Genomic DNA, 54,889 nt, shown 5'->3' with positions numbered 1-54,889 from the left:
GGCGAGCCGCGAGAAAAGCTGGAGGAATTCGCCGTGGCAGCAGCACCAGTCTGGAGTGTGGACCCCCGAACCGGGAAGCAGCGGGAGCAGGTTGCGACCGAGGCCACCGCCCAGGAGGTCGACCAGGCGGTCCGCGCCGCGCACGAGGCGCGCGGCGCGCTCGCCGACCGCACCGTCCGCGCCGCGTTCCTGCGCACGGCGGCCGACCTGCTCGACGAGGCCAAGGACCACCTGGTCGAGGCGGCCGACGCGGAGACGGCCCTCGGCCCGGTCCGCCTCACCGGTGAACTGGCGCGCACCTGCTTCCAGTTGCGCGCCTTCGCGACCATCGTCGACGAGGGCGCCTTCCTCGGCGTCGTCATCGACCACCCGGACGACACGGCGACGCCGCCGATCCCGGACCTGCGCCGCTACAAGATCCCGCTCGGTGTCGTCGCGGTCTACTCGGCGTCGAACTTCCCGTTCGCCTTCTCCGTCCCCGGCGGCGACACGGCGAGCGCCCTCGCGGCGGGCTGCCCGGTCGTGGTCAAGGCCCACCCGGACCACCCGGCGACGTCCGAGCTGGTCGCGTCGGTGATCCGTCGCGCGGCCACCCAGCACGGCATCCCGGAGTCGGTCCTCGGCCTGGTGCACGGCTTCGAGGCGGGCGTCGAGCTGGTCAAGCACCCGCTGATCGCGGCGGCGGGCTTCACGGGCTCGGTCCGCGGCGGCCGCGCGCTGTTCGACGCGGCGTCGTCCCGCCCCACCCCGATCCCGTTCCACGGCGAGCTGGGCTCGCTGAACCCGGTGGTGATCACCGAGGCGGCGGCCGCCGAGCGCCCGGACCAGATCGGTACGGGCCTCGCGGGCTCCATGACCCTGGGCGTCGGCCAGTTCTGCGTGAAGCCGGGCCTGGTCTTCGCGCCGCGGGGCGAGGCCGGCGACACCCTGCTCAAGTCCCTCACGGCGGCGGTCAGCGACACCGCGGCGGGCGTCCTGCTCGACCACCGCATGCGGGACAACTTCGTCGCGGGCGTCGCCGAGCGCGCCCAGCTGCCCGACGTCGAGGCGCCGGTCACGCCGGGCGCGGGCGGCGAGCACACGGTCAGCCCCGGCTTCCTCACGGTCCCCGCGGCGCGCCTCGCCGTCGAGGGCACGGAGCACGACCTGCTCCTGGAGGAGTGCTTCGGCCCGGTCACCGTCGTCGCCCGCTACGAGACGGCGGACGAGATCACGGCGGTCCTCTCCCGACTCCCCGGCAACCTCACGGCGACGGTCCAGCTGTCCTCGACCGAGGCCGCAGGCGAGGGCCGCGGCACCGAGATCCTCGCGGAGCTCACCCCGCTCGCGGGCCGCGTCCTGGTCAACGGCTGGCCGACCGGCGTGGCCGTGGCCCCGGCCCAGCACCACGGCGGCCCGTACCCGGCGACGACCTCCACCTCCACGTCGGTCGGCGGCACGGCGATCGAGCGCTGGCTGCGCCCGGTCTCGTACCAGACGACCCCGGAGGCACTGCTCCCGCCGGAGCTGCGCGACGACAACCCGCTGGGCCTGCCCCGCCGCTACAACGGCCGACTGGAAATCTGAGCCATGGACCTTCGACTCCCCGAGCTCCCGTTCCCGCTGCGCAGCTACGGCCCCGACGGACAATGGTCGTACGAAAAGGGCACGCTCACCGGCTGGGCGGGCCCGCGGCAGGACCGCTTCGTCCCGCCGACCGGCGACGCCCTCGAACCCGCCTCCGACGCACCCCGGCTGCTCGGGGCGCCGGAGGGCGACTTCCAGCTGATCGCACGGGTCACGGTCGGTTTCGCGGCGGCGTTCGACGCGGGTGTCCTCTACCTCCACGTCGGGGACCGGGAGTGGGCGAAGCTCTGCTTCGAGCGCTCCCCGGACGAGCCGACGATCTGCACGGTGGTCACCCGGGGCCACTCCGACGACGCGAACGCGTTCGTCGTCCCCGGCTCCACCGCGTGGCTGCGCGTCAGCCGCACGGGCTCGGCCTTCGCCTTCCACGCGTCGACCGACGGCGAGACGTGGACCTTCATCCGCATCTTCTCCCTGGGGGACGAGAAGTCGGCGGCGGCGGCGATGGTCGGCTTCCTGGCGCAGTCCCCCGTAGGGGAGGGCTGCGTGGTCACGTACGACCACATCGAATTCCGCCCGAACTGGCCCCAGGCCCTCAGAGACGGCTCCTGACGGACCGAGGCACTCCACGGGGGCACCCGCGACACGACGTGAGGGGACGTGTCGGGGTGCCCCGCAGGACTCCGCGGGAGCACGGCGCGGGAGGCCCGACATCGGTCATCCGGAAACGGCACGGCCCATCCGGCCGAGGAGGCACCCCCACACGCCCCGCCCTCACGCGGCCCGACGCCCCGGGAATGACCGGAGGCTCCATCCGGTTGTACCTGACCGCAGGACACCTCCTGCCCCGTACAGAACACACCCGGAGCGAGAACCCCCATGCGCGTCGAGATCTGGACCGACATCAACTGCCCGTTCTGCTACATCGGGAAGTCCCGGTTCGAGCAGGCCCTCGACGCCTTCCCGCACAAGGACGCCGTAGAGGTCGTGCACCGCTCCTTCGAGCTGGACCCCACGATCAAGAAGGGCGACACCGGCCCGGTCATCGCCAAGATCGCCCAGAAGTACGGCATCAGCGAGTCCCAGGCGGCCGCCAACGAGCAGGGCCTCGGTCAGCAGGCCGCGGCGCTCGGCCTGCCCTACCTCACCGAGGGCCGCGACTACGGCAACAGCTTCGACCTGCACCGCCTCCTCCACCTCGCCCACGAGAAGGGCCTCCAGGACGCCATGATCGACGCCCTGTACCGAGGCAACTTCGCGGACGAGGGCTCCGTCTTCGCCGACGACGAGCACGTCGTCCGGCTCGCCGTCGAGGCCGGCCTCGACGAGGCCGAGGTCCGAGCCGTCCTCGCGGACCCCGACGCGTACGCGGAAGCGGTCCGCGCGGACGAGCGCGAGGCGGCCGAGCTGGGTGCGACCGGCGTCCCGTTCTTCGTCCTCGACCGCAAGTTCGGCGTCTCCGGCGCCCAGCCCGCCGAGGTCTTCACCCAGGCCCTGACCCAGGCATGGGACGCCCGCTCGCCGCTGACCGTGATCGACCCGGTCACGAGCGAGGGCGGCGACGCCTGCGGCCCCGACGGCTGCGCGGTCCCGCAGGCCTGACCGAGCGGCACGCATAAGCGTCGCTGAGAGGTACTGCTCAACTATTCGCAATGGACGGGTAGTTGGCGCCGAGGCAGAGTATGGGCATGGACACCGATCTCGTCCGAGCCGAGTACACCCCCGCCACCACCTACCTGAACACCGCGAGCTCGGGCCTGCTGCCGGCCCGAGCCGCGGACGCGATGCGCGACGCGATCGTCGCCATGACCGAGGGCCGCCCCATCGACTCCCTCTTCACCGACGTGGAGGAGGCGCGGGCGGCCTTCGCCCGTATCGCGGGGGTCCCGGTGACCCGCGTGGCCACGGGCGCGTCCGTGGCGCTCTACACGGGCCTGATCGCGGCGGCGCTGCCCGAAGGGGCCGAAGTCCTCGTGGCCGAGGGCGAGTTCAGCTCCACGATCAACCCGTTCCACGTACGCGGCGACCTCAAGGTCCGCACCGTACCGCTGGAGGGGCTGGCCGAGGCGGTCCGTCCCGGCACGGCGCTCGTGGCGGTCAGCGCGGCCCAGTCGGCGGACGGCAGGATCGCCGATCTCACGGATCTGCGCACGGCCACCCGCGCCCACGGCGCCCGCCTCTACATCGACGCGTCGCAGGCGGCGGGCTGGTTCCCGCTGGCCGAGCACGCGGCGGCCGCGGACTACGTGGCCTCCGTCGCCTTCAAGTGGCTCACGTGCCCGCGGGGCGCGGTCTTCTTCATCGCTCCGGGGGACGACCGGTCCTTCGAGGCGCTCACCCCGGTCTTCGGCGGCTGGGTCGCGGGGGAGCGTCCGTGGGACAGCTGCTACGGCCCGGTCACCGAACTGGCCCGCTCCGCCCGGCGCTTCGACGAGACACCGGGCCTCGTCGCGTACGCGGGAGCACGCCGGTCCCTGGCCCTGATCGAGAAGCTGGGCCCGCAGGACATCAGGGCCCACGACCTGGCCCTGGCCGACCGCTTCCGCGCGGGCCTGGCGTCGCTCGGCCACGAGCCGATCCCGTCGCCCGGATCACCGATCGTCTCGGTCCCCGAACTGGGCGTGCGGCAACAGCGGTTGCACGAGGCGGGCATCGAACTCTCGAACCGGGCGGGCAACCTGCGCGCCTCCTTCCACCTCTACAACACGCCCCACGACGTGGACCGCCTCCTGGACGCCTTGTCCGCCTGAAGGGCGCGCCGAACCCTGGCGTCCGGGCCCGCCGGACGCTAGGAAGGCATACGAGGTGGTGGTGCAGGTGGCGCGCACGAACCCACAGAACCCCGGGCGGACGCGGACGGGAGCGGCCCCGGCGCGGGCCCCGGCAGCCGACTCCGACCTGCACCGACGCCTGGTCTACGGCGACGAGTCGGCGCTCACGGAGGCGTACGACGTCTACGGCGGCCTGGTGCGCGGGGTCGCCGTCCGGGTGACGCGCTCCACGAGTGCGGCGGACGACGTGGCGCAGGAGGTCTTCGCCCACCTGTGGGCGCGGCCCTACGCGTTCGACGCGCGCCGCGGCACGCTGCGGACGTGGCTGAGCATGCTCGCCCACCGGCGTGCGGTGGACTGGGTGCGCGGCGAGGCCCGCCACCGCAAGGCGGCCACCGCCGACGACGAGGTGCTGCACGCGATCCCGGACCTGGACCCGGGCCCCGACGAACGGGTCGTGGACCGCGAGCGCTCCCTGCTGCTCCACTCCGCGCTGGCCGAACTCCCGTTGCATCAGCGGGAGGTGGTGCACCTGGCGTACTTCGGTGGCCGTACGTACCGTGAGGCGGCGGCGGACCTGGGCATCCCCGAGGGCACGGCGAAGACCCGCCTGCGCACGGCCCTGCACCGGCTGGCCGAGACGCTGGCGGATCCGCCGGACCCGGCGTTCGGGACCCGGGCGCGAGAAAGGGGAGCGTGATGACGAGGAAAGACCACCCCCACGACCTACTGGCACCCTGGGCACTACGAGCCCTGCCACCGGAGGAAGACCGGCTGGTCCCGCACCACATGGCGGACTGCGAACAGTGCGCGGCCGAGGCGGAGCGCCTGCGCGCAACGGTGAGGATGCTGGACGGCGCCGCACCGACCGAGCGCGCGGACACCCGACTCGCGCCCCCCGAAGCCCTGTTGGCCCGAGCGCGAGCCCGACGCGCACCGGTACCCCCTACCGCCCCGCACGCGGAGCCGTACGCCGCCGCGGTCTCCGCCCTGGAGGCGCTGCTGGGCGAACTGGACGGACCGGCGGCCCCCTGGGGCACCCCCGTGATCCACGACTGGTCGGTGCAGGACACGGTCGCCCACCTGATCGCCGCCGACGAGCACCTGGCCCTGCACCTGGGCCTGCCGGCCAACGCCCCGCCCACGACGGCCCCGGCGGAGGGAACCGGCTGGCGCACGGCGTGGGCGTCCCGTACCCAGCGCGTGATCGCCCACGAAAGGGCCCGCGCCCCCGGCGACACGGTCGCGACCTGGCGCGCCCAGGCGAACGCCCTCCTCACCGCTCCCGAGGCGCACGACCCCGAACGAGCGGCCCGACCGGCGCTGTTGGTGGGAGCCAGGCTGCCGGTCGCGGACCACTTCCTGGTCCGCGCCTTCGAGACATGGATCCACGCGGACGACATCGGCCGCGCGCTGGAGCGCCCGGTGCCGCCGCCGCCCCCGGCGCATCTGTGGCGCCTGGTCCGGCTGGGCATCCGCATCCTCGGCCTGGCACTGGGCCCGCAGGCCCTGCCGGTGGCCCTCACCGTCACGGACGCCACGCGCACCACGGAGTGGATCCTGGGCTCGGAGGACGAACCGGTCCACGCCGAACTGGCCCTGGACCCGCTGGACTTCTGCTACCTCATCGGAGGCCGCACCGCCCCGGAGACGGTCTCCCGCACCACGACGGGCGACGAGGGGACGGCGCGCACGTTCCTGGACCGGGCCTCTCGCCTGGCCTGGCTCTGAACAGACGTGGGGCGGGGCCACAAGGCCCCGCCCCACGTCACCCACGTACGGACGTCACGTCACCGGAGTGAAGTCCCGAGCCCCGATGAACTCGGGCCGCCGCACAGGCGCCGCGAACGGCTCCACCGCGGTGTTCTCCACGCTGTTGAACACGATGAAGACGTTGCTGCGCGGGTACGGGGTGATGTTGTCCCCGGAGCCGTGCATCGCGTTGCAGTCGAACCAGGTCGCCGACCCCGCCTTGCCGGTGAAGAGGCGGATGCCGTGCCGGTCGGCGAACTTGGTGAGGGCGTCGTCCGACGGGGTGCCGGCGTCCTGCATCTGGAGCGACTTCTTGTAGTTGTCCTTCGGCGTCTCGCCCGCGCAGCCGAGGAACGTCTTGTGCGAGCCGGGCATGATCATGAGCCCGCCGTTGGTGTCGTAGTTCTCCGTCAGGGCGATGGAGACGGACACCGTGCGCATGTTCGGCAGGCCGTCTTCGGCGTGCCAGGTCTCGAAGTCCGAGTGCCAGTAGAACCCCGAGGCCCCGAAGCCCGGCTTGACGTTGATCCGCGACTGGTGGACGTAGACGTCCGAGCCGAGGATCTGCCGGGCCCGGCCCACGATCCGCTCGTCGCGGACCAGGTTCGCGAAGACCTCGCTGATCTTGTGCACCTCGAACACGGAGCGCACGTCCTGGGACGTCGGCTCGACGATCGAGCGCTCGTCGGCCTTGATCGCGGGATCCGTGATCAGCCGGTTCAACTCGGCCTGGTACGTGCCGATCTCGTCCGGACCGATCAGCTCCTCGATCGCGAGGAAGCCGTCCTGCTCGAAGGCGGTGAGGTCCGACTGGCGGATCGGACCGCGCGCGCCCGGCGGCGACCAGACGACCGGGTCGATCCGCGGGGTCGCCACCTCCGAGGTGCCGCGGGTCGGGTACAGATCGGTGCGTGTCTCCGTGCTCATCAGGCTCAGGCCTCCTCGGTCAGCAGCGGGTAGACGCCGTTCTCGTCGTGGTCCTCCCGTCCGGTCACGGGAGGGTTGAACACGCATACGCAGCGGAAGTCGGTCTTCGGGCGCAGGGTGTGGCGCTCGTGGCCGTTCAGGAGGTACATCGTGCCCGGCTCGATCCAGTGCTTCTCCCCGGTCTCCCGGTTCTCGAGCTCGGCCTCGCCCTCGACGCACAGCACGGCCTCGATGTGGTTGGCGTACCACATGTCGGTCTCCGTGCCCGCGTAGAGGATCGTCTCGTGCAGTGAGAAGCCGACCTTCTCCTTGGCCAGGACGATGCGCTTGCTCTCCCAGGTGCCGGTCGCCGACTTCACATGCCGGTCGGTGTTCTCGATCTCCTTGAACGAACGGACGATCACGGTGAGTTGCTGCCTTTCGTATCTACGTCGTGAGGGTGCCGCCTGCGCCGGTGAGGGCGCGTCAGACGGTCTCGCGCACGGCCCGGGTGAGCGTGCGCAGCCCCTCTTCCAGCTCGTCGGGAGTGATCGTCAGTGCCGGAAGCAGCTTGACGACCTCGCTCTCGGGGCCGGAGGTCTCGATGAGCAGGCCGAGTTCGAAGGCCCGCTTGGCGACCTTGTTCGCCCGCTCCTTGTCACGGAACTCGAAGCCCCAGACCATGCCGCGGCCGCGGTACTCGACGATCTCCTCGGAGTACTCGGCGCGCAGCGCGGCGAGGGTCTCCTCGATCTGCTCGCCGCGGGCCAGGGTCTGCTTCTCCATGGCCGGACCGTCGGTCCAGTACGTCTCCAGGGCGGCGGCGGCCGTCACGAACGCGGGGTTGTTGCCGCGGAACGTGCCGTTGTGCTCGCCCGGCTCCCAGATGTCGAGCTCCGGCTTGAACAGGCACAGGGACATAGGAAGCCCATACCCGCTGATGGACTTCGAAACGGTCACGATGTCCGGTGTGATGCCCGCCTCCTCGAAGGAGAAGAACGCACCGGTGCGGCCGCAGCCCATCTGGATGTCGTCGACGATCAGGAGCATGTCCCAGCGCTCGCACACGTCGGCGAGCTTGCGCAGCCACTCGGCGCGGGCCACGTTGATGCCGCCCTCGCCCTGGACCGTCTCGACGATCACGGCCGCCGGGGTGTTCAGACCCGAGCCGGAGTCCTCCAGGAGACGCTCGAACCAGATGAAGTCGGGCGTCCGGCCGTCGAGGTAGTTGTCGAACGGCATCGGGGTGCCGTGCACCAGCGGGATGCCGGCGCCGGCCCGCTTGAAGGCGTTGCCGGTGACGGCGAGCGAGCCGAGCGACATGCCGTGGAAGGCGTTCGTGAACGACACGATCGACTCGCGGCCCTTGACCTTGCGGGCCAGCTTCAGCGCGGACTCGACCGCGTTGGTGCCCGTCGGGCCCGGGAACATGACCTTGTACGGCAGGTCGCGCGGGCGCAGGATGATGTTCTGGAACGACTCCAGGAAGTTGCGCTTCGCCGAGGTCGACATGTCGAGCCCGTGCGTGACGCCGTCGCGCTCCAGGTAGTCGATCAGGGCGCGTTTCAGCACGGGGTTGTTGTGGCCGTAGTTGAGTGACCCGGCGCCCGCGAAGAAGTCCAGGTACTCGTGGCCGTCCTCGTCGTACATACGGCTGCCCTGGGCCCGGTCGAAGACGGTGGGCCAGCCGCGGCAGTAGCTGCGCACCTCCGACTCAAGGGTCTCGAAGACGCTCAGGTCCGGCTGGGTGATGGTCACAGCAAATGCTCCTCTAGGGAGGGGAGTTGAGGGGGGTTGAAGGAGAGGGGGGTGGGGGGCTGGGCTAGGGCGCGAGCGGCCCGATGGTGTACAGCTCCTCGGGCAGGTGCCCGTCGTCGGGGAACAGTCCCGCGTCGAACAGGACCGTGCGTTCCACACCGGCCCCGTGCCGGCGGGCGTACGACAGGAACAGCGCCTGGGAGGCGGAGTTGTCCGGCGTGATGGTCGTCTCGACGGTGCTGACCGGCCGTCCGGCGCCGAGCACCTTGGCGGTCAGTCCGTCCAGAAGTTCTCCGGCGAGTCCGCGCCCGCGGTGGGCGGCGTCCACGGCGACCTGCCACACGACCAGCGTGTGCGGCCGCTCCGGTCGGATGTATCCGGTGACGAAGCCGGCGACCTCGCCCGTCTCGTCGCGGGCCACGACCGAGGTGCCCGCGAAGTCGCGGCACCACAGCAGATAGCTGTACGACGAGTTCAGGTCGAGCACCTTCGAGTCACGTGCGATACGCCAGATCGCGGCCCCGTCGGCCACGCCGGGATGGTCGAGCTGGAATTGCGCTTGTGCGGCGGTCATGCGAATTGAATTTACCGAGCAATTTCTGGAATTGCATCTGGGGCAGGGGTTACGTACGCGGTCGATCTGTGTTATCGCGCGGGCGGGAGCGTGCGCGCGAGATGTCCACGATATGCCCTGTTTTGTACGTCAGATAACGGGCAAAAGTCGTCGCTTGTGGAGTACGTCACAAGCCCGTAACCCGTCCGGCACTCGTCCGAATTACGGCGATTCCCGTTGTTGAAATCTTAGTGTTTACGCCCCGGGAAAGCGGGCAGAAGCAATACGGGAAGCTGCCCCTCATAAACAATAGGGAAATTCTTTGGGGAATAAGAAAGGCGCCGTCCTCGAAAGGACGGCGCCCCTGTGTGGTGCGAAAAACTTCGGGAATGAGTCGGGAAGGCCGGGCGATTACGCCCAGGCCGCCGCCACGGCCTTGCGCGCGCCCTCCAGGTCGACCTCGAACCCGGCCTCCGCGAGCGCGCCGCCGAGCGCGGCGAGCGAGGACTGCACGACGCCGCGCGTGGCCTGCGGACCGTAGTGGTTGACCCGGATCATCTCCGCGGCCAGCGCCCCGCCCCCGGCGACCAGCGGAAGCACCGGGTCCACGGAGAGCGCCTTCGCGACCAGCTCACGGGCGTCGGTCCCGGCCGGCGCGCGCAGCGTCGTGGCGACGGGCGCGGCGTCCCGGGCCGCGTGGACGTACGGCTCGAGACCGCCGCCCAGGGCGAGCGCGCCCGCGCGGGTCGCCGCGGCGGCGCTCGCGTGCCGCGCCATCACCGCGTCCAGTCCCTCGCTCTCGATCCGGTCCACGCACGCTTCGAGGGCGAGCATCTCCAACTGCGCGGGGGCGTGCAGCAGCGCCTTCCTGCCGCCGTCGATCCAGCGCTGCTTCCAGTCGAGCAGCGACAGGTACGAGTGGCGCGGCGCCTGCGGGTTCGCGGCCATCCGCTCCCACGCCCGCGCGCTCACGGACACGGCCGAGACGCCGGCCGGGCCGCCCATCGCCTTCTGCGCGCCGATGACGCACAGGTCCACGCCCCACGCGTCCGGCAGCACCGGCTCGGCGGCGACGGAGGCCACCGCGTCCAGGTAGAACAGCGCGCCGTGCTCCCGCACGACCTCGCCGATCTCCGCGACGGGGTTGGTGTTGCCGGTCGCGGCCTCCGCGTGCACGAGCGACACGAAGTCGATCTCCGGGTGCTCGGCGAACGCCTCCCGCACCTGCTGCGCCGTCACAGCGGTGTGGAACGGGACGGCCAGGTCGTGCACCGTGGCACCGCAGTCGCGCAGCCAGTCGCCGAAGGTCTGCCCGTACGGACCGGTGATCACGTTCAGGGCGACGGTGCCGGGCCCCGCCGCCCCGCGGATGGCGCCCTCCAGCGGCAGCAGCGCCTCGCCCTGCATGATCACCACGTCCTGGGACGTGGCGGAGGTGCCCATGAGACGGGCCACGCGGTCCTCGATGGAGGCGAAGTGCTCGGCGCTCAACGGGGCCAGATCGAGAAACGGATGCGTCACGGTGGTGCTCTCTTCACTCATGGGTTCGTCAGGTGTTCGCCAGGTGCCCGTCAAGGCATGCCGCTGACGAGCGTACCCACCCCTCTCATAGGCTTCGTCCATGACTGAGCTGAGCCGGCCCGGGGTGCTGCACGTGAAGGGGCGGGTCCTGGCCGGGCCCGACGACGTACGCGACGAACTGTGGGTGGTCGACGGGCGGATCACGTACGACCGGCCGGTGGGCGCCGGCCACGACGTGACCACCGTCGAGGGCTGGACCCTGCCGGGCCTGGTCGACGCGCACTGCCACGTCGGCCTCGGCACCCACGGTCCCGTGCCCGCCGAGGAGGCCGAGAAGCAGGCGCTGACCGACCGCGACCACGGCACGCTGCTGCTGCGCGACGCCGGATCGCCCTCCGACACCCGCTGGGTCGACGACCGCGAGGACCTGCCGCGCATCATCCGCGCGGGCCGGCACATCGCCCGTACACGCCGCTACATCCGCGGCTTCGCCCACGAGATCGAGCCCGAGGACCTCGTCGCGTACGTCGCCCAGGAGGCCCGGCGCGGCGACGGCTGGGTCAAGCTCGTCGGCGACTGGATCGACCGCTCCACCGGGGACCTGGGCGCCTGCTGGCCGCGCGGGGCAGTGGAGGCGGCGATCGCCGAGGCGCACCGGCTGGACGCCCGCGTCACGGCCCACTGCTTCGCCGAGGAGTCACTCCGGGACCTCGTCGAGGCGGGCATCGACTGCGTCGAGCACGCCACCGGCCTGACCGACGACCTGATCCCGCTCTTCGCGGAGCGCGGCGTCGCCATCGTCCCCACGCTGGTCAACATCGCCACGTTCCCGCAGCTCGCGGCGGGCGGCGACGAGAAGTTCCCGCGCTGGTCGGCCCATATGCGACGCCTGCACGCGCGCCGCTACGAGACGGTCCGCAACGCCTATGACGCCGGTATCCCGGTGTACGTGGGCACGGACGCGGGCGGCTCACTGGCGCACGGCCTGGTGGCCGGGGAGGTCGCCGAACTGGTGAAGGCCGGGATCCCGCCGGTCGAGGCGCTCTCGGCGACGGCCTGGGGCGCGCGGGCGTGGCTGCGCCGGCCGGGTCTGGACGAGGGCGCGTCGGCGGACCTGGTCGTCTACGGGGCGGACCCCCGGACCGACGTCGGCGTACTGGCGGCACCGCGCCGGATCGTGCTGCGGGGCAGGGTGGTGGGCTGAGGCGCCCCGTCGCCGGGCGCGGTGAACCGGGCCCGGCGGTACGGGGGTTGACGCAGCGTGACCCGGCGTCATCGCTGCTCGTTGCACACAATTCGCCTGCGCCCGCGCTGTCGACCGGCGTGCGCGGCAACAGAGGGGCGAGAGGGAACACGCGAGCCAACAGATTCGAAGAGATGCGCGGAAACCCCCCTTTGGGGTGAACTGACGCCTGGTTGCCGCCTGTTCACTCTCAGTGCGTAAAGATTCCCTCGTTGACGACCGGTGGATGCCTGTCGGCGGCGCCGCGCGATGTCCCCATGGCGTGGCCGTCCGGCGGCATCCGCCGATCGCGTACGTCTCATTCATCCGACGGTCCCTGTCCCGGCCCGTCCTCTCCTGGGGGTCCCACCAGCATGCCCAGCTCCACCTTCACCGCCGCCGCCCTGCGCACGCCCGCCCGCCGCCTCGCCGCGACGGCCGTGGCGACCGCGCTCGCCGCGGGCCCGGTCGTCCTCGGCGCCGCAGGACCGGCGGCCGCCACCGGCGACCACGGCGGCACGTCCAGCGCGGTCGTGCTCCGCACCGGCCTGGACGTCTCCCTCCTGAACAAGACCGTGAACGTCCCGCTCAAGGTCGCGCTGAACGAGGTGCAGGCCCCCGCGAGCGCCGAGAAGACCGCGCTGACCGTGAAGCTGGACGGCGTGGACGGCGGGCAGCCGTTCAGCGTGCTCCAGGCCGACGTGGCCAAGGCGCGGGCCACGGTCGACGACCACAAGGCGGAGGGCTTCACCCAGCTCGTCCACGCCAAGGTGCACGTCCCCGGCCTGCCGCTGCTCTCCCTCATCGAGGTCGACCAGGTCACGTCGAAGGCCCTGTGCGAAGCGGGCAAGAAGCCGGTCGCCGAGTCGAACCTGCTGGGTTCCGTCACCGTCCTCGGCAAGAAGGTCACGCTGAGCGCGGGCGGCACGACCGAGGTCAAGGTCCCCGGCGTCGGCGAGGTGACGCTCGGCCTCTCCCACACGTCGACGACCTCGACGACGGCCGCGGCGTCCGCCCTCCAACTGAAGGTCTCCGTCAACCCGTTGAAGCTGAACGTGGCGGAGGTCAACGGCGAGGTGACGCTGGCCGGTGCCACCTGTGAGGCCCCGAAGGCCGCGGCGTCGGTGCCGCCCGCATCCCCGAAGCCCGCCGACGACGTGAAGCCGCAGGGCGCCAAGGCCGACAAGCCGGTCGCCGCCCAGCAGGCCGCGGCCAAGGGCGACCTGGCGGAGACGGGCGGCAGCTCGGTCACCCCGTACATCGCCGGGGGCGCGATCGTCCTCCTCGTGGCGGGCGGCGGCGCGGTGGGGATGGCCCGCCGGGGCCGTTCGCGCGCCTGACGCGACTGATGTGAGGGGGGGAGGAGCGGGCCGGTGCGCACACGAGCACCGGCCCGCTTCGCGTTGCCGCTCCCGGCCACCGCTCCGCGGAGCCGCTCTCCACGGATCTTCTGAATGACCGCTTCCGCAGATACGTTCGATTCTCATGGATAACACGCGTGACACGACGGCTTCTCTGTACGAGACCATCGGCGGAGCCCCCGCGGTGTCGACGGTGGTCGACCTCTTCTACGACAAGGTCCTCGCGGACGAGACGCTGGCCCCGCACTTCCGTGACACGGACCTCGTGGCCCTGAAGGCGCACCAGCGCACGTTCATCACGGTGGCCCTGGGCGGTCCCGCCGCGTACAAGGGCCGCCCGCTGCGCGAGGCGCACGCCCAACTGTCCCTGAAGGGCGAGGACTTCGACCGCGTGGTGACCCACCTCGCCGGCTCCCTGGCGGAGGCGGGGGTCCCGGAGTCGACGATCGCCGAGATCGCCGGACACCTCGTCCCGCTGAAGCCCGAGGTGACGGGCGCACCCCGGTAGGCGTGCAGCCCGGCACGGGTGAGGGGCCGCACCCCGGTAGGCGTGCAGCCCGGCACGGGTGAGGGGCATCCATCCGGAACGGCTGCCGCCCCTCACCCGCCCTGACGCCTCACCCCCGCAGGACGGCCTCCAGGGCGCCGACGAACCGCTCGCTCGTCGCCCGGTCCCGCACCGCGATCCGCACCCGGTCCGCCCCGAGCCCCGGGAACGTGTCGCCGCGCCGCACGGCGAACCCCGCCCCCGCAGCCGCTCCCGCACGGCGTGCGCGTCCGGCACCCGCACCAGCACGAACGGCCCCTCCGCGGGCCCGGTCACGGCCACCCCGTACGACCCCAACGCCTCCAGCAGGCCGACGAGGTACTCCCGGTCGGCCGCCACCGAGACGGCCGCCTCCGCGGCCTCCTCGACTCCCCGCACCGACACGCACGCCTGCGCCGCCACGAGCGCCGGCGACGACACCGGCCACAACGGCTGCGCCCGCTCCAGGGCCGCGATGATCTCCGGCTCGGCCAGCACGTACCCGATGCGCAGCCCGGCGAGACCCCAGGTCTTCGTCAGGCTCCGCAGCACCACGAGACCCGGTACGTCCGTCCGCCCGGCCAGCGACTCCCGCTCACCCGGCACCGCGTCCATGAACGCCTCGTCGACCACGAGCACCCGCCCGGGACGGGCGAGCCGCGCCACCGCACCGGCCGGATGCAGCACGGACGTCGGATTGGTCGGGTTCCCCACGACCATCAGGTCGGCGTCGTACGGCACGAGTCGCGGATCGAGCCGGAACCCGTCCTCCTCCCGCAGCAGCACCCGCCCCACCGCGTGCCCGGCGTCCGCCAACGCGGCTTCCGGCTCGGTGAACTGAGGGTGCACGACCACGGGTCGCCGCACCCTGAGCGCCCGCGCCAGCAGCACGAACGCCTCCGCCGCGCCGGACGTCAGGAGCACCCGCTCCACCGGCACCCCGTGCCGCGCCGCCACCGCCGCCCGCGCCGCCCGCCCGTCCGGATAGGTGGCGAGCCCGTCGAGCGACGACGCGATGTGCTCGCGCAGCCACTCCGGAGGCGTGCCGGTGCGCACGTTCACCGCGAGATCCGTCAACTTCTCGCCGTCGTCCCGTACTTCGGCGTCTCCGTGGTGCCGCAGATCCGGGCCGCCGACCGGGGCCGGCGCCGCGACGGGAGCCGCGAGGAGCACCTCCACCTCGGGGTGCGCCGCGCTCCACCCCTCCGCCTGCGCCGCGGCCCGGTCCACGACGCGCGCCTCGTACGCCTCGTACGCCTCGTACGGGAGGGTGACGATCCGTCGCGCGCCGAGTGCCGCGCACCGGTCGAGCCCCGACGGCACGTCGGGCGCCGCGCCCGACACGAAGGCGACCTCGACGCCCGCGAAGCCGCTGCCCTCCCACAACAGCCGCGCGGCGGCGCAGAGTTCGGCGTTCGCGGCGGGATCGGCGGCGCCGCGCCCCACGAGCAGCACCGTCACATCGGCCCGGTCGGCCGGTGTACGGCCACCGCCGCCCAGGACGTCGTCGAGCCGCTGCTCCAGGGCGGCGAGCAGGGCCGGGGCGGGTGTGTGCACAGGACGTGTCTCCTTGGGAGGAAGCCAGACAGAGAGGACCGGACAGAGGAACCGGACAAGGGACCAGGCAGAGGGGCCCGTAGAGGGGGCCGAGAGGACAGAGGGACCAGACAGAGGGGGCCCGAGAGGACAGAGGGGCCAGGCAAGAGGGGCGGGGAACCGAAAGAAACCCGGACGGGAAGCGCCGCCGCGCCGGAAGCTATCCGCTCCGTGCCACCGCACACGTCACCCGCCCCGGCCCCCCGCCCGCCCCCGGCGAGACCCGCTTCGGGACGAGCAGCACGCCCCCGAACGCGAGCGCCGCCGCCTCGGCGACGGACGGGGTGCCGACGGCCGCGCGGACCAGGTCCGAGGGTGCGGCACCGGCACGGCGACGAGCCGTGCCGCGTCGAACGCCACCAGTGGCGCACCGAGCAGCTGCGCCGCCCGCACGATCCCGGGCTCGTGCCGCTTGCCCTCGACCGTCGCGAACGCCACGACGTCCCCCGGCCCCGCCCCGGCCTCGGCCAGCACCGAACGGACCAGCCCGAGGACCTCCTCGGCGCTCACCCCGGCGCGGGCGCCGACACCGACGACCACGGCGTCCGGGTGGTGTCGGATGTGCGCCGGGACCGTCGGATGCGTTAGCAAGGGCCCATGGCGGTGTTCGTGGCGCTCGGCGCCTTTGTGATGACCCTGGTCGGCGGCTGGACCGCGAGGAGGGTCACCGACCGGCGCCATCTGGTGCTCGGGCTCGCGGGCGGGCTGATGCTCGGCGTGGTCGGCCTCGACCTGCTCCCTGAGGCGCTCGAAGCGGCGGGCGGCCCGGTCTTCGGGGTGCCCGCCGCGCTGCTGCTGTTCGTCGCCGGGTTCCTCGCCGCCCACGTCCTCGAACACCTCCTCGCCCAGCGCCAGGCCGCCCACGGCGCCGCCGAGCACGACGGCCGGGCCCCCGAGGTGGGCCTCACGGCGGCGTCGGCGATGGTCGGGCACAGCCTGATGGACGGCATGGCGATCGGCGCCGCGTTCCAGGTCGGCGGCGGCATGGGCCTCGCCGTGGCGCTCGCGGTGATCGCGCACGACTTCGCCGACGGCTTCAACACGTACACGATCACGCGGCTGTACGGGAACGCCCGCCGCAAGGCGATGATGATGCTCTTCGCCGACGCGGTGGCGCCCGTCGTGGGCGCGGCCTCGACGCTCCTGTTCACCATTCCGGAGCAATTGCTCGGCGGCTATCTGGGCTTCTTCGGCGGCGTGCTGCTCTATCTGGCCGCCGCGGAGATCCTGCCGGAGGCCCACCACGACCACCCGGCCCGCTCGACACTGGCGTGCACGGTCGCGGGCGCGGCGTTCATCTGGCTCGTGGTGGGCCTGGCCGGCTGAGCTCACGGGGTGCCGCACCGGTCCACGAGGCGCCGGGCGATGTCCGGCCTCGCCGCCCAGTGCGTGTGCAGATAGCTGGCGTGCACGCCCCCCTGCACGAAGCCCTCGACGCGCGGCGTCGGCAGCCGCATGCCCCACGCGGGCGTCGGCCCCGCACCCGGTTCGAGGACGGTGCGGTGGAACTCGTGCCCGCGCAGCCGGGCCCCGGCCGGGGCGAGCGCGCTGTCGGTCAGGGCGACCGCGTCCCGGTAGCCCAGGGTGAGGCGCCCCGACATCGTCGCGTCCGCGTCCAGGACCCCGCACATGTCCTTGCCGTCGAGCGAGCGGGACAGGTAGAGCAGGCCCGCGCATTCGGCCAGCACGGGGGCGCCCGAGCCCGCCAGCGCGGCGATGGACTTGCGGAGCTGTTCGTTGTCCGACAGTTCGGGGGCGTAGACCTCGGGGAAGCCGCCGCCGATCACCAGGGCCGCGGCGCCTTCCGGGAGCTGTTCGTCGTGCAGCGGGTCGAAGGGGACCACCTCGGCGCCCGCCGCCCGCAGGAGCTCGGTGTGTTCGGCGTAGGAGAAGGTGAAGGCCGCGCCGCCCGCCACCGCCACGATCGGCCGCGACGCGGTGACCGGCACCGCCGCCTCCGCTTCCGTCTCCGCGGGGCCGGCGCCCACGGCTGCGCGTCCAGTGGCGGAGCCGTCCTCGCCAGGGCCAGCAGGCCCTCCAGGTCGCAGCCCTCGCGCACCATCGCCGCCGCGGCCCGCACCGAGTCCACGGCCTCCGCGCTGCGCTCCGCCACCGGCACGAGGCCCAAGTGCCGTGACGGCGTGGCCACCTGAGGCGTCCGGCGCAGCGACCCGAACACCGGGACCCCGACCTCCTCCAGCGCCTCGCGCAGCACCTGCTCGTGCCGCTCGGAGCCCACCTTGTTCAGGATGACGCCCGCCAGCCGCACCTGCGGGTCGAACGACGCGAAGCCGTGCACGAGCGCCGCCACCGACCGCGACTGCGACGAGGCGTCCACGACGAGGACGACCGGCGCCTTCAGCAGCTTCGCCACATGCGCGGTCGAGGCGAGCTCACCCTCGCCCGACACTCCGTCGAAGAGGCCCATCACGCCTTCCACGACGGCGAGTTCACACCCGGCCGCGCCGTGCGCGAACAGCGGCGCGACCAGCTCGGGGCCGCACATGTACGCGTCGAGATTGCGGCCGGGACGCCCCGTCGCGAGCGCGTGGTAGCCCGGGTCGATGTAGTCGGGCCCGACCTTGTGCGGCGACACGGCGAGCCCGCGCTCGGCGAACGCGGCCATCAGGCCCGTCGCCACGGTCGTCTTGCCGGACCCGGACGCGGGCGCGGCGACGACGAGCCGGGGCACGTCGGTGGTCACCACTCGATGCCTCGCTGGCCCTTCTGACCCGTGTCCATCGGGTGCTTCACCTTCGACATGTCGGTCACCAGATCGGCGAACTCGACCAGTTTCTCCGGGGCGTTGCGCCCCGTGATGACCACGTGCTGCGTCCCCGGCCGGTCGCGCAGCACCTGCACGACCTCGTCGACGTCGATCCAGCCCCAGTGCATCGGGTACGCGAACTCGTCGAGCACGTACAGCTTGTACGTCTCGGCCGCCAGGTCGCGCTTGACCTGCTCCCAGCCCTCGCGCGCCTTCTCCTCGTTGTCGGCCTGCTCGTCCCGCTGCACCCAGGACCAGCCCTCGCCCATCTTGTGCCAGTCGACGGTGCCGCCCTCGCCGGAGGCGCCGAGCACCTTCAGCGCGTTCTCCTCGCCGACCTTCCACTTCGCCGACTTGACGAACTGGAACACCCCGATCGGCCATCCCTGGTTCCAGGCGCGCAGCGCCAGCCCGAAGGCCGCCGTCGACTTGCCCTTGCCGACGCCCGTGTGCACGAACACCAGCGGACGGTTGCGGCGCTGACGGGTCGTCAGCCCGTCGTCCGGTACGACACTCGGCTGTCCCTGCGGCATTAAGCGGCCCTCCTGGTGTGCTGCTGACTTCCCTGTACGTCCTTGACGAGACCGGCGATGGCGTCCGCCCGCAGCTCGTCCAACGTCACCGCCGTGCCCCCGAGATGGGTGGCGAGCTGCCCGGCGAGGCCGAGCCGCACCATGCCGCTCTCGCAGTCGACGACCACGGAGGCGATGCCCTCGGCGGCGTGCAGCCCGGCCGCCCGCCCGGCCAGCCTGACCGGCTCGGGGCCACCGGTGGCGCGCCCGTCGGTCACGACGACCATCAGCGGCCTGCGCGCCGGGTCCCGCAGCCGCTCCACCCGCAGCACCTCGTGCGCCGTGAGCAGCCCGGCCGCCAGCGGCGTACGCCCGCCGGTCGGCAGCGTCTCCAGGCGGGAAGCGGCCGCCTCCACGCTCGACGTCGGCGGCAGCGCGACCTCGGCCGCCGTGCCCCGGAACGTCACGAGCCCCACCTTGTCGCGCCGCTGGTAGGCATCGAGCAGCAGCGACAGGACGGCGCCCTTCACGGCACCCATCCGCTGCCGCGCCGCCATCGACCCCGACGCGTCGACCACGAACAGGACGAGGTTGCCCTCGCGCCCCTCGCGGGTCGCCTGCCGCAGGTCGTCGCGGCGCACCACGAGCCCGGGACCCGACCGACCGCGCGCCCGCTGGTGCGGCGCCGCGGCATGCACGGTCGCCGCCAGATGCAGCTTGGTCAGGGCACCTCGCGGGCGGGTGGCGCCCGTCGTGCGTCCGTGCGCGGTACGGGCCCGGGAGCGCCGCCCCGCCGCACCCTCGCCGAGACCCGGAACGCTCAGCATCTTCGTACGGAACGGCTCACCGGCGGAGACCGCCCGCTGCTCCCCGGCCCCGGCGGACGCGGGCGCGCCCGCGGGCGCCTCCTCGGGCTCGGGCGCCTCCTCGGGACCGTCGGCGCCGTCGGGGCGCTCGGGACCCTGCTCCGGCCCGGCCTGCGGAGGCAGCCCGCCGCCCCCGCCGTCAGGACCGGAACCACCGTCGTCGGGACCGTCGGGACCGTCCGGCTCGGGATCGGGCTCGTCGTCCGGCCCGAACTCGTCCAGCGTCTCGTCGAGCTTGTCCTCGTCGAGCCCCGGCGCGTCGAAGGGGTTGCGCCGCCTGCGGTGCGGCAGCGCGAGCAGCGCCGCCTGCCGCACGTCCTGCGCGAGCACGTCCGTGCGCCCCGCCCACGCGGCCAGCGCGGTCGCGGTACGGGCCATCACGATGTCGGCCCGCATCCCGTCGACCTCGAACGCGGCGCAGGTCGCGGCGATCTGCGTCAACGCCCCGTCGCCGAGCCGCACCTGGGGGAGCAGCTTCCGCGCGGCGACGATCCGGGCCCGTACGTCGTCCTCCTCGCCGGCCCACCGGGCGACGAAGCCCTCGGGGTCGTCGTCGTACGCGAGCCGTCGCTTGACGACCTCGACGCGCTGCGCGGGCTCCCGCGACGCGGCGACCTCCACGGTCAGACCGAACCGGTCCAGCAACTGCGGCCGCAGCTCGCCCTCCTCGGGGTTCATCGTCCCGACGAGCAGGAAACGGGCGGCGTGCCGTACGGAGACGCCCTCGCGCTCCACATAGGAGGCGCCCATGGCGGCCGCGTCGAGCAGCAGGTCGACCAGGTGGTCGTGGAGGAGGTTGACCTCGTCCACGTACAGGATCCCGCGGTGGGCGTCGGCCAGCAGCCCCGGCTCGAAGGCCTTCACGCCCTCGGCGAGCGCCCGCTCGATGTCGAGCGCGCCGACGAGCCGGTCCTCGGACGCGCCGACCGGCAACTCGACCATGCGCGCGGCCCGTCGGGCGCCGGGCGTGTCCGCGTGCGGCCCGTCGGGGCACTGCGGGTCGGGCGCCGCGGGGTCGCAGGAGAACCGGCACCCCGCGACCACGTCGACCGCGGGCACGAGCGCCGAAAGGGCCCGTACGGCGGTGGACTTGGCGGTCCCCTTCTCGCCGCGCACGAGCACACCGCCCACGGCGGGCGACACGGCGTTCAGGAGGAGGGCGAGCCGCAGATCGTCCTGACCGACGACGGCGGTGAAGGGATAAGGGGTGGCCATCAGCGGCAATCCTCCGTTGGGTCGAAGCGCCCCGACAGGGGCGCGAGGAACGGTGCGGACAACCCCACCGAACCCACACGTACAAACAGGCCACCGGGGGTCGGGGGGCGACTCCCCGCCCCCGCGCTCACGACGGCGCCCCGGGAGGAACGAACGGCAACCCGGCGGGCGCGCCCTCCTCGATCAACCGCCACAGCGCGTCCGTGTCGGCGTACCGCTCGACGAGATCCCCGAGCCGGTCGAGCTGCTCCTCCCGCAACGCCTCGAAGGACGTGTCCGGCGCGGGCACGAACCGCCGGCCGGCATCCCGGGCGACCTCCCGCAGGAACGCCCGCCGGAACCCGTCCGACTCGAGGGAGCCGTGCCAGTGCGTCCCCCAGACCGCCCCCACCCGGCACCCGTCCAGGAAACTCTCCCCGCCCAGGACCTCGGCGACCCCGTGATGGATCTCGTAGCCCTCGACGGGCTCACCCAGCGCGGCGCCGACCGGCCGTGCGAGGGTCTTCTCCACGGCGAACCGCACCCGTACGGGAAGCAGTCCGAGCCCGTCGACCACCCCGGCCCGCGACTCCACCTCGTCCTCGATGCGCTCACCGAGCAACTGGAAGCCGCCGCAGATGCCGAGCACGGGACGCCCCTCGGCGGCCCGTCGCGCCAACGCGTCCGCGAGCCCCCGCTCCCGCAGCCACGCCAGCGCCTTCACGGTCCCGCGCGTCCCCGGCACCACCACCAGATCCGCGTCGACGAGCTCCTCGGCCCGGTCCACGAACCGCACGACGACCCCCGGCTCCGCGGCCAGCGCGTCCACATCGGTGAAGTTCGACATCAGCGGCACGGCGCACACGGCGACCCGCAGCACGTCCTCGCCCACCGGCGGCGGCGCGTCCGACTCGCGCACGGTGCCCCGCAGCGAGACACGCAGACCGTCCTCCTCGTCGATGCCGAGACCGTGCTGAAAGGGGAGCACCCCGTAAGTGGGGCGCCCGGTCAGGGACTTGAGCATGTCCAGACCGGGCTCCAGAAGGCTCACGTCCCCCCGGAACTTGTTCACCAGATACCCGGCGAGCAGCTCCTGGTCCTCGGGAGCGAGCAGCGCCGTCGTACCGAAGAACGACGCGAAGACGCCACCCCGGTCGATGTCCCCGACGACGAGGACCGGCAGCCGCGCGGCGCGCGCGATGCCCATGTTGACGATGTCGGTGCGGCGCAGATTGATCTCGGCCGGCGACCCGGCCCCCTCGCAGATCACAGCGTCATGACTGCCCCGCAACTCCTCCAGGCACCCCACGACGGTGTCGAGCAGCGACGCCTGCCGGCTCCCGTGGTAGCCGCGGGCGCTCATCTCGCCCACCGGCTTGCCCATGAGCACGACCTGGCTGCTGCGGTCGCTGCCCGGCTTCAGCAGCACCGGATTCATCAGCGCGCTCGGCTCGACCCGCGCGGCCTGCGCCTGCATGGCCTGCGCGCGCCCGATCTCGGCGCCCTCGCGCGTCACGAACGAATTGAGGGACATGTTCTGCCCCTTGAACGGCGCGACCTTCACGCCCTGGCGCACCAGCCACCGGCAGATCCCGGCGGTCACGACACTCTTGCCCGCGTCGGAGGTCGTGCCCGCGACGAGCAGCCCTCCGCCCCGTCGGCCCGTCATCGCCGACCCCGCGACAGCACCCGAACACCCACACAGACTCCCCAAGCAGCCAGACCGACCCGCCGCGAAAGACGCGCGGCGCGTTCCACATCACGCACCTCGACCGGACGCCCCGGCGCGTTCAGGACAGGCCGGTGCTCGACCCTGCCCCCGTACGACAACGTGCCCCCGAGCCGCACCCCGAGCGCCCCCGCGAACGCGGCCTCGACGACCCCGGCGTTGGGGCTCGGATGCCGCCCCGCGTCCGCTCGCCACGCCCGTACGGCATCGCGCGGACGCCCCCCGGCCAGTACCGCGAGAGCGCCCGTCAGGCGAGCCCCCGGCCATCCGGCGACATCGTCGAGCCGCGCCGAGGCCCAGCCGAACCGTCGGTACCGCGCGGACTTGTGCCCGACCATCGCGTCCAGCGTGTTCACGGCACGGAAGGCGAGCAGCCCGGGGACGCCGCCCACGGCGCCCCACACCAGCGCGCCCACCACGGCGTCGGACGTGTTCTCGGCGACGGACTCCACGACGCCCCGGGCGATCCCGTCGGCGTCGAGCCCCTGCGGATCGCGCCCGCACAGCCGCGGCAGCAACTCCCGCGCCAGCTCCACGTCCCCGGCCTCCAGAGCGGACCCGACGGCCCGCGCCTCACGGCCCAGCGACGTCCCGCCCACCACGGCCCAGGTGGCGGCGGCGGTCAGCGCGACGGACGCGACGGGGAGCGGCGTACGGCACGGGAGGCGGCGGCGCCCACAGCGGCGGCACCACCGGCGCACACTACCGTGTGCAGCGCGCCCCACCCGCGATGGTCCCGCCACAGCCGACGCTCGACGGCGCCCGCCACCCGCCCGAACCCGGCGACGGGATGCCCACGACGCGGATCTCCGACCAGAAGGTCGCTCAACAGCCCGATGGCGGCCCCGTACGCGAAAACGCGCTCGGACCGCCCGGCCCCACGCAGGGCGAACATGGCGGTAGTTGTCCTCACTCAGGGTGTCCACGCCCTGGTTCGACGAGACCGGCAGAGAGAGTTCCTGGCTGGCCCTGCCGAAGCAGGACTCACAGTGGCGGGACCGCGCCGGATTCGCACCGGCTTCCTCAACTGCTGCCGTAAATGGCGGGGGAAGTCCATCACGCCCCGCGAACGGCAGTCAACTGCTGTTGACCAGGAGCGGGAGAGTGTGCGCAGCCCCACACCGCCTACCACGAAGAACGCGCCCACGGCGGGTCCCTCCGCCCGGTTCGTCCGTACGGGACCCACGACCGGGGCGGCGCTTGCGATCACGCTCCCGCGGCCGCTGCACTCGACGGGCAGACGGCCCTCCGGAATGTGTCCGGCGCCCCTCCGGCGACCACCCGCCGGGTGGCCAGGCCCGCCGCCCGCGCCGCCGACACAGCCCTGTGCGAGCTCCCTCGCCGCTACCCGGCCGACAGCCTCCGCGTCCTCCTGCCCCCGGACGTCGCACCACCGCGCGACGCACACACGGAACCGCCCTGCGCCTCCGGGTAGGCAGGCACAGGGCGGTTCAGGAACACGCGCGGCGGTGGGGCCGCGGTCACGCCACGATCAGAAAGATCCCGTACGCCACAGCCGCCGCACACGCCGCGAAGCACGCGTACGCACCGGACGTGGCGAGGGCGGCCGAGCCACCCTGCCGCGCCGCCGACTCCTTCTTGGTGAGGCCGACGATGCCCAGGGTGAACAGGCCCACCAGGGCCACGGTGACCACGAGGCTGACGCCGAAGACGGAGCCGAGGGCTGCCCAGTCGATCTTCATAGCTGGTCCTGCTTCCTTACAGCGTGGCGCCGGCCGGGCGCGCGGGGTCGGCAACGGCCGGGGCCGGAGCGGGGATCGTGCTCTTCACCTCGGAGGACTCCCCGGTGGCGAGCGTGCCCACCGGCGGCGGCGTGACCGCGGCGATCGCGGTCGTCACGACACCCGCGGGCTCCTCGACGGCACCGGAGACGGGCCCGGCACCGCGGATCTCGTCGTCGGTGACGTTCGTGTGGTCGATGGAGTTGCGGCGCGACAGCTTCCAGATGATGCCGGAGCCGATCACCAGCAGTGCGGCGGTGAGGCCGATGCCCCACGGACCCTGCTTGGTGAGGAACTCGGCGCCCGCGCCCACCAGACCGGCGGCCGGCAGCGTCAGACCCCAGGCGACGAACATCCGGGTCGCGGTCGACCAGCGGACCACGCCGCCCTTGCGGCCGAGGCCCGAGCCCATCACGGCGCCGGAGCAGACCTGGGTCGTGGAGAGCGAGAAGCCGATGTGCGAGGAGGCGAGGATCGCCGTCGCGGCACTGGTCTGCGCGGCGAAGCCCTGCTGCGGGGCGAGGTCGGTGAGGCCCTTGCCCATGGTGCGGATGATCCGCCAGCCGCCCAGGTACGTGCCCATCGCGATGGCCACACCGGCCGAGACGATGACCCACAGGGGCGGGTTGGCGCCGGGGTTCAGGACGCCGCCGGTGATCAGGGCGAGGGTGATGATGCCCATCGTCTTCTGCGCGTCGTTCGTGCCGTGCGCGAGGGAGACGAGGCCGGCCGAGGCGATCTGCCCGGCGCGGTAGCCCTTGGCGGTCGCCTTCTGGTCGGTCTTCTTGCTGATGCGGTAGGTCAGACGCGTGGCGAGCATCGCGGCGAGGCCGGCGACGATCGGCGCGGCGACCGCGGGCAGCAGCACCTTGGTGACGACGGTGCCGCCGTTCACCGACGACCAGCCCATCGACATGACCGCGGCGCCGATGAGGCCGCCGAACAGGGCGTGCGAGGAACTGGAGGGGAGGCCGACCAGCCAGGTCAGCAGATTCCAGAGGATGGCGCCTACGAGCGCCGCGAATATGACCTCGGTCTTGAGGCCGTCCTCATTGATGATGCCGCCGGAGATGGTCTTCGCGACCTCGACGGAGAGAAACGCTCCGACCAGGTTCAGCACGGCGGACATGGCCACCGCCGTCTTCGGCTTGAGGGCGCCTGTCGAGATGGTCGTCGCCATCGCGTTGGCGGTGTCGTGGAAACCGTTGGTGAAATCAAAAACCAGCGCGGTAACGATCACGATCGCAAGCAGGAGCGTGGCATCAAGTGCCATATCCGGGTATCCGTTTCAGGTTGCGTACGGAGGCGCTGGCCACGGCAGATTGCCGAAGCCTTCGTGAACGTACGGCTGCTCAGTGAACGGAAGGTGAACTGACGGGGGACCCCAAGCAACCTGCACGGAGAGCGATCGTGTGATCACACATACCCCTGTCACGGCGGGGGTCTCTTTGCGTCAGGAGACCCCTAGGCCACACCGGGCTGGAAGGCCGCTCTGTTGCAGTCCGTGAGCAACTGGGTGCAGGGCAACGACTTCGTGAAGCAGTGCGCGTAGGGCGCCTTTGAGAGGCATGTCACTACGGCCTATGAGGCCGGACTGAAGGCCGGCCGGAGCCAGGCTGGTTACCGGCTGACGAAGGAGAACGAGCGCCTGCGCAAGGAGCTGGCGCGCTACGAGAGCGAGGAGCCGTGAAGGACGACAGGTGCCCGATCTGCGGTGATCCGTATCCCTGCCTCAAGCACTGAGGCGACGTGAACAGACCTCAGAAACTGATCATTCTGGCCGCCCTCGTGGCGGCCTTCGTCATGTGCGGGGTGCCGCACTGGAGGTGAGACATGGGCGAGGAGATCGCCGACCGCATCCGCCTGGAACTGTTCCGCTGGAACTGGTGGCACACGGCGCTGGTCGCCGTCGGCGCCGGCATCGGAGTTCTGGCGGGGGCCCTGTGGGGCCGGGCGTGAACGTCCTCTTCGACGTGCGGCGGCCCTGGTGGCCGCAGCACGCATGCCAGGAGGAAGACCTTCCCCTCTTCTTCGCCGGGGGAGGCATGGCCAACCGCCGACCGGCGACCAAGACACAGGCCAAGCGGGACCAGGCCAAGGAGATCTGCGCCGGGTGCCCGGTCCTGATGCAGTGCCGCCGCGACACCACGGGCGAAGAGTTCGGGGTGTGGGGCGGACTGGACCAGTACCAGCGCTACCTGGCACGTCGGGCCCTGACGAAGAGGGCCAAGCACTGGACCACCGAGACCTGGCTGATGTGGGGCCGGGAGCTGCTAAAGCTCCGCGACCGGGGGGGGCGTCCCTCCGGGAGGTCATGACGCTGTCCGACGTCCTGCCCTCCCTGGCGTCGAAGCTGATCGATGAGGCCGAGAAGGACCGCGAGAGGGCCGCGCACGAGCGAGCCGCGGGGATCGTCGGTCTTCCTCTTCCCGAGCTGTCACCGCGGGCCCTGCGCCCGTTCCCGGACCGGCCGGGCCGCCGCCACGACCCGGACGCCCCGGGCTTCCCCGCACCCCTGATTGAGGAGTCATGATCCGCACCCTGATTCACCGCCTGGCCGAGCTGGCCACGTACCACTGCCGCTTCTGTTTCTGTGGCGCTCCGTTCGAGTCCGAGGCCGAGGGGCGGCCCATTCCCGGGCCGTCCACGGCGAGCAGTGACCTACCTCCCCAACTGCGACTGCGGCACCTGCTGTGAGTTCTGCGGCCACTACCCGGGCTGCATCCGTTTCGAGAACGTAGACAAGGGATCAGATGACTGACGTCACCACCGAGACCGTGGCCCCCTACGCCGAGGCGGAGGGTTGGGGCGACCACTCCACGGCGTACCCGGAGATGCCGAGCAACCCGCACAACCACCGCTTCACGATCAGCTTCGACGGACGCGGCCCGATGGTCGTGGTCCGCGGCAACATCGCGGGCGAGATCATCGCCGGCTTCCAGGAACTGGACGAGGCCGCGGCCGGCGCAGCCATGGGCAACTTCTGGGCGTCCATCAAGGCAGCTGCGGCCGTCGCCTCGGGCCTCGGGGCCAGCCCGGTTCCCCCGGTCGCCCCTGCTGTCCCTCAGGCCCCGCCGGTACCAGGCGCGGTGACCCCTCCGCCGTTCGGCCCGAACGTCTCCGTGCCGGGAGCCCCTGGCTTCCAGGGCAACCCGGGCTTCCCGTCGCCCCCTCCGGCCGGTGGTCAGCAGAACAGCCGCGGCCCACGGACTGGCCGCAGGTCTTCAAGATCGACGTGCCCATCACCGAATCCATAGCCCGGTGGAAGCCCGGCCTGCGGGCCGAGGAGTAGACGGGCCAGTAAGGGAGCACGGCATGCAGGACGACGCGAGGACCCGGGGGGACGAAGCGGGGAGTGGCTGCGGGAGCACTTCAAGGACGACCCGCGGCCCCGGGTGAGTATCGAGTGGGAGATCACTGAGTCCGACGACGCGGCATTCCGCGAAGTACTCTCCATCTTTTTCGGCCCGGACGAGAGTGAAATGGCGGCATAATACGGCCACTTGAGTGACCCCGGGGTGCTGCGAACACGCCCGGGGCCCGGACAGCCAAGGCTGACCGGCCAGTCGGAAAGGGACTGACATGAAGCAGGATCTCACGAGGGCTGTTGCCGTGGACACGGGACTGCCCAAGGCCACGAACGACGGAGTCAGGCGCGCGGCCCTTCTTCAGTCCATCGGTGCTGTGCTCCAGGTGGCCGGGCCCGGTCAACTCCGCGCTGTCGCCTACCTCCGGGTGTCGACGGAGGAGCAACTGAAGGGCTACGGCATCGATTACTCCGGCAAGCGCGTGGTGCGGCGCATCGCCGAGAGGGGGTGGGCGTTCGTCGGTGTCTACGCCGATGAAGGGCTGAGCGGCAGCCTGGAGGCGGAGGACAGGCCGGATCTCAAGCGTCTGATGGAGGATGCGCGCCAGGTACCCCGTCCGTTCGACATGGTGGGCGTCAATGAGGGCCGGGTGATCGGCCGCGTTGGCAGGGCATTCTGGCGCTGGGTGTGGGAGCTGGAAGACCTTGGCATCTACGTGCACGTGGTCAAGAAGAACTACGACAACTCGACTTCGGCCGGGCGCAGTCAGATGCGCAAGGACGCCGACTATGCCGAGGAAGAGCGCGAGAACATCCGCGACCGCACACAGGGCGGCCTTCAGGAGAAGGCCGAAGAGGGCGGATGGACCGGCGGGCGGCCGCCGTACGGCTACATGATCGAGAACAAGGGGCAGCGGGGGCTGTCCCGGCTGGCCCGTGACCCGCACGAGCACGGCATTCTCTGCCGGATGCTCGAACTCGTCGCGGAGCAGGGCAAGGACTGCGAACAGGTGGCCCTGGTTCTGAACGCGGAATCCGCGTGGACCCGCGAAGGTAAGCGCTGGACCAACAAGAACGTACTGAACAAGCTGAAGTCTGAAGCCGTGCAGAAGGCACAGGTGACCTTCCGCAAGCCGAAGAAGGCGAAGCTGGACCGAGACGGAAACCCCGTCTACGGCAAGTCGGTGGTTATCCCGCTGGAGCCCACCTTCAACGAGCAGCAGCTGAAGAAGCTGAACGAGGCCCTGGCCCGCGGCTCGGTGAAGCGGGACGCTGCCGGAGCCCCGTCCTATCCGTACTCGAAGCGCATCTTCGGCGCCTGCGGGAAGCACTATTCGGGCTTCCACGTGAAGGCCAAGGATCTGCGCGGTTACCGCTGTTCGGGAAAGCAGCCGAAGTATGCCGGCGCGGGCATCTGCTCGTGTGCACAGGTGAACGCAGACCTGATCGAGAAGGCCGTCTGGGACGACCTGGTCGGGATGCTGGGGGACGCGGAGAAGTTGAAGAAGCTCGCCGAGGAGTGGGTGGGCGTCGCCATGAACAGCAAGGTCAACCATGTTGACCGGATCAACGAACTGTCCCGCCAGATTGACGAGTTGAGCGACACGATCGACACGACACTCGTCGTAGCGGCCCGACAGGCGACCAAGCGCGGGCTCAAGGGAGCAGAGGCGGCCGAGGCCGCCGAGCGCACCGTGAAGCCACTGAATGAAGAGCTGGCCGTGCTGGAGAAGCAGAGGGCCGAGGTGCTGGCCTGGCAGGCTGAGACTGAGGCGGCGACCGAACGAGCCCGCGACCTCCAGGCGCTGGCTGCGGCTGCGAGCAACCGCCTGGAGAAGCTGAGCGAGCCCAAGAAGGCCCGCCTGATCGAACTTCTCGATGTCCGGGTGTACTTGAAGTCGACACCCGAGAAGACCCATCGGGGGCGGCCTGCCTCACTGCCCGAGTACGAGATCGGCGGGAAGCTGGAACCGAGGCTCCTTACGGAACGAAAGATGAACTGGGGCGGGCGCCTTGGTGACCCGATCCGGAGCGCCTGTGCTCCGCTTGACAGGAGGTGGCCGGACAGCCTCCGTTTCGGCGCGGCGACGGCCCGGCCCGATCCCCGGAATCCTGGGCTCCAGGGACCTTCGGCCGGGCCTTGCGACCCCCTTCGGGACTACCCCCGGGCGAACTTCCTGAGCTGCGCGAGGGACCCGTTGAAGAGATTCTGATCACCCGGCAGACGTCCGCCGTTGTCGTACTGCCAGAACGTCCAGTACCCCCACCCCGCAGGCAGCGCCCCCGCGCTCTCGTCGTAGCGCGCGAGCCACAGGGCGTGGTCGGCGGCGAAGGCCCGGCTGTTGCCGGTGCACTTCGCCCACCAGTGGTAGTTCGTGTAGATCACCGGGCGCCGCCCGGTCCTGCGCTTCACCTCGTCGCTGAAGGACTTGATCCACGACACGAGCCTGCCCCTGCTCATGCCGTAGCACTTCTTCGAGCCGTACGGGTTGTACTCGATGTCGAGCGCGGGCGGCAGCGTCCAGCCGTCCCGCGACCAGGCCCCGCCGTTGCGCACGAAGTACGAGGCCTGGGTCCTGCCCGACGACTGGTGGGGCAGGGCGAAGTGGTAGGCGCCGCGGATGACGCCGGCCCGCCGCGCGCCGTTGTACTGCTGCGCGAAGTACGGGTTCTTGTAGGTCGTCGACTCGGTCGCCTTCACGTAGACGAACCGGGCCCCCTTGCTCCGGGCCTTGCTCCAGTCGACGTTCTTCTGGTGCGAGGAGACGTCGTGCCCCCTCGGCTTTCCCGCCGCCTGCGCCGGTAGTTCCGCGAGCGCGGTGCCCCCCAGGGCCAGCGCGGCCACGGACGCCGCCGCGGCGATGCGGGCGCGGCGATGCGGCGGTTTGTTGTCACGAGCCATATTTCCCCCCGGATGGCGACGTGCATGACAAATCACCCAGAGAGTACTGGAAGATCAGAATGTGCCCGTCACCCCCAAGCCAATCGTTGCCGAAGGGGGATCTATGCCCATATGTGCACTCCCGGACGCCTGGCCTCCGCACTAACCTGCCCCGGTCCGCGAGGCCCCGCGGCTGGCAGGATGCGGGCCATGAAGGAACAGGGGCAGGCGCTGGCTCAGTCGCTCGACCGGGCATGGCAGGAACTGGTCGCGACGGCCCGCCGCACGGTCGCCGACGGTCTGGTCGTCGGCACCTCGGGCAACGTCTCCGTTCGCGTCGGCGAAGACATCGTCCTGGTGACGCCGAGCGGTGTCCCCTATGAACGGCTCGGCCCGCGCGATGTCGTCGCCGTCGACCTCGACGGCACGCGCCACGCCGGGTCCCTCGCCCCCACCAGCGAGCTGCCGATGCACCTCGCGATCTACCGGAACACGGACGCCCGCGCCGTCGTGCACACCCATGCCGTGCACGCCACGGCCGTTTCCACGCTCGTCCCCGAGCTCCCGCCCGTCCACTACATGACCGCGGCCCTCGGCGGCATCGTCCGCGTCGCCCCGTACGCGACCTACGGCACCGAGGAGTTGGCCGAGAACATGCTCACGGCGCTCGCCGACCGCACAGGTTGTCTCCTTCAGAACCACGGCACGGTCACATACGGAAACACTCTCTCCCAGGCCTACGACCGCACCGCCCAGCTGGAGTGGATGTGCCGCCTGTGGCTCACCGCCCACTCCGTCCCCGGCCTCACCCCCTCCCTCCTCACCGGCGAGCAGCTGGACGAGGTGGGGGAGCGGTTGCGCGGATACGGGCAGCAGGCCCCGCCGAGCTGATCCGGGCCCGGAGGCGTACGAGGGGCCTTCCCGAGCACCCGTACGGGGACCCGTCCGCCGCGAGGAGGCCCCGTGAGAAGAACCCGTACGGCAATCGCACCCCGCCCTGCACGGGCGTCACTCGCATCCTCCGTCCCGCTGGCCGCGGCGCGCCGGGCCCACGACACTGGACGGGTGCGCACCGCCAGAGCGACGGCCGCTGCCGTCACCGCCGTCCTAGGGGCCTCGGCCGCCGCGATCGCCGCCGGCCGGCTGGCCAGCGACGCCGCGCTCAAGGCGCCCGCTGGACGCCCCCTGCCCACCGAACCCCGACTCACCGTCCACGCCACCGCCGCGGGCCAGATCACCCTGACCCGCGACCTGGCCTCGCAGCGCCCCGGCACGTACGGGCTCGCGGGCGACGGCTACCACGCGGTGGTCGGACCCGTCATCGAGTCGGCCCCGCACGCCGCGGACACCGTCGTGCGCCGCCTGGAGCGGGTCACCCACGGCACCCTGGAACCCGGCGCGAAGGCCTGGTTCACGCCTCAGCTGCACATCGGCGACCCCAAGTCCGCGCTCGGCCTCGACCACGCCGACGTGGACGTCCCCGGTGAACTCGGGGCGCTGCCCGCCTGGTTCCTGCCGGGCGTCCGCGACACCTGGGTGATCACCGTCCACGGCCTCGGCACCACCCGTGAGCACCCCATGAACCTCATGGGGTTCCTGCACCATCACCGTTTCCCGGTGCTCGACGTCGCCTACCGCGGCGACCTGGGCGCGCCCCGCTCCCCGGACGGCCTCGGCCATCTCGGCGCGACAGAGTGGCGCGACCTGGACGCGGCGATCCGTTATGCCGTGCGTTACGGGGCTCGCCACGTCATCCTGCACGGCTGGTCCACCGGCGCCGCCATGGCCCTGCACGCCGCGGCGCACTCCGCGCTGCGCGACCGCATCAAGGGCCTGGTCCTCGACTCCCCGGTGCTCAGCTGGGAGGCGACGCTGCGCGCCCTGGCCGGCGCCCGCCGCACCCCTTCGGCGCTGCTCCCGCTCGCGGTCCGTGCCGCCCAGGGCCGCACCGCACTCGGCGTCGGCAGCTTCGCCGAGGCCGCCGACCCGGCCGCCCTCGGCGTCCCCACGCTCCTCGTGCACGGCCCCGACGACGAGGTGGCGCCCTGGGCGCTCTCCCGCAGGCTCGCCGAGCGGCGCCCGCAGTCGATCAGCCTGCACACCGTCGACGGTGCCCCGCACGGCGCGATGTGGAACGCGGACCCGGAGGGCTACGAAGAGGCGCTGCGGCGCTTCCTGACCCCCCTGATGTGAGCCTCGTGAGAGCGGTCGGCTCGTGGTGCGGGAAGTGCCACGAACCGCGAGCCGAACCCCGAACACAGGGCCGCGTTTGGGAATTCACGGGGTCACCCTGGAGACTGCTCCGGTGACGTCCCGTACTCCGCGCGACTCCAGGCTCCGACTTGTCCGCCCGCGCCGCCAGCCCCTGGCGGCCCCGGCCCCAGGCCCGCGGCCCAGCGTCGCCCCGCGCCCCGCCCGCCCGAGGGCACCCCGCCCCCGTCGGAGCTGGCCGGCACCGCCCGCCGGTGTCTGGCGGCCGCCGTCCGCGTCGCCCGCTGGGCCGACGCCGCCCTGAGCCCCGGCAACAACATGGCCGCCGGGGACGGGCTCGGCACCCTTTCCGACGCCACCGCGCGCCGCGCCGCCGACGACCTCGCCCTCACGGTGGCCCAGGTCCGCGCCGACTGGGACACCGCGCGCCTGGCGGGCCTCGTCGAGGTGCACGGCGACAGCGCGCGCCCCGGCTGGCGCCTGCGCGCCTGGGACCGCGACGACACGGCCGTGCTGCGCGGCTGGGTCGCCCTGTTCGACGCCTGGTCCCTCGTGCACCCCGCGCCGGACTCGCTGGAGCCCGCCGCGGTGGCCGAAGTCGTGGAAGCCGTACCGCAGTTGCTGTCCTTCCTCCAGCTGATGGCGGGTCCGGTCGCGGTCAGCCAGCTGCTGGACCTGCTGGACCAGCGCGTCGCCGAACTCCGCACGGAGCGCTGCGAGATCCCCTTCGGACCGCAGCCGGAACCGGTACCGCCGCAGGACACCCCGCTCCTCCCGCTCCTCGACTGGGCGCTGAACGGCCTCGCCTCGGTCAGCGCGCTCACGTACGCCGAAGGGCACGCCACGCTGACTCCGCTGGGCAGTTGGGCGGTCTGGGTCAAGCTGGAGCAGATCTGTGTCGCCGCCCAGTCCCCGGCCGGGAACATCGAGGTGTCCGCCGAGGACATGCTGCGCGGCTGCGCGCGGCTGCGGCCGAACGCGGCCCGCTCCGAGTACCGTGCCTGGCTCGCCGCCCGTGACGTCGGTACCGCCGTCACCGAACTCGTCGACGCGGCCGGCGGTGAGGACGCCCTGCTGCGCGGCCTCGCCTTCGAGGCGTTGCGGGTCGTCGGCGCCCCCGCCGAACCCGAGGTCCGCCGCGCCGCCGACGACCCGGGCCTGCGCCCCTACGCCCTGCTGTGGCTCGCCGAGTACGAGGGCGCGGACCCCGAGGACGTCCACACGGTGCTCACCCGCGAGGAGGCGACGTGGCTGTGGGTCGACACCGCCGCCGCCGTCGCCGACCACGGTGAAGCCCCGCTGCTGGTGCGGCACTTGGAGTCCGCGGTGCAGCCCACGGTGCCCGCGCTGATCGAGGAGGTCCGCGCCGTCGGGCACCCCCGTACGGTCCAGGTCCTGGTCGCCCTCGCCGCCGCCCACCCGGACCCGGCGCTCGCGAAGGCGGTCCGCCGCGCGGCCTTCCAGGTGCACACCGGCGGGGCCTAGGACGTCAGCGGTTCACCGGAAGGTGTTGCACTGCGCCATGTCCCCGCTCCTGTAGCCCTGGTAGAACCACTGCTGCCGCTGCTGCGCCGAGCCGTGCGTCCATGACTCGGGCGTCACCCGGCCCTGGAACCGCTCCTGGATCCGGTCGTCGCCGACCGCCGCGGCGGCGTCCAGGCCGTCGCGGATGTCGGCGTCGGTCAGGTTCGTGATGAGCGGCCTGCCGGTCGACTCGTCGGGTGTCCGTGTGGCGTTGCGGGCCCAGACGCCCGCGTAGCAGTCGGCCTGCAACTCGACCTTGACCGCGTTGCTGTTCTGCCCGGTGCGCCCGTCCTGCGAGCGCTTCAGGGTGCCCATGAGGTTCTGTACGTGGTGCCCGTACTCGTGCGCCACCACGTACGCCTGGGCGAACGGCCCGCCGCTGGAGCCGAACTTGGTGCGCAGTTCGTCGAAGAAGCCGAGGTCCAGATAGACCTTGCGGTCGCCGGGGCAGTAGAAGGGCCCGACCGCCGAGGTCGCCGCGCCGCACGCCGTGGACACCTGGTGGGTGAAGAAGACGGTCGACGCGGGCGTGTAGGTGCCGCTCCTGCGCCGGAACTCCGGCCGCCAGTAGTCCTGCACGCTGTTGACCACCGCGACGATCCGGCAGTCGTCCTTGGTGTTGGCGTCCGATCCCGTACGGCAGTGCTGCTGCACCTGCGCCGCGCTGGAGACGGTGGTCGCGGGGGTGCCGGTGTCGTCGGACGAGAGCCCGAACTCGTTCGTGCCGAAGAACAGCCCGAAGAACAGCGCGATCAGTCCGGCGAGACCGCCCCCGATGGTCGCCTTCCCGCCCGGGACCCGGCTGCCCCGTACGTCCTGGACCTCCGAGGTGTCCAGATTCGCGTCGTCGTCGAACTGCATGCCGCACCGCTTTCTCGCCAGGAGCCGGGAATCGACCTTTTCATCCTGTTACGCGCCTCAGGTGCGGGCCCGATCCGGGGGCCGAACGGGGGAACGCGCGCCGTCGTGCACGCCGTGTCGTCACGCGCCGGGGTCCGTGCCGCGCGCCCCGCGGCTACGCTCTGCGCCGGATCCGTGGCCGAAGGTGACGGAGAGGGTGCAGAAGGGGGAGGGGCAGTGGCGGTCGTTCCGCTCGACGTGACCACGGAGGAGAGCCCCGCGCGGCCCGCTCACCCCGCCTCCCTCGCCCTGTTCACGCCACCGCCGCCCGCGCCGCGCCGCCGACTCCGCGCCGCCCTGCTCCTGCCGGTCGTCGGGGCCCTGCTCGCGCTCCCGCTGCTCGCCGCCGCCCACCAGACCCGCTCCGCCCCCTACGGCGACCACCTCACGCGGTACGCGCGCGCCGCCGTGGACCCCGCGGGGCCCGAGCCCCTGCTGCGTACGCGCGGCGGGGCGGTCGAGGCGTACGACGGCACCGCCGTCCACTGGCGGCACACCCGCGACGGACGGCGGCCGCTCGCCGTCCTCGCCGCTCCCGGACAGGCCCTCGCCCTCTGGAGCGACGGCCTGGTCACCGACACCGAACGAGCCGGGGCCCAGGGCGTGCGCTGGCACCGCGCCCTCCCGGACGCGGCGCCCTGGCTGCGCACGCCGGGGCGCGCGGCGGCGCGGGAGTCCTCCAGCCGCTGGACCCCGAGGCCCGGATGATCGCGGTGGTGACGCCCCGGCGCATCGCCGCCTACCGCACGGCGGACGGCGACCTGCGCTGGGTGCTGCCCGCGCGCGCGGGCTGCGCCTTCGCACCGGCCGACTACGTACGACGGGGAAAAGCGGTGCTCATCGCGCAGCCCTGCACGGAGTCCTCCGTGCCGTGGACCGAGCGGATCGTGGCCGTGGACAGCCTCGGCCGGATCGTTCCCCGCCGCACGCCCCTGGGCAACGAGCTGCCCGCGTCCCGGCACCCGGGACGCGGGGGAAATCCGTTTGCATCCCACCGTTAAACTGGCTCGTATGACGTTTCTTCTCTGGGTGCATTAGCGGCGCCGACCGGCCCTCGCCCTGGCCCTTGCTCGTCAGTAAGCCGTTAATCCTGTCCTGGAGTCTTCGTGATCACCGCATCCGGCATCGAACTGCGCGCCGGCGCCCGCATCCTCATCGAGAACGCCACCTTCCGTGTCGCCAAGGGCGACCGCATCGGCCTCGTCGGCCGCAACGGCGCCGGCAAGACGACGCTGACCAAGTGCCTGGCCGGTGAGGGCGTCCCGGCCGGCGGCACCATCAGCCGCTCCGGCGAGGTCGGCTACCTCCCGCAGGACCCGCGCACCGGCGACCTGGACGTGCTGGCCCGCGACCGTATCCTCTCCGCCCGCGGCCTGGACACCCTGATCCGCAAGATGCGCGAGAACGAGCAGCGCATCGCGAACGGCACGGGCGCCACGCAGACCAAGGCCCTCAAGCAGTACGAGCGCCAGGAGACGGAGTTCCTCACCAAGGGCGGGTACGCCGCCGAGGCCGAGGCCGCCACCATCGCCGCCGCGCTGAACCTCCCCGACCGTGTGCTCGGCCAGCCCCTGCACACGCTCTCCGGTGGTCAGCGCCGCCGTATCGAGCTGGCCCGGATCCTCTTCTCCGACGCGGACACGCTGCTGCTCGACGAGCCCACGAACCACCTGGACGCGGACTCGATCGTCTGGCTGCGCGACTACCTGAAGACGTACAGCGGCGGCTTCATCGTGATCTCCCACGACGTCGACCTGGTCGAGACGGTCGTCAACAAGGTGTTCTACCTGGACGCCAACCGCTCGCAGATCGACGTCTACAACATGGGCTGGAAGCTCTACCAGCAGCAGCGCGAGGCCGACGAGAAGCGCCGCAAGCGCGAGCGGCAGAACGCCGAGAAGAAGGCCGCCTCGCTCAACGCGCAGGCCGACAAGATGCGCGCCAAGGCGACGAAGACGGTCGCCGCGCAGAACATGGCCAAGCGCGCCGACAAGCTCCTCGCGGGCCTGGAGGCGGTGCGCCAGAGCGACAAGGTCGCCAAGCTGCGCTTCCCCGAGCCCGCCCCCTGCGGCAAGACCCCGCTGATGGCCGAGGGCCTGTCGAAGTCGTACGGCTCCCTGGAGATCTTCACCGACGTCGACCTGGCCATCGACAAGGGCTCGCGCGTCGTCATCCTCGGTCTCAACGGCGCGGGCAAGACGACCCTGCTGAGGCTCCTGGCCGGCACCGAGCAGCCCGACACCGGCGAGGTCGTGCCGGGCCACGGCCTCAAGCTCGGCTACTACGCCCAGGAGCACGAGACCCTCGACCCCGAGCGCACGGTCCTGGAGAACATGCGCTCCGCGGCCCCCGACCTCGACCTGGTCGAGGTCCGCAAGACGCTCGGCTCGTTCCTGTTCTCCGGCGACGACGTCGACAAGCCGGCCGGGGTCCTCTCCGGTGGCGAGAAGACCCGTCTCGCGCTCGCGACCCTCGTGGTCTCCTCCGCGAACGTCCTCCTCCTCGACGAGCCCACGAACAACCTCGACCCGGCCAGCCGCGAGGAGATCCTCGGCGCGCTGCGCACCTACAAGGGCGCCGTCGTCCTCGTCACGCACGACGAGGGCGCCGTCGACGCGCTCCAGCCGGAGCGGATCATCCTGCTCCCGGACGGTGTCGAGGACCTGTGGGGCCAGGGGTACGCGGACCTCGTCGCCCTCGCCTGACCCCGGGACGGCCGTCCCGGGGCGTCAGCACGGCTTGATCGAATGACTGATCCACTCCGTATGGATCATTCGGCCGATCCGTGATCCTTCATCTGAGTGAGATCGCCTCGTACCGCGGTGTGTCCTACACGCATCCGGCGGCACCCCGGGCGCCACAGCCCTTGTGGCGCCTGGGGAGTCGCTGACCTGCCGGTTCTTTCACGGGGGCCTTTCCCCTGGTCGGGAAAGGTCACCGGAATCCTTAATTCCACTCGTGTGGATCGCCTTCCCGTCCGGAATTCCCGGCCTACGGACCTTGCCGAATGGGTGGCCAGGAAGCCCGCAAGGGGTGATCATGGGAAATCCAGAGCGCACTTCCCATGAGGAGGCACGGGTGGCCGAGACTCTGAAGAAGGGCAGCCGGGTAACCGGCGCCGCGCGCGACAAGCTCGCGGCAGACCTGAAGAAGAAGTACGACTCCGGTGCGAGCATCCGGGCGCTGGCCGAGGAGACCGGCCGCTCGTATGGCTTCGTCCACCGGATGCTCAGCGAGTCCGGGGTCACGCTGCGAGGTCGCGGCGGGGCCACGCGAGGCAAGAAGGCCGCGGCGAGCTGACGCTCTCCACGGCTCGTTCTGCTCACTGGCTCCGGCGGTGACCACCCGGTCGGTTCTCTGATCGGCCGGGTGGTTACTGTGCAGTCACTTACGCTCGTGCGTTGCGTACGACTGCGCAGACCCGGAGGTCCAGATGACCATGCCCGCACCGCTGCTCGACCAGGACGGTGTCCGGCTCACCGTTGACGACGCGATCGCCACGGTGACCCTGACCCATCCGGACAAGCGCAACGCCCAAAGTCCCGCGCTGTGGCGGGCGTTGACCGAGGCCGGACGTATCCTGCCGGGTTCTGTGCGGGTGGTCGTGCTGCGCGGCGAGGGCAAGTCCTTCTCCGCCGGCCTGGACCGTCAGGCGTTCACGCCCGAAGGGTTCGACGGCGAGCCGTCCTTCATCGACCTGGCACGCGGCTCCGACGACGTCCTCGACGCGACGATCGCCGAGTACCAGAACGGTTTCACCTGGCTGCGGCGCAGCGACATCCTGTCGGTCGCCGCTGTCCAGGGTCATGCGATCGGCGCCGGTTTCCAGCTCGCCCTCGCCTGTGACCTGCGCGTCGTCGCCGACGACGTGCAGTTCTCCATGCGCGAGACCAGCCTGGGCCTGGTGCCGGACCTGACGGGCACGCACCCGCTCGTCTCCCTGGTCGGCTACGCGCGCGCCCTGGAGATCTGCGTCACCGGGCGCTACATCCACGCCGACGAGGCCGTCGCCAGTGGCCTCGCCAATGTGTCCGTGCCCGCCGAGCAGTTGGACGCCGCGACGCAGGACCTGGTCGCGGCGCTCGTCGCCGCGCCCCGGGACGCCGTCATCGAGACGAAGGCGCTGCTCCAGGGCGTGAGCGGCCGCACGCTCGACGAGCAGCGCACGGCCGAACGCGCCGCGCAGGGCCGCCGGCTGCGGGACCTCGCGGGCATCGGCGACTGACCCCCACCCGTTCGGCCCACGCCGTTCCCCCCGACGGACTCTGTCGCCGGTACCTACTGCGTGACCAGGACCGCGACCGTAGGGCCGTCGGGGAGCGCCGTCGTCACCGCCTCCCGGACGGCCCGCGTCACGTCCAGGGCGCGCGCCTCCGGCGCCACCGAGAGCTCCACCCGTACATGACGGCTCGGCAGGGACACGGCCGCCTCGGGGGAGCGGGACTCGATGTGCACCGCGCGGCCGAGACCGCCGAGGGACCCGGTCAGCCGGGTCACCCCGGGTACGGCGAGCGCCGCCTCGGCGGCCCGGCCCGCGTCGCCCTCACCGGGTCCCTTGTCCTCAGAGGCTCCCGGCTCTCCCGGCTCCGGCGGTGACGCATCCGCCGGCGCCGACCGCGCCGCGTCGTCGTCGAGCAGCGCCGTGACCTGCAGATCCACCTCCGCGATCACCAGGCCGAGCCCCTCGTCCGCCGCCCGCGCGAGCGCCTCCCGCAGCCGCCCGGCGGCCGACGGCAGCGGTTCCTCCGCCGCCGCCGCGCACTGCGCCACGATCCGCAGCGGCCCCGGCGGCAGCGCGCTCGGCGGCGCGGGCACCGTGGACTCGCCCGCGTGCTCCGGGTCCGCCAGCTCCAGGCGCAGCGAACCCAGGCGCACGCCACGCACCTGAGACACCGCCCGGGTCAGCGCCGCGCGCGCCGCGGGCTCCGTGATCCACGCTCCGTCACCCGGTCCGCCCAACGGCAGCAACCTGCCGAGTCCGAGCTGTTGCCGTACTGCCTGTCCCCATCGGTCAACCGTCATGGCCCCAGGCTGCCCCATCCCGAGCGCGGTCCTGGGTAACCGCACTTACTGTGGGCAAAAGAATGCAACACCCCATCTCACAGACAGAGGGGACAGCCCGATGAGTGACACCTCGCAGAAGCCGGGTGAGACGCCCGGAACCCCGACCGTGGCCCCCACCGGGAAGACCGGTGTGACCAAGCGCGGCGGGGGAGACCCCGGGAGCCGCGGGCGCACCACCATCGCCGACGGTGTGGTCGAGAAGATCGCCGGCCTCGCGGCCCGCGACGTGGTCGGTGTGCACGCGATGGGCAGCGGCCTGTCGCGCACGTTCGGCGCAGTCCGCGACCGGGTGCCGGGCGGCACCAAGTCCGTGTCGCGCGGCGTGAAGGCCGAGGTCGGCGAGGTACAGACGGCGCTCGACCTGGAGATCGTCGTCGAGTACGGCGTGTCGATCGGCGACACCACGCGTGCCGTACGGGAGAACGTGATCGCGGCCGTGGAGCGTATGACCGGACTCGAGGTCGTCGAGGTGAACATCGCCGTCAGCGACGTGAAGCTGCCGGACGAGGAGGACGACGAGCCGGAGTCACGGCTTCAATGACCACCGGGCCCGCAACGGACAGACGTAGGAGGAGCACACGATGAATCTGGCCGTGATCGGCATGATCGCCGGCATGGCTCTCGGGTTCGCCGGATATTTCGGCGGCTTCGGGGCCTTCCTGCTGGTGGCGGCGCTGGGCGCCATCGGCTTCGTCGCGGGCCGGTTTCTCGAGGGAGACCTGGAACCCGGCGAGTTCTTCCGTTCGCGCGGCGATCGGCGGCGGTGACCGATGGCGACACAGGTCGCGCCCGCCGAGCGCGGCGCGACCCGGATCGCCGACCGGGTCGTCGCGAAGATCGCCGCGTACGCGGCACGTGAGGCGCTGGACACCGTCCCCGAGGACGGCGCACCACCACACGCCACCGTCTCCGTGCACCACGACACGGCGCGCGTCCGGATCAGCCTGGAGCTCGACTATCCGGCGGACATCGGCGCGCAGTGCGGCCTGGTGCGTCGTCAGGTCGCCGAGCGGGTAAGGGCGTTGGCGGGAATGGAGGTGCCGGAGGTGGCCGTCCAGGTGGAGCGGCTGCACTCGGCCCAGACGCGCGGTACGGACCGGGGAAGGATCCGATGAGCGAGCCCACCCAACGCCTGCCCGTCGTCGAGCGCGGGCAGAGCGACCTCGGTGACCAGTCGGCGTCCGCGGCGGCGTACGAACCGCACCCCACCCTGGCCGGTGAGGAGAAGCCCGCCCGCTTCTGGTCGGCCCGGCGGATCCCCGCGGCCCTCGTCGCGCTGGTGCTGCTCGGTGCCGCCGGGCTGCTCCTCTACGACATCGCCGCGGTGCGCGCCGGACACGACTCCATGCAGTGGCGCCGCTCGCTCGCCGACGAACTGGCGACGCGGCCCCTCGACGACACCGCCGTCCTGATCGGCGCGGGCGTCGCCGTCGCGCTCGGCCTCTGGCTGCTCGTCCTCGCGGTGACACCGGGCCTGCGCGCGCTCCTGCCCATGCGCCGCACCCACGCCGACGTCCGGGCCGGCCTGCACCGGGACGCCGCCGCCATGGTGCTGCGCGACCGCGCCATGGAGGTGGCGGGCGTGCAGTCCGTACGCGTCCGCATGAAGCGCTCCAAGGTGGACGTGCGGGCCCTGGCGCACTTCCGTGAACTCGACGACGTACGGGCCGACTTGGACACCACGCTGGGCGACGGCATCAAGGAGCTGGGGCTCGGTACCGCACCCGGGCTCTCGGTGCGGGTGGCGCGGCCCGGCAAGAAGGGATGAGCGGCGTGCGCAAGACCGTGAACCGGATCGTGCTCGGCCTCCTGGGCCTCGTCCTGATCCTCGGCGGCGGCTCGGTCCTCGCCGTCGGGCTCGGTGTGGACCCGCCGTCCTGGTGGATCTACGACGACCGGCACGACGTGCTGCTCAGCGAGGCGGACCGGGAGCGGTGGCACGACGACGGCTGGTGGTGGCCGACGGTCATCGCCGTCCTGGCCGTCGTCGTCCTGCTCGCCCTGTGGTGGCTGGTGGCGCAGTTCAGGCGGCGCAGGCTCACCGAGGTCCTCGTCGACACCGGCGACGGCGAGGGCGCGCTGCTGCGCGGCCGCGCCCTGGAGAGTGTGCTGGTGAGCGGCGCCGAATCGCTGGACGGCGTGGACCGCGCCGCCGTCGCCCTGACCGGCCGCCGCGCGTCCCCGAGGCCCGCGTGCACCTCACCCTGGAGCCCCACGCGGCCCCCGGCCAGGCCCTGACGCTGCTCAGCGACGACGCGCTGGCCCAGGCGCGGGACTCGGCGGGTCTTGCGTCGCTCCCGGCGGAGGTCCGGCTCCGGGCGGTCAAGCACCGCGCGGAGAGGGTGAGTTGAGCGACCCGAGACACTCAGGGGTGGAGGGCACGGGACCCGGTCCCGTGCCCTCCACCCTGAGGCGGGGCCCGTCAGAAACCGTGCCGGTAACCGCCGTCCACCGGCAGCATGACGCCGGTCAGATACGAAGCGGCCGGCGACAGGAAGAACGCGGCGGCCCTGCCGAACTCCGCCGGGGTCCCGTACCGCCGCAGCGGGATCCGGGACTCGTTCGCGGCCCGGGTGGCCTCCGGGTCGGCCGAGTACCCGTCCAGCTCACGCACGCGGTCCGTGTCGATGCGCGCCGGCAGCAGCCCCACGACCCGGATCCCGCGCGGACCCAGTTCGTCCGCGAGCGACTTGGCGAACCCGGCGAGGCCCGGCCGCAGCCCGTTCGAGATGGTCAGCCCGGGGATCGGCTCATGCACCGAACCGGAGAGCACGAACCCGATGACCCCGCCCTCGCCCAGCTCGCCGGCGGCGGTCCGCGCGAGCCGCACCGCCCCGAGGAACACCGACTCGAACGCCGACTGCCACTGCTCGTCCGTGTTGTCCGCGACAAACCCCGGCGCGGGCCCGCCCACGCTGATCAGCACCCCGTCGAAGCCGCCGAACTGCTCGCGCGCGACACCGATGAGCCGCTCCGCCACCTGCGGGTCCGCGTTGTCGGCCGCGACGCCGAACGCGTTCGGGCCGAGCTCGGCCGCCGCGTCCTTCACCTTCTGCTCGTCGCGCCCGGTGATGACGACCTTCGCCCCGTCGGCGACCAGCTCACGCGCGGCGGCGTTGCCGAGGCCCCGGGTGGCGCCGGTGACTACGTACACACGGTCCTTCAGTCCAAGATCCATGGCTCCTATCCTGCCTCTCCGTCCTGCGCGGTGCCGAACAGGGTCAGCGCGGTGCCGACCAGGCCGATGTGGCTGAACGCCTGCGGGAAGTTGCCGAGGTGGCAGTCGGCCACGGGGTCGTACTCCTCGGCGAGCAGCCCCACGTCGTTGCCGAGCGCCACGAGCCGCTCGAACAGCGCGCGCGCCTCCTTCGTACGGCCCGTCATGTGCAGCGCGTCCGCCAGCCAGAACGAGCAGACGAGGAACGTGCTCTCGCGCCCGGGAAGTCCGTCGACGACGGTCGCGTCCGAGCTGTAGCGCCGCAACAGGCCGTGGTGCGACAGCTCGGCGCGCACCGCGTCGACCGTGCCGACGACCCGAGGGTCGTCCGGCGGCAGGAAGCCGACGCGCGGGATGAGCAGCAGTGAGGCGTCGAGTTCGGAGGATCCGTAGAACTGGGTGAACGTGCCGCGCTCCTCGTCGTAGCCGTACTCGCACACATCGCGGTGGATGGCGTCCCGCAACTTGCGCAGCCGGTCGATGTCGCCGGGCAGCCGCGGGTCGTCCTCCATGGCCCGCACGGTCCGGTCGGCGGCGACCCAGGCCATCACCTTGGAATGGACGAAGTGCCGACGCGGCCCGCGCACCTCCCACAGGCCCTCGTCCGGCTGGCGCCACGCCTCGTGCAGGAAGTCGAGCAGCGCCAGCTGCACCTGCCAGGCGTGGGGCTGGGACGTGAGCCCGGCGCGCCGCGCCAGCGCGAGGGAGTCGACGACCTCCCCGTACACATCGAGCTGCAGCTGGTGCACGGCGTCGTTCCCGGTGCGTACGGGACGGGAGTCGTGAAAGCCGTCCAGCCACGGCAGCTCGAACTCGGGCAGCCGCCGCTCGCCCGAGAGCCCGTACATGATCTGGAGGTCGGCGGGGTCACCGGCCGCCGCGCGCAGCAGCCAGTCGCGCCACGCCTGCGCCTCCTCCAGGTATCCGGCCGACACCAGGGCGCCCAGGGTGAGCGTGGAGTCGCGCAGCCAGCAGTACCGGTAGTCCCAGTTCCGTACGCCGCCGATCTCTTCCGGGAGCGACGTGGTCGGGGCCGCCACGATGCCTCCGGTCGGCGTGAAGGTGAGCGCCTTGAGGGTGAGCAGGGAGCGGAGCACGGCCTCCTTGTGCGGGCCGTCGTACCGGCAGCGGTCGGACCACGCGCGCCAGTCCTCCACGCTGTGCCGCAGCGACTCGTACGGGTCGACGAGCGGCGGGCGCTCCTCGTGCGAGGGGTGCCAGGTCAGCACGAAGGCGACCCGCTCACCCTCCTCGACGGTGAACTCCGAGTGGGTGCAGAACGACTCGCCCCAGGTGGGCACCTCGGGCTCGCTGCGCAGCCACGCCGAGTCCGGGCCCGCGACGGCCACCCGGTGCCCGTCGACCCGGCGCATCCACGGCACGACGGACCCGTAGTCGAAGCGCAGCCGCAGCGCGCCGCGCATCGTGACGCGTCCGCTCAGCCCTTCGACGATGCGGACGACGTCCGGCGCCCGGTCGCGCTGCGGCATGAAGTCGGTGACACGGACGCTGCCCTCGTCGGTGTCCCACTCGGTGTCGAGCACGAGCGTGCCGGGGCGGTACGCGCGCCGGGTGCACTCACCGGGGCGTCGTGACGGTCCTGGGTTCTTCGGGGCGAGCCGCCAGTGCCCGTTCTCGTCGTCACCGAGCAGCGCGCCGAAACAGGCGGGGGAGTCGAAGTGGGGCAGACAGAGCCAGTCCACCGAACCGTCCCGCCCGACCAGGGCCGCGGTCTGTTGGTCGCCGATGAGGGCGTAGTCCTCTATACGTGGATGCACGTCTCACGTGTGCCCCGCCAGAGGCCGGGGGCTGCATCGAAACCGCGCCGGGTGTCATCCCACCGCGGCGGGCACCTCGTCCACGGGCTCCGCCTCGGCCCGGCGGCGCCGGTCCCGCAGCTCACGCCGGAGCAGGATGATCCAGCCGACCGGCACGGCCGCGGCGAACAGCCACCACTGATAGGCGTACGCGAAGTTCAGCGCGGAGTCCTCCTTGCCGGGCCTGCCGACCAGCTCGGGGCTGTCGCCCTTGGGTTCGGGGGCGGTCTGCGCGATGTAGCCGCCGAGGACCTCCTCGCCGAGCCGCTTCGCCTCCTGCGCGCTGTTGATCAGCATGATCTGCCGGTCGGGCAGGCCCTTGAGGTCCTTGATGCCGCTCGCCTCGGTCGTCTCGTCGGGCATCAGGCGGCCGGTGACGGTGATCTCGCCGCGCGGCGGCGCGGGGATCTTCGGGAAGGCGGTCTGGCTCGGGCCGTTCGCGGGGATCCAGCCCCGGTTGACCAGCAGGACCTTGCCGCTGGTCAGGACGAACGGGGTCAGGACGTGATAGCCGACCTCGTCGTCGGAGTTGGTGCGGCGGCGGACGACGACCTCGTCGTCGGTGTCGAAGTGCCCCTTCGCCGTCACGGCGCGGTACCGCTCGTCGCGGGTGACCGTGTGCCCGGCGGAGTCCATGCCCTGCACGGGCACGGGCTTCGCGGACAGTGCGTCGGTGACCAGCTGGTTCCGGGCGGAGCGCTCGTCGTAGCGGTGCATCTGCCAGATGCCCAGCCGGATCATCGTGGGGATGAGGAGAAGAGCGACCAGGGTGAGGATCACCCACTGCCGGGTCAACAGGAAGCGGTACACCCCATGACCGTACAACCGGGCCATGGGGTGCCATGAGGGGGGTACCGCTGAGCTTGTCGGGGCTTGTCGGGGCTTGTCCGTGCGGGGGGAGGCTCGGCGGAGCCGGTCAGACCTTGTCGACGATGCCCACCTTCCCCTCCGCGCGGGAGCAGTGCGCCCCGCAGAACCAGTGCCCGTCCACCTCGACGCCCTGCCCGATGATGCGGCACCGACAGTGCTCGCAGATCGGCGCCATGCGGTGGATGGCGCAGGAGAAGCAGTCGAAGACGTGCACCGCGCCCTGCGCGTGCACCTCGAAGGACATGCCGTAGTCGTTTCCGCAGACCTCGCAACGTGCCATGCGCCACAGGGTGAGCGCCGCGGCTCCGCCAGGCGAGCGGGCGCGGGGCGAGTCGCCCCGCAATCACCCGTCTGTCGGTCGGCTCAGCCCTGGTCCGCCGGGGCCACGTCCCGCAGCAGCTGTCCGAACGCCGCCTCGTCCACGACCGGCGTCCCGAACTGCTTGGCCTTCACGACCTTCGACGTGTACGAGTCCGGGTCATTGGTCACCAGGAGGCTGGTCAGCCGCGACAGGCTCGTCGCCACATGGAGGCCCGCCTCGACCGCCCGGTCCTCCAGGAGCTCCCGCTCGACCGACGTGTCCCCGGAGAACGCGACGCGCATGCCCTGCTTGAGCGGCTTGTCGGGTTCGTAGCGGCCCGGGTTCGGATACGGGCACGCCGGCCGCTTGCGCGAGGGCCGCCAGCTGCCCGCGCCACCGCCACCGCCGCCCCGGTACGAGGACTGCGGCTGGCGCGGCACCGCCGGGTCGGACCACTCCGTGAGCGGCCGGCACTCCAGGAGCGGCAGCCGCACACCTCCGGCGGCGGCCGCCCGCAGGCTCGGCCGGAACGCCTCCGCGAGCACGCGCGCGTCGTCGAGCGCGTGGTGCGCGCGCTCCTGTACGACACCGAAGTGCGCGGCCAGCGACTCCAGCTTGTGGTTGGGCAGCGGCAGCCCGAGCTCCTTGGAGAGCGCGATGGTGCACAGCCGCTGCCGCACGGGGGCGGTGCGCTGCGCCCGCGCGTACTCGCGGGAGATCATCGACCAGTCGAAGACCGCGTTGTGCGCGACGAGGACGCGGCCGTCGAGCCGCGTCGCGAACTCCTCGGCGATGTCCGAGAACAGCGGCGCCCCGTCGAGGACGTCCGTCGTCAGACCGTGGATCCACACCGGGCCCGGATCGCGCTCCGGGTTGACGAGCGTGTACCAGTGGTCCTCGACGTCGCCCCGGGCGTCCAGGCGGTAGACGGCAGCGGAGATTATCCGGTCGTCCCTGGAGAGGCCGGTGGTCTCCACGTCGACGACCGCGTATCCCTGCGGATACGCGGCCGGCCAGGGGGCTGCGGACGCTGCGGTCGGGCGGTCTTCGAGCATGGTCCCTGAGGATACGGGCCCGCACTGACACTCCGGTCGCCGCCTGCCCCGTGGGCCACCCCTCAGGAGCAACTGCCGGGCTCCAGGAGCGACTTCACCAGGGCCCGTACGGAGGTGAGGAACAGCCGGTCCTGATCGACGGGCCGGGAGAGGGAGCGGGCCAGGGCCGCGTCGTCCTCCGCGAGGGCCGTGTCCCACAGCTCCTCCTCGCCGGGGCGCTGCACCGGCGCGCGTTCACGATTCCGCTCGACAAGGACATATCCGACAACCTGGAACTGCACGGCCCGCACCGCGTCGGCGGCGCCCGCGCCCCGCAGGCCCGCCGCGTGCACCTCGCGCACCAGGGCCTGTTGGGCGGGCAGGAACATGCGCTCGGTGAGGCCGCGCTCATGGACCATCGCGACCAGGTGAGGATGGTCACGCAACTGGCGGCGCAGGGTGCGGGCGACGGAGACGACGCGCTCGGCCGGGGTGGCACCGCGCGGCCGGATCCCGCCGAGGTCGGCGACCGTGCGCTCCACGAGGGCGTCGAGCAGCGACTCGCGGTTGCCGACGTGCCAGTAGATCGACGTGACGGCCGTGCCCAGTTCGGCCGCGAGTTTGCGCATGGTCAGCGCCTCGGGGCCGTCCCGCTTGACCAGGTCCGCGGCGACGACGAGCACCTCGTCCCGGGTGAGTGGTGCGCGTGCCATCCTGCGCCCTCCCTCGACTCCCGTACGTGCACGTGTCTTTACCCTTCATCGGCGTCGGTGTAACTGTGTTACAGGCGCAGCGCGAACGACCCCCCATCACGTCATGGACGAAGGGCGGTACGACATGGCACGCGTACGGTACGGAGCGCGCAGCGAGGCGGAGATCGCCGCCGCGCGCACCGCGAGCAGCAAGCTCCCCGACATCTGGTCCACCGGCGTGGTCGCCGTGTGGGAGTCCGACCCGGACGCGGTGGCGGCGGTCCTGCCGCCCCCGCTGAAGCCCACCGCGCGGCCCCTGGTGCGCGCCAACATCAGCAAGGTCGACCTGCCGGGCTATCCGCTGGGCGCGGGATCCGTCGCGGTCGCGGCCGAGCACGGCGGCGTCGAGGGCTGGTACCCGCTCGTCATGCCGATGACCCACGAGCGGGCGCTGATCGGCGGCCGCGAGGTCTTCGGCGAGCCGAAGAAGCTCGGCGAGGTCACCGTCGAACGCGACGGCCTGGTGGTGCGGGCCGCGCTCGCCCGGCACGGCATCGCCTTCGTGGAGGTGCGCGGCGCCGTCAGCGGCGACCTGCCGCTCCCGGAGCCCACGCAGAAGACGGACTTCTACTTCAAGTTCCTCCCCGCGGTGGACGGTTCGGGCTTCGACGCGGACCCCGTCCTCGTGCACTGCCTGCGCAACGAGAAGGTCAGGAAGCTGGAGCGGGTCACCGGGGACGTCGTGCTGCGGGAGTCCATGTTCGATCCCGTGGCCGACCTGCCGGTGCGCACCCTGGTCGAGATCACCCTCGGCGAGAAGACCACCGACCAGCGGGGCAAGGTCGTCGAGCGGGTCAGCGCCCAGGCCCTCCTGCCGTACATCCACCAGCGCTACGACGACCCGCAGCAGATCCTCGACGGGCCGCCCGAGGGGAGCGTCTGATGCGCCTGGAGGCGGGACAGGTCGCCGTCGTCACGGGCGCGGCGAGCGGCATCGGCCTCGCGCTGGCCCGCCGGTTCGCGGCGGACGGCCTGAAGGTGGTGCTCGCCGACGTCGAGAAGGGCGCCCTGGAGAGCGCGGCCGCCGACCTGCGGGCGGACGGGGCGACGGTGCACGCGCGCGTGGTCGACGTCGGCGAGCGCGAGCAGATGAAGGCGCTCGCCGAGGACACGTACGCGACGTTCGGCGCCTGCCATGTGCTGTGCAACAACGCGGGCGTCGGCTCGGGCGCGGAAGGCCGCATGTGGGAGCACGAACCCAACGACTGGAAGTGGGCGTTCGACGTCAACGTGTGGGGCGTCTTCCACGGCATCCAGGCGTTCGTGCCCCGCATGCTCGCGGCCGGTGAGCCGGGGCACGTCGTCAACACGTCCTCCGGTGACGGCGGCATCGCGCCGCTGCCGACCGCCTCCGTGTACGCGGTCACGAAGGCGGCCGTGGTCACGATGACCGAGTCGCTGTACGCGCACCTGAGGGCGGAGCACGCGCGCGTGGGCGCCTCGGTGCTCTTCCCCGGCCCCCACATGCTGCGTACGGGCCTGTGGGAGTCGCACCGCAACCGGCCCGACCGGTTCGCGAAGGAGCGCCCCCGCAAGACGCCCTACCGCAGCCTCGACCAGTGGGAGGCCGCCATGAAGGAGGCGGGCAAGCAGGTCGAGTTCACGCCCGTCGAGGAAGTGGCGGACTTCGTCGCGCAGGGCATCGCGGCGGACCGGTTCTGGCTGCTTCCCGACAGCGAGCACAGCGACCGGCAGATCCGGGCCCGCTCACGCTCGATGCTGGACCGGGCGAACCCGGCGTACCTGGAGAGCTTCATTCTCGACTGATCCTCCGAGGAGGGACGCACGATGAGCAACCAGGACCCCTACCTGATCATCTCCTCCGACTGCCACGCCGGACTGCCGACGGAGGAGTACCGCCCCTACCTGGACAGCCGCTTCCACCGCGCCTTCGACGAGTTCCTCGGTGAGCGGGACAAGCGCCGCGAGGAGGCGACGCGGCTCGGCATCCGCAACGACGCGTTCGCCGCGAAGTGGTTCCAGGACAACGAGGAGGGCCTGCGCGGCGGCTGGGACTCCGCACAGCGCCTCAAGGAGCTCGACGGCGACGGGGTGGCCGCCGAGGTCGTCTTCCCCGACGCGGACGCCGTGGACAGCCAGACGGCGGCACCCTTCGGCGTCGGGCTCGGCCTCTCCGGCGACCAGGACCCCGAGCTCGGCATGGCGGGCGCGCAGGCGCACAACCGCTGGCTCGCCGAGTTCGTCGCGCAGAACCCCGAACGGCACTGCGGGGTCGCCCTGCTGCCGATCACCGCCGACCCGGACAAGGTCGTCGCCGAGGTGCACCGCGCCAAGGAGTCGGGGCTCGGCGCCCTGATGATCCCCTCCATGTGGGTCGACAAGGACCCGTACCACGCGAGCCGTTACGACCCGGTGTGGGCGGCCGCGGCCGAGTGCCAGATGCCGGTCGTGACGCATTCGGGCGCCGCGCCCCGCCACGAGTACGGCGACCATCTCGGCATCTACGTGAGCGAAGTGACGTGGTGGCCGGCCCGTCCCCTGTGGTTCCTGCTCTGGTCCGGCGTCTTCGAGCGGCATCCGGGGCTGAGGTTCGGCGTCGCCGAGTCGGGCTGCTGGTGGCTGCCCAACCTGCTGTGGTTCATGGACCGCCTCTACCTGGGCGCCCACGGCGGCAAGAAGCTGTCCCCGTTCGCCGAGCTGAAGCGCGCGCCGCACGAGTACCTCGACCGGCAGATCTTCGTCTGCGCCACCAACACCAAGCGCCGCGAACTGGCGCAGCGCTACGAGATCGGCGTCGACAACATCCTGTGGGGCAGCGACTTCCCCCACCCCGAAGGGACCTGGCCGGACACGCGCGCGTGGCTGAAGAAGACCTTCCACGACATCCCCGTCGCGGAGACCCGCCGCATGCTGGGCCTGGCGGCCGCCGAGGTGTTCGGCTTCGACACCGAGAAGCTCGCCCCGCTCGCCCGGCGCATCGGACCGACCCCGGCCGACCTCGGCCAGGACGCCGACCAGAGCGCCGTCGAGGCGTCCTGGGCGCGCTCGCGCGACGTGGGCAGGCACTGGCTGACCGACCACGACTTCCCGACCCTCGGGGTGACCCCATGAGCACACCGGACGAGCGCTACACCGTGATCTCCGCGGACTGCCACGCGGGCGCCGATCTCCTCGACTACAAGCCGTACCTGGAGGCCCGTCACCACGACGCCTTCGACGCGTGGGCGGCCACCTACGTGAACCCGTACGAGGACCTCCTCGCCGACACCGCCGACCGCAACTGGAACTCCGACCGTCGCGTCGCCGAGCTGGAGCGCGACGGCATCGTCGCCGAGGTCGTCTTCCCCAACACCATCCCGCCGTTCTTCCCGTCGGCGTCCCTCATGGCACCGGCGCCCACACCCGGGGAGTTCGAGCGGCGCTGGGCCGGCCTGCGGGCCCACAACCGGTGGCTCGCGGACTTCTGCGCCGCGGCTCCCGGGCGCCGGGCGGGCGTCTTCCAGATCCTCCTGAACGACGTCGAGGAGGCCGTGAAGGAGATCCGCTGGGCGGCCGCGGCGGGCCTGAAGGGCGGCCTGTTGCTGCCCGGCACACCGCCCGGCTCCGGACTCCCCGAGCTCTACTCGTCGACGTACGACCCGATCTGGCGGGTCTGCGCCGAACTCGGCGTCCCCGTCAACCACCACGCGGGCTCCGCGTCCCCGCCGCTCGGCGACGAACCCGCCGCACGCGCGGTCTTCATGGTCGAGACGACCTGGTTCTCGCACCGCGCCCTGTGGCACCTCGTCTTCGGCGGCGCGTTCCGCAAGCACCCGGACCTGAAGCTCGTCCTCACCGAACAGGGCTCGGGCTGGATCCCCGGCGTGCTCGACATGCTGGACTACTACCACGGGCGTCTCGTGGCGGCCGCGAGCAAGGCGGCGGCCGCGACGGCGCGGACCGCGGAGTCCAAGTTCGGCGCGGGGCTCGCCGATTCGATGGGCAAGGGCCCTTCCACGGTATGGCGTGAGAACTGCTACGTGGGCGCGAGTTTCATGCGCCCCCACGAAGTGCCCCTGCGGGACCGCATCGGCCTCGACAAGATCATGTGGGGCAGCGACTACCCGCACGACGAGGGCACCTACCCCTACACCCGCGAAGGTCTGCGCATCGCCTACGCGGGCCTGCCGCACGACGAGATCGCCGCCATGGTCGGAGGCAACACCGCCCGCGTCTACGGCTTCGACCTCGCCTTCCTCGACCCGATCGCGGCCCGCGTGGGCCCCACCGTCGCGGAGATCGACGAGCCCCTGAAGGAGCCGCCCGCGGACGCGACGAGCCCGGTGTTCGCGACAGGAGCGTCGGTACGGGTCTGGTGACGGTGCGGGGTGCCATCCTCGGTCCGTGACGGAATCCGGGACACCACCCACGCATGACGAGGCCCACGGCGGCGCGCTCGGCTCACGGCTCAACTGGCTGCGCGCCGCCGTGCTCGGCGCCAACGACGGCGTGGTCTCCACCGCGGGCCTCGTCGTCGGCGTGGCCGGGGCCACCGACGACCGCTCCGCGCTGCTCACGGCGGGGCTCGCCGGCCTCTTCGCCGGATCCATGTCGATGGCCGTCGGCGAGTACGTCTCCGTGTCCACGCAGCGGGACTCGGAGGAGGCCGCGATCGCCATGGAGCGACGCGAGCTGAAGGAGCGGCCGGAAGCCGAACTCGACGAGCTGACCGGCCTGCTGGAGGAGCGCGGGCTCAGCCGCGAGGTGGCCCGTGAGGCCGCCGAACAGCTCACCGCGCGGGACGCGCTGGCCGCCCACGCGCGCGTGGAGCTCGGTATCGACCCCGACGACCTCACGAACCCCTGGCACGCGGCGTGGGCCAGCTTCCTCGCGTTCACCGCGGGCGCCCTGCTCCCGCTGCTCGCCATCGTGCTGCCGCCCTCGGGCCTGCGGCTGCCCGTCACGGTCGTCTCGGTCCTGGCGGGCCTCGCGATCACGGGCTGGTTCAGCGCCCGCACGGGCAGCGCCGAGCCCCGGCCCGCCGTGTGGCGCAACGTGGGCGGCGGAGCGCTGGCGATGGCGGTCACCTACGCGGCGGGATCTTTGTTGGGAGCCGCCGGAGTCTGACCCCTACCGCGGGTAATACTTGTCAGTAACCACCTCTAGCCGAGGCTCGGTCCGGGCCTTTACGGTGCACGCATGCCGTCCCCGAACCTGCCCGATGTCGTGCTGTGGTCGATCCCCGCCTTCGTGCTGCTCACCGTCGTCGAGATCGTGAGCGTCCGCGTCCATCCCGACGAGGACGCCGCCGGATACGCGACCAAGGACGCGGCGACCAGCATCACCATGGGCCTGGGCAGCCTCGTCTTCGACTTCCTGTGGAAGATACCGATCGTCGCCATCTACACGGCGGTCTACGAACTGACGCCGCTGCGCGTGCCCGTCCTGTGGTGGACGATCCCGCTGATGCTGCTCGGACAGGACTTCTTCTACTACTGGTCCCACCGCGGGCACCACGTCATCCGCATCCTGTGGGCGTGCCACGTGGTGCACCACTCCAGCCGCAAGTTCAACCTCTCGACAGCGCTGCGCCAGCCCTGGACGAGCCTCACCGTGTGGCCGTTCTACCTGCCGCTCATCGCGTGCGGCGTGCACCCGGCGGCGCTCGCGTTCTGCTCGTCGGCCAACCTCGTCTACCAGTTCTGGATCCACACCGAGCGCATCGACAGGATGTGGCGCCCCTTCGAGTACGTCTTCAACACGCCCTCCCACCACCGCGTGCACCACGCCTCCCAAGGCGGCTACCTGGACCGGAACTTCGGGGGGATCCTGATCGTCTGGGACCGCCTCTTCGGCTCGTGGACGGCGGAGGCCGAGCGTCCGGTGTTCGGGCTCACCAAGAACATCAGCACCTACAACCCGCTGCGGGTGGCCACGCACGAGTACGTGGCCATCGCCAGGGACCTCAAGGCGGCGGACAGTTGGCGCGAGCGGGCCGGACGGGTCTTCCGCGGGCCCGGCTGGCAGCCCGCGCCCGCACGCGTGCCCAGCGCCCCGCGGAAGGTCACCGAGGGCGCCGCGTGAGCCGTACCGAGGCGCTGCGGATCGGCTTCTTCGCCGTGTGCGCCGCGGACCTCGCCGCGCTGCTCGCCGGCCTCGACACCGCGCACACCGTCCTCAAGCCGCTGCTCATGCCCGCCCTCGTGGCGTACGTCGTCGCGCGCGGCGGGCCCCGACCGCTGTGCGGCGCGCTGCTCCTGGGCTGGGGCGGCGACGTGCTCCTGCTGTTCGACCAGGACGCCGCGTTCCTCGCCGGGATGGGCTGCTTCGCCGCCGGGCACATCTGCTACCTCGTGCTCTTCAAGCGGTACGGGACGCCACGCGCGCGCGGATCGATGCTCGGGATCGTGTACGTCGTCGTCCTGTCCAACACCGTCGCCGCGCTCTGGCCCGATCTGCCGGCCGACATGCGGGTGCCCGTCGCCGTGTACAGCGTGCTGCTGACCGCCATGGCGTTCGGCGCGTCCCGGCTCGGCCGCACGGCGGGCATCGGCGGCGCGCTGTTCCTGCTCTCGGACTCGCTCATCGCCCTGGGCGTCGCCGAGTGGCCGGAAGTCTGGCAGCAGGACTTCTGGATCATGCTCACCTACGTGGCGGCGCAGTACCTGCTGGCCCGCGGGGTCCTCGATGCGCGCGGCGCGGGCGGAGCGGCGTACCGTGATGAGGAGC

At 72.1% G+C, this 54,889-nt stretch carries 54 protein-coding genes, 6 pseudogenes and 1 riboswitch (1 of these 61 only partly in view); of the genes and pseudogenes, 36 read left to right on the top strand and 24 right to left on the bottom strand.

Annotated elements, in window-relative coordinates; genetic code table 11:
• Positions 1 to 33 precede the first annotated feature (33 nt).
• From V2W30_RS09300 to V2W30_RS09275, 6 genes are all read left to right on the top strand, one after another.
• Entirely contained in the window at positions 34 to 1,566 is a 1,533-nt protein-coding gene (locus tag V2W30_RS09300; protein WP_338695201.1) for an aldehyde dehydrogenase (NADP(+)), read from the top strand.
• 3 nt (positions 1,567 to 1,569) lie between these two features.
• Positions 1,570 to 2,178, top strand: a complete 609-nt coding sequence (locus V2W30_RS09295; protein WP_338695199.1) for a DUF1349 domain-containing protein — start codon at positions 1,570 to 1,572, stop codon at positions 2,176 to 2,178.
• 267 nt (positions 2,179 to 2,445) lie between these two features.
• Complete coding sequence (locus V2W30_RS09290) at positions 2,446 to 3,168, top strand: DsbA family oxidoreductase (protein ID WP_338695197.1); 723 nt, start codon at positions 2,446 to 2,448, stop codon at positions 3,166 to 3,168.
• Positions 3,169 to 3,254: 86 nt separating this feature from the next.
• Complete coding sequence (locus tag V2W30_RS09285; RefSeq protein WP_338695195.1) at positions 3,255 to 4,316, top strand: aminotransferase class V-fold PLP-dependent enzyme; 1,062 nt, start codon at positions 3,255 to 3,257, stop codon at positions 4,314 to 4,316.
• Positions 4,317 to 4,464: 148 nt separating this feature from the next.
• A complete protein-coding gene (locus V2W30_RS09280) occupies positions 4,465 to 5,037 on the top strand; it encodes an RNA polymerase sigma factor (protein ID WP_338703540.1) in 573 nt (190 codons plus the stop codon).
• Positions 5,037 to 6,068 carry a maleylpyruvate isomerase family mycothiol-dependent enzyme gene (locus tag V2W30_RS09275; protein WP_338695193.1) on the top strand — a complete coding sequence of 344 codons (1,032 nt, stop codon included), beginning with the start codon at positions 5,037 to 5,039 and terminating at the stop codon, positions 6,066 to 6,068. Before V2W30_RS09280 ends, V2W30_RS09275 begins: the two co-directional genes overlap by 1 nt.
• A 54-nt stretch (positions 6,069 to 6,122) precedes the next feature.
• Here V2W30_RS09275 and thpD read toward each other — a convergent pair whose 3' ends face one another.
• From thpD to V2W30_RS09250, 5 genes are all read right to left on the bottom strand, one after another.
• On the bottom strand, positions 6,123 to 7,016 hold the full coding sequence (gene thpD, locus V2W30_RS09270; protein ID WP_338695191.1) for an ectoine hydroxylase: 894 nt from the start codon (positions 7,014 to 7,016) through the stop codon (positions 6,123 to 6,125).
• Positions 7,017 to 7,021: 5 nt separating this feature from the next.
• Entirely contained in the window at positions 7,022 to 7,420 is a 399-nt protein-coding gene (locus V2W30_RS09265) for an ectoine synthase (RefSeq protein ID WP_338695189.1), read from the bottom strand.
• Between the two features lie 61 nt (positions 7,421 to 7,481).
• Entirely contained in the window at positions 7,482 to 8,753 is a 1,272-nt protein-coding gene (ectB, locus tag V2W30_RS09260; protein ID WP_338695188.1) for a diaminobutyrate--2-oxoglutarate transaminase, read from the bottom strand.
• Between the two features lie 64 nt (positions 8,754 to 8,817).
• Positions 8,818 to 9,327, bottom strand: a complete 510-nt coding sequence (gene ectA / locus V2W30_RS09255; protein WP_338695186.1) for a diaminobutyrate acetyltransferase — start codon at positions 9,325 to 9,327, stop codon at positions 8,818 to 8,820.
• Between the two features lie 390 nt (positions 9,328 to 9,717).
• The gene (locus V2W30_RS09250) at positions 9,718 to 10,827 is read right to left on the bottom strand and encodes a pyridoxal-phosphate-dependent aminotransferase family protein (RefSeq protein WP_338695184.1); all 1,110 of its coding nucleotides are present in this window, start codon (positions 10,825 to 10,827) and stop codon (positions 9,718 to 9,720) included.
• 100 nt (positions 10,828 to 10,927) lie between these two features.
• Here V2W30_RS09250 and V2W30_RS09245 point away from each other — a divergent pair, with 100 nt between their 5' ends.
• The 3 genes from V2W30_RS09245 to V2W30_RS09235 all read left to right on the top strand — a co-directional run bounded on the left by V2W30_RS09245 (position 10,928) and on the right by V2W30_RS09235 (position 13,918).
• Positions 10,928 to 12,031 carry an amidohydrolase family protein gene (locus V2W30_RS09245; RefSeq protein ID WP_425244511.1) on the top strand — a complete coding sequence of 368 codons (1,104 nt, stop codon included), beginning with the start codon at positions 10,928 to 10,930 and terminating at the stop codon, positions 12,029 to 12,031.
• 392 nt (positions 12,032 to 12,423) lie between these two features.
• Entirely contained in the window at positions 12,424 to 13,389 is a 966-nt protein-coding gene (locus tag V2W30_RS09240) for an SCO1860 family LAETG-anchored protein (protein ID WP_338695182.1), read from the top strand.
• A gap of 145 nt (positions 13,390 to 13,534) precedes the next feature.
• Positions 13,535 to 13,918, top strand: coding sequence for a group 1 truncated hemoglobin (locus V2W30_RS09235; protein WP_338695180.1), 384 nt, complete (start codon positions 13,535 to 13,537; stop codon positions 13,916 to 13,918).
• 109 nt (positions 13,919 to 14,027) lie between these two features.
• On the opposite strand, the pseudogene cobC reads toward V2W30_RS09235, so the two are convergent.
• The 3 pseudogenes from cobC to V2W30_RS09220 all read right to left on the bottom strand — a co-directional run bounded on the left by cobC (position 14,028) and on the right by V2W30_RS09220 (position 16,213).
• Positions 14,028 to 15,109: pseudogene (gene cobC, locus V2W30_RS09230) on the bottom strand (Rv2231c family pyridoxal phosphate-dependent protein CobC).
• Positions 15,110 to 15,148: 39 nt separating this feature from the next.
• A pseudogene (locus tag V2W30_RS09225) lies at positions 15,149 to 15,382 on the bottom strand (CbiX/SirB N-terminal domain-containing protein); the annotation flags it as partial.
• A 310-nt stretch (positions 15,383 to 15,692) separates the two neighbouring features.
• Positions 15,693 to 16,213: pseudogene (locus V2W30_RS09220) on the bottom strand (cobalamin biosynthesis protein).
• Between V2W30_RS09220 and V2W30_RS09215 the strand changes: the two are divergent.
• Positions 16,130 to 16,858, top strand: a complete 729-nt coding sequence (locus tag V2W30_RS09215) for a ZIP family metal transporter (protein WP_338695177.1) — start codon at positions 16,130 to 16,132, stop codon at positions 16,856 to 16,858. The pseudogene V2W30_RS09220 and the gene V2W30_RS09215 sit on opposite strands and share 84 nt — an antisense overlap.
• 2 nt (positions 16,859 to 16,860) lie before the next feature.
• Here V2W30_RS09215 and V2W30_RS09210 read toward each other — a convergent pair.
• The 7 genes and pseudogenes from V2W30_RS09210 to V2W30_RS09180 all read right to left on the bottom strand — a co-directional run bounded on the left by V2W30_RS09210 (position 16,861) and on the right by V2W30_RS09180 (position 25,615).
• Positions 16,861 to 18,236: pseudogene (locus V2W30_RS09210) on the bottom strand (cobyrinate a,c-diamide synthase).
• Positions 18,233 to 18,832 (bottom strand): cob(I)yrinic acid a,c-diamide adenosyltransferase, encoded by a 600-nt coding sequence (gene cobO / locus V2W30_RS09205; protein WP_338695175.1) that lies wholly within the window; start codon positions 18,830 to 18,832, stop codon positions 18,233 to 18,235. The pseudogene V2W30_RS09210 and the gene cobO overlap by 4 nt, the downstream one beginning before the upstream one ends.
• Positions 18,832 to 20,892, bottom strand: coding sequence for a putative cobaltochelatase (locus V2W30_RS09200; RefSeq protein WP_338695173.1), 2,061 nt, complete (start codon positions 20,890 to 20,892; stop codon positions 18,832 to 18,834). Before V2W30_RS09200 ends, cobO begins: the two co-directional genes overlap by 1 nt.
• Positions 20,893 to 21,019: 127 nt before the next feature.
• Positions 21,020 to 22,540, bottom strand: a complete 1,521-nt coding sequence (locus V2W30_RS09195; protein ID WP_338695171.1) for a cobyric acid synthase — start codon at positions 22,538 to 22,540, stop codon at positions 21,020 to 21,022.
• Positions 22,537 to 23,495 (bottom strand): annotated as a pseudogene (locus tag V2W30_RS09190) (cobalamin biosynthesis protein). The gene V2W30_RS09195 and the pseudogene V2W30_RS09190 overlap by 4 nt, the downstream one beginning before the upstream one ends.
• 58 nt (positions 23,496 to 23,553) lie before the next feature.
• Positions 23,554 to 23,625: riboswitch (cobalamin riboswitch) on the bottom strand.
• A 456-nt stretch (positions 23,626 to 24,081) separates the two neighbouring features.
• The gene (locus V2W30_RS09185) at positions 24,082 to 24,303 is read right to left on the bottom strand and encodes a hypothetical protein (RefSeq protein WP_338695169.1); all 222 of its coding nucleotides are present in this window, start codon (positions 24,301 to 24,303) and stop codon (positions 24,082 to 24,084) included.
• Between the two features lie 16 nt (positions 24,304 to 24,319).
• Entirely contained in the window at positions 24,320 to 25,615 is a 1,296-nt protein-coding gene (locus tag V2W30_RS09180; RefSeq protein WP_338695167.1) for an inorganic phosphate transporter, read from the bottom strand.
• A gap of 560 nt (positions 25,616 to 26,175) precedes the next feature.
• On the opposite strand from V2W30_RS09180, the gene V2W30_RS09175 reads away from it, so the two are divergent.
• The 6 genes from V2W30_RS09175 to V2W30_RS09150 all read left to right on the top strand — a co-directional run bounded on the left by V2W30_RS09175 (position 26,176) and on the right by V2W30_RS09150 (position 29,862).
• On the top strand, positions 26,176 to 26,301 hold the full coding sequence (locus V2W30_RS09175; protein WP_338695166.1) for a hypothetical protein: 126 nt from the start codon (positions 26,176 to 26,178) through the stop codon (positions 26,299 to 26,301).
• Positions 26,286 to 26,660 (top strand): WhiB family transcriptional regulator, encoded by a 375-nt coding sequence (locus V2W30_RS09170; RefSeq protein WP_338695164.1) that lies wholly within the window; start codon positions 26,286 to 26,288, stop codon positions 26,658 to 26,660. The genes V2W30_RS09175 and V2W30_RS09170 overlap by 16 nt, the downstream gene beginning before the upstream one ends.
• Complete coding sequence (locus V2W30_RS09165; RefSeq protein ID WP_338695163.1) at positions 26,657 to 26,875, top strand: hypothetical protein; 219 nt, start codon at positions 26,657 to 26,659, stop codon at positions 26,873 to 26,875. The genes V2W30_RS09170 and V2W30_RS09165 overlap by 4 nt, the downstream gene beginning before the upstream one ends.
• Complete coding sequence (locus V2W30_RS09160) at positions 26,872 to 27,039, top strand: hypothetical protein (RefSeq protein ID WP_338695161.1); 168 nt, start codon at positions 26,872 to 26,874, stop codon at positions 27,037 to 27,039. Before V2W30_RS09165 ends, V2W30_RS09160 begins: the two co-directional genes overlap by 4 nt.
• A 56-nt stretch (positions 27,040 to 27,095) precedes the next feature.
• On the top strand, positions 27,096 to 27,599 hold the full coding sequence (locus tag V2W30_RS09155; RefSeq protein WP_338695159.1) for a hypothetical protein: 504 nt from the start codon (positions 27,096 to 27,098) through the stop codon (positions 27,597 to 27,599).
• Positions 27,600 to 27,924: 325 nt separating this feature from the next.
• A complete protein-coding gene (locus V2W30_RS09150; protein WP_338695157.1) occupies positions 27,925 to 29,862 on the top strand; it encodes a recombinase family protein in 1,938 nt (645 codons plus the stop codon).
• Here V2W30_RS09150 and V2W30_RS09145 read toward each other — a convergent pair.
• Positions 29,808 to 30,551 (bottom strand): lysozyme, encoded by a 744-nt coding sequence (locus V2W30_RS09145; protein WP_338695156.1) that lies wholly within the window; start codon positions 30,549 to 30,551, stop codon positions 29,808 to 29,810. The genes V2W30_RS09150 and V2W30_RS09145 overlap by 55 nt on opposite strands.
• A gap of 189 nt (positions 30,552 to 30,740) precedes the next feature.
• On the opposite strand from V2W30_RS09145, the gene V2W30_RS09140 reads away from it, so the two are divergent.
• From V2W30_RS09140 to V2W30_RS09130, 3 genes are all read left to right on the top strand, one after another.
• On the top strand, positions 30,741 to 31,421 hold the full coding sequence (locus tag V2W30_RS09140) for a class II aldolase/adducin family protein (RefSeq protein WP_338695155.1): 681 nt from the start codon (positions 30,741 to 30,743) through the stop codon (positions 31,419 to 31,421).
• A 174-nt stretch (positions 31,422 to 31,595) separates the two neighbouring features.
• Positions 31,596 to 32,723: an alpha/beta hydrolase gene (locus V2W30_RS09135; protein ID WP_338695154.1), complete on the top strand. Its 1,128-nt coding sequence runs from the start codon at positions 31,596 to 31,598 to the stop codon at positions 32,721 to 32,723.
• Between the two features lie 336 nt (positions 32,724 to 33,059).
• Complete coding sequence (locus V2W30_RS09130; protein ID WP_338695152.1) at positions 33,060 to 34,226, top strand: hypothetical protein; 1,167 nt, start codon at positions 33,060 to 33,062, stop codon at positions 34,224 to 34,226.
• Positions 34,227 to 34,238: 12 nt separating this feature from the next.
• Here V2W30_RS09130 and ypfJ read toward each other — a convergent pair whose 3' ends face one another.
• Positions 34,239 to 35,126 (bottom strand): KPN_02809 family neutral zinc metallopeptidase, encoded by an 888-nt coding sequence (ypfJ, locus tag V2W30_RS09125; RefSeq protein ID WP_338695150.1) that lies wholly within the window; start codon positions 35,124 to 35,126, stop codon positions 34,239 to 34,241.
• A 216-nt stretch (positions 35,127 to 35,342) separates the two neighbouring features.
• Between ypfJ and V2W30_RS09120 the strand changes: the two genes are divergently transcribed.
• From V2W30_RS09120 to V2W30_RS09100, 5 genes are all read left to right on the top strand, one after another.
• Complete coding sequence (locus V2W30_RS09120; protein WP_338695148.1) at positions 35,343 to 35,873, top strand: hypothetical protein; 531 nt, start codon at positions 35,343 to 35,345, stop codon at positions 35,871 to 35,873.
• Between the two features lie 8 nt (positions 35,874 to 35,881).
• Positions 35,882 to 36,166, top strand: a complete 285-nt coding sequence (locus V2W30_RS09115) for a hypothetical protein (protein WP_338695146.1) — start codon at positions 35,882 to 35,884, stop codon at positions 36,164 to 36,166.
• A gap of 105 nt (positions 36,167 to 36,271) precedes the next feature.
• Entirely contained in the window at positions 36,272 to 37,870 is a 1,599-nt protein-coding gene (gene abc-f / locus V2W30_RS09110; RefSeq protein WP_338695144.1) for a ribosomal protection-like ABC-F family protein, read from the top strand.
• Between the two features lie 373 nt (positions 37,871 to 38,243).
• Positions 38,244 to 38,465, top strand: coding sequence for a helix-turn-helix domain-containing protein (locus V2W30_RS09105; protein ID WP_018533414.1), 222 nt, complete (start codon positions 38,244 to 38,246; stop codon positions 38,463 to 38,465).
• Positions 38,466 to 38,598: 133 nt separating this feature from the next.
• The gene (locus V2W30_RS09100) at positions 38,599 to 39,390 is read left to right on the top strand and encodes an enoyl-CoA hydratase/isomerase family protein (protein WP_338695138.1); all 792 of its coding nucleotides are present in this window, start codon (positions 38,599 to 38,601) and stop codon (positions 39,388 to 39,390) included.
• A gap of 53 nt (positions 39,391 to 39,443) precedes the next feature.
• On the opposite strand, the gene V2W30_RS09095 is transcribed toward V2W30_RS09100, so the two are convergent.
• Complete coding sequence (locus tag V2W30_RS09095) at positions 39,444 to 40,187, bottom strand: nucleopolyhedrovirus P10 family protein (protein ID WP_338695136.1); 744 nt, start codon at positions 40,185 to 40,187, stop codon at positions 39,444 to 39,446.
• Positions 40,188 to 40,287: 100 nt separating this feature from the next.
• Here V2W30_RS09095 and V2W30_RS09090 point away from each other — a divergent pair, with 100 nt between their 5' ends.
• The 5 genes and pseudogenes from V2W30_RS09090 (at position 40,288) to amaP (ending at position 42,580) form a co-directional block, all read left to right on the top strand.
• Positions 40,288 to 40,770: an Asp23/Gls24 family envelope stress response protein gene (locus tag V2W30_RS09090; RefSeq protein ID WP_338695134.1), complete on the top strand. Its 483-nt coding sequence runs from the start codon at positions 40,288 to 40,290 to the stop codon at positions 40,768 to 40,770.
• Between the two features lie 40 nt (positions 40,771 to 40,810).
• The gene (locus V2W30_RS09085; protein ID WP_338695133.1) at positions 40,811 to 40,996 is read left to right on the top strand and encodes a hypothetical protein; all 186 of its coding nucleotides are present in this window, start codon (positions 40,811 to 40,813) and stop codon (positions 40,994 to 40,996) included.
• 3 nt (positions 40,997 to 40,999) lie between these two features.
• A complete protein-coding gene (locus V2W30_RS09080) occupies positions 41,000 to 41,344 on the top strand; it encodes a hypothetical protein (RefSeq protein ID WP_338695131.1) in 345 nt (114 codons plus the stop codon).
• Positions 41,341 to 41,997, top strand: coding sequence for a DUF6286 domain-containing protein (locus tag V2W30_RS09075; protein WP_338695129.1), 657 nt, complete (start codon positions 41,341 to 41,343; stop codon positions 41,995 to 41,997). The genes V2W30_RS09080 and V2W30_RS09075 overlap by 4 nt, the downstream gene beginning before the upstream one ends.
• Positions 41,994 to 42,580 (top strand): annotated as a pseudogene (amaP, locus tag V2W30_RS09070) (alkaline shock response membrane anchor protein AmaP). The gene V2W30_RS09075 and the pseudogene amaP overlap by 4 nt, the downstream one beginning before the upstream one ends.
• 71 nt (positions 42,581 to 42,651) lie before the next feature.
• Here amaP and V2W30_RS09065 read toward each other — a convergent pair.
• The 6 genes from V2W30_RS09065 to V2W30_RS09040 form a co-directional block, all read right to left on the bottom strand.
• The gene (locus tag V2W30_RS09065; protein ID WP_338695127.1) at positions 42,652 to 43,407 is read right to left on the bottom strand and encodes an SDR family oxidoreductase; all 756 of its coding nucleotides are present in this window, start codon (positions 43,405 to 43,407) and stop codon (positions 42,652 to 42,654) included.
• Positions 43,408 to 43,412: 5 nt separating this feature from the next.
• A complete protein-coding gene (locus V2W30_RS09060; protein WP_338695125.1) occupies positions 43,413 to 45,224 on the bottom strand; it encodes a glycoside hydrolase family 15 protein in 1,812 nt (603 codons plus the stop codon).
• Between the two features lie 54 nt (positions 45,225 to 45,278).
• Positions 45,279 to 46,073 (bottom strand): SURF1 family protein, encoded by a 795-nt coding sequence (locus tag V2W30_RS09055; protein WP_338695124.1) that lies wholly within the window; start codon positions 46,071 to 46,073, stop codon positions 45,279 to 45,281.
• A gap of 106 nt (positions 46,074 to 46,179) precedes the next feature.
• Positions 46,180 to 46,413 carry a hypothetical protein gene (locus tag V2W30_RS09050; RefSeq protein ID WP_255966985.1) on the bottom strand — a complete coding sequence of 78 codons (234 nt, stop codon included), beginning with the start codon at positions 46,411 to 46,413 and terminating at the stop codon, positions 46,180 to 46,182.
• An 83-nt stretch (positions 46,414 to 46,496) separates the two neighbouring features.
• Complete coding sequence (locus V2W30_RS09045; protein ID WP_338695120.1) at positions 46,497 to 47,489, bottom strand: DEDDh family exonuclease; 993 nt, start codon at positions 47,487 to 47,489, stop codon at positions 46,497 to 46,499.
• A 62-nt stretch (positions 47,490 to 47,551) separates the two neighbouring features.
• A complete protein-coding gene (locus V2W30_RS09040) occupies positions 47,552 to 48,181 on the bottom strand; it encodes a TetR/AcrR family transcriptional regulator (protein ID WP_338695118.1) in 630 nt (209 codons plus the stop codon).
• Between the two features lie 124 nt (positions 48,182 to 48,305).
• On the opposite strand from V2W30_RS09040, the gene V2W30_RS09035 reads away from it, so the two are divergent.
• The 7 genes from V2W30_RS09035 to V2W30_RS09005 form a co-directional block, all read left to right on the top strand.
• Positions 48,306 to 49,103 (top strand): acetoacetate decarboxylase family protein, encoded by a 798-nt coding sequence (locus V2W30_RS09035; RefSeq protein ID WP_338695117.1) that lies wholly within the window; start codon positions 48,306 to 48,308, stop codon positions 49,101 to 49,103.
• Positions 49,103 to 49,987 (top strand): SDR family NAD(P)-dependent oxidoreductase, encoded by an 885-nt coding sequence (locus V2W30_RS09030; protein ID WP_338695116.1) that lies wholly within the window; start codon positions 49,103 to 49,105, stop codon positions 49,985 to 49,987. Before V2W30_RS09035 ends, V2W30_RS09030 begins: the two co-directional genes overlap by 1 nt.
• Before the next feature lie 21 nt (positions 49,988 to 50,008).
• Positions 50,009 to 51,292 (top strand): amidohydrolase family protein, encoded by a 1,284-nt coding sequence (locus V2W30_RS09025; protein WP_338695115.1) that lies wholly within the window; start codon positions 50,009 to 50,011, stop codon positions 51,290 to 51,292.
• Positions 51,289 to 52,539, top strand: a complete 1,251-nt coding sequence (locus V2W30_RS09020; protein ID WP_338695114.1) for an amidohydrolase family protein — start codon at positions 51,289 to 51,291, stop codon at positions 52,537 to 52,539. The genes V2W30_RS09025 and V2W30_RS09020 overlap by 4 nt, the downstream gene beginning before the upstream one ends.
• Before the next feature lie 25 nt (positions 52,540 to 52,564).
• Complete coding sequence (locus V2W30_RS09015; protein WP_338695112.1) at positions 52,565 to 53,287, top strand: VIT family protein; 723 nt, start codon at positions 52,565 to 52,567, stop codon at positions 53,285 to 53,287.
• A 72-nt stretch (positions 53,288 to 53,359) separates the two neighbouring features.
• On the top strand, positions 53,360 to 54,244 hold the full coding sequence (locus V2W30_RS09010; protein WP_338695110.1) for a sterol desaturase family protein: 885 nt from the start codon (positions 53,360 to 53,362) through the stop codon (positions 54,242 to 54,244).
• Positions 54,241 to 54,889, top strand: the 5' portion of a protein-coding gene (locus tag V2W30_RS09005) for a lysoplasmalogenase (protein ID WP_338695108.1). The gene runs 29 nt beyond the window's last position; the window shows 649 of its 678 coding nt (coding positions 1–649); the start codon lies at positions 54,241 to 54,243; its stop codon lies off the right edge, out of view. Before V2W30_RS09010 ends, V2W30_RS09005 begins: the two co-directional genes overlap by 4 nt.

It is taken from the genome of Streptomyces sp. Q6, from assembly GCF_036967205.1.
Lineage (GTDB): Bacteria > Actinomycetota > Actinomycetes > Streptomycetales > Streptomycetaceae > Streptomyces > Streptomyces citrinus.
Note: the sequence above shows the minus strand (reverse complement) of the source record. Positions and strands in the feature narration are given on the sequence as shown.

What these genes read in the sequence shown, in the direction of transcription:
- V2W30_RS09295 (WP_338695199.1), top strand. Translation starts at nt 1,570, where the DNA reads ATGGACCTTCGACTCCCCGAGCTCCCGTTCCCGCTGCGCAGCTACGGC.
- V2W30_RS09290 (WP_338695197.1), top strand. Translation starts at nt 2,446, where the DNA reads ATGCGCGTCGAGATCTGGACCGACATCAACTGCCCGTTCTGCTACATC.
- V2W30_RS09285 (WP_338695195.1), top strand. Translation starts at nt 3,255, where the DNA reads ATGGACACCGATCTCGTCCGAGCCGAGTACACCCCCGCCACCACCTAC.
- V2W30_RS09275 (WP_338695193.1), top strand. Translation starts at nt 5,037, where the DNA reads ATGACGAGGAAAGACCACCCCCACGACCTACTGGCACCCTGGGCACTA.
- thpD (WP_338695191.1), bottom strand. Translation starts at nt 7,016, where the DNA reads ATGAGCACGGAGACACGCACCGATCTGTACCCGACCCGCGGCACCTCG.
- ectA (WP_338695186.1), bottom strand. Translation starts at nt 9,327, where the DNA reads ATGACCGCCGCACAAGCGCAATTCCAGCTCGACCATCCCGGCGTGGCC.
- V2W30_RS09245 (WP_425244511.1), top strand. Translation starts at nt 10,928, where the DNA reads ATGACTGAGCTGAGCCGGCCCGGGGTGCTGCACGTGAAGGGGCGGGTC.
- V2W30_RS09240 (WP_338695182.1), top strand. Translation starts at nt 12,424, where the DNA reads ATGCCCAGCTCCACCTTCACCGCCGCCGCCCTGCGCACGCCCGCCCGC.
- V2W30_RS09235 (WP_338695180.1), top strand. Translation starts at nt 13,535, where the DNA reads ATGGATAACACGCGTGACACGACGGCTTCTCTGTACGAGACCATCGGC.
- V2W30_RS09215 (WP_338695177.1), top strand. Translation starts at nt 16,130, where the DNA reads ATGGCGGTGTTCGTGGCGCTCGGCGCCTTTGTGATGACCCTGGTCGGC.
- cobO (WP_338695175.1), bottom strand. Translation starts at nt 18,832, where the DNA reads ATGCCGCAGGGACAGCCGAGTGTCGTACCGGACGACGGGCTGACGACC.
- V2W30_RS09200 (WP_338695173.1), bottom strand. Translation starts at nt 20,892, where the DNA reads ATGGCCACCCCTTATCCCTTCACCGCCGTCGTCGGTCAGGACGATCTG.
- V2W30_RS09195 (WP_338695171.1), bottom strand. Translation starts at nt 22,540, where the DNA reads ATGACGGGCCGACGGGGCGGAGGGCTGCTCGTCGCGGGCACGACCTCC.
- V2W30_RS09185 (WP_338695169.1), bottom strand. Translation starts at nt 24,303, where the DNA reads ATGAAGATCGACTGGGCAGCCCTCGGCTCCGTCTTCGGCGTCAGCCTC.
- V2W30_RS09180 (WP_338695167.1), bottom strand. Translation starts at nt 25,615, where the DNA reads ATGGCACTTGATGCCACGCTCCTGCTTGCGATCGTGATCGTTACCGCG.
- V2W30_RS09175 (WP_338695166.1), top strand. Translation starts at nt 26,176, where the DNA reads ATGGGCGAGGAGATCGCCGACCGCATCCGCCTGGAACTGTTCCGCTGG.
- V2W30_RS09165 (WP_338695163.1), top strand. Translation starts at nt 26,657, where the DNA reads ATGACGCTGTCCGACGTCCTGCCCTCCCTGGCGTCGAAGCTGATCGAT.
- V2W30_RS09160 (WP_338695161.1), top strand. Translation starts at nt 26,872, where the DNA reads ATGATCCGCACCCTGATTCACCGCCTGGCCGAGCTGGCCACGTACCAC.
- V2W30_RS09155 (WP_338695159.1), top strand. Translation starts at nt 27,096, where the DNA reads ATGACTGACGTCACCACCGAGACCGTGGCCCCCTACGCCGAGGCGGAG.
- V2W30_RS09150 (WP_338695157.1), top strand. Translation starts at nt 27,925, where the DNA reads ATGAAGCAGGATCTCACGAGGGCTGTTGCCGTGGACACGGGACTGCCC.
- V2W30_RS09145 (WP_338695156.1), bottom strand. Translation starts at nt 30,551, where the DNA reads ATGGCTCGTGACAACAAACCGCCGCATCGCCGCGCCCGCATCGCCGCG.
- V2W30_RS09140 (WP_338695155.1), top strand. Translation starts at nt 30,741, where the DNA reads ATGAAGGAACAGGGGCAGGCGCTGGCTCAGTCGCTCGACCGGGCATGG.
- V2W30_RS09130 (WP_338695152.1), top strand. Translation starts at nt 33,060, where the DNA reads ATGGCCGCCGGGGACGGGCTCGGCACCCTTTCCGACGCCACCGCGCGC.
- ypfJ (WP_338695150.1), bottom strand. Translation starts at nt 35,126, where the DNA reads ATGCAGTTCGACGACGACGCGAATCTGGACACCTCGGAGGTCCAGGAC.
- V2W30_RS09100 (WP_338695138.1), top strand. Translation starts at nt 38,599, where the DNA reads ATGACCATGCCCGCACCGCTGCTCGACCAGGACGGTGTCCGGCTCACC.
- V2W30_RS09095 (WP_338695136.1), bottom strand. Translation starts at nt 40,187, where the DNA reads ATGACGGTTGACCGATGGGGACAGGCAGTACGGCAACAGCTCGGACTC.
- V2W30_RS09090 (WP_338695134.1), top strand. Translation starts at nt 40,288, where the DNA reads ATGAGTGACACCTCGCAGAAGCCGGGTGAGACGCCCGGAACCCCGACC.
- V2W30_RS09085 (WP_338695133.1), top strand. Translation starts at nt 40,811, where the DNA reads ATGAATCTGGCCGTGATCGGCATGATCGCCGGCATGGCTCTCGGGTTC.
- V2W30_RS09080 (WP_338695131.1), top strand. Translation starts at nt 41,000, where the DNA reads ATGGCGACACAGGTCGCGCCCGCCGAGCGCGGCGCGACCCGGATCGCC.
- V2W30_RS09075 (WP_338695129.1), top strand. Translation starts at nt 41,341, where the DNA reads ATGAGCGAGCCCACCCAACGCCTGCCCGTCGTCGAGCGCGGGCAGAGC.
- V2W30_RS09065 (WP_338695127.1), bottom strand. Translation starts at nt 43,407, where the DNA reads ATGGATCTTGGACTGAAGGACCGTGTGTACGTAGTCACCGGCGCCACC.
- V2W30_RS09050 (WP_255966985.1), bottom strand. Translation starts at nt 46,413, where the DNA reads ATGGCACGTTGCGAGGTCTGCGGAAACGACTACGGCATGTCCTTCGAG.
- V2W30_RS09045 (WP_338695120.1), bottom strand. Translation starts at nt 47,489, where the DNA reads ATGCTCGAAGACCGCCCGACCGCAGCGTCCGCAGCCCCCTGGCCGGCC.
- V2W30_RS09040 (WP_338695118.1), bottom strand. Translation starts at nt 48,181, where the DNA reads ATGGCACGCGCACCACTCACCCGGGACGAGGTGCTCGTCGTCGCCGCG.
- V2W30_RS09035 (WP_338695117.1), top strand. Translation starts at nt 48,306, where the DNA reads ATGGCACGCGTACGGTACGGAGCGCGCAGCGAGGCGGAGATCGCCGCC.
- V2W30_RS09030 (WP_338695116.1), top strand. Translation starts at nt 49,103, where the DNA reads ATGCGCCTGGAGGCGGGACAGGTCGCCGTCGTCACGGGCGCGGCGAGC.
- V2W30_RS09025 (WP_338695115.1), top strand. Translation starts at nt 50,009, where the DNA reads ATGAGCAACCAGGACCCCTACCTGATCATCTCCTCCGACTGCCACGCC.
- V2W30_RS09020 (WP_338695114.1), top strand. Translation starts at nt 51,289, where the DNA reads ATGAGCACACCGGACGAGCGCTACACCGTGATCTCCGCGGACTGCCAC.
- V2W30_RS09010 (WP_338695110.1), top strand. Translation starts at nt 53,360, where the DNA reads ATGCCGTCCCCGAACCTGCCCGATGTCGTGCTGTGGTCGATCCCCGCC.